55 protein-coding genes (2 of these 55 running past the window's edge) are annotated in these 57,671 nt (G+C 32.3%); 35 read left to right on the forward strand and 20 right to left on the reverse strand.

The window, feature by feature from the left end; all coding sequences use genetic code 11:
* The 8 genes from NMK29_RS19200 to NMK29_RS19235 all read left to right on the forward strand — a co-directional run.
* Positions 1–78, forward strand: partial view of a DUF4199 domain-containing protein gene (locus NMK29_RS19200; RefSeq protein ID WP_027393320.1) — the 3' portion only. 438 nt of this gene lie to the left of the window's left edge; only the last 78 of its 516 coding nucleotides appear in the window; its start codon lies off the left edge, out of view; it ends in the stop codon at positions 76–78.
* 16 nt (positions 79–94) lie between these two features.
* Positions 95–553, forward strand: a complete 459-nt coding sequence (locus NMK29_RS19205) for a DUF1801 domain-containing protein (protein ID WP_027393319.1) — start codon at positions 95–97, stop codon at positions 551–553.
* Between the two features lie 6 nt (positions 554–559).
* A complete protein-coding gene (locus NMK29_RS19210; protein WP_027393318.1) occupies positions 560–943 on the forward strand; it encodes a VOC family protein in 384 nt (127 codons plus the stop codon).
* 145 nt (positions 944–1,088) lie between these two features.
* On the forward strand, positions 1,089–1,445 hold the full coding sequence (locus tag NMK29_RS19215) for a TM2 domain-containing protein (RefSeq protein ID WP_027393317.1): 357 nt from the start codon (positions 1,089–1,091) through the stop codon (positions 1,443–1,445).
* A gap of 81 nt (positions 1,446–1,526) precedes the next feature.
* On the forward strand, positions 1,527–1,850 hold the full coding sequence (locus tag NMK29_RS19220; protein WP_027393316.1) for a helix-turn-helix transcriptional regulator: 324 nt from the start codon (positions 1,527–1,529) through the stop codon (positions 1,848–1,850).
* 23 nt (positions 1,851–1,873) lie between these two features.
* Positions 1,874–2,359, forward strand: a complete 486-nt coding sequence (locus tag NMK29_RS19225) for a DUF6428 family protein (RefSeq protein WP_027393315.1) — start codon at positions 1,874–1,876, stop codon at positions 2,357–2,359.
* Positions 2,360–2,857 carry a GNAT family N-acetyltransferase gene (locus NMK29_RS19230; RefSeq protein ID WP_108803240.1) on the forward strand — a complete coding sequence of 166 codons (498 nt, stop codon included), beginning with the start codon at positions 2,360–2,362 and terminating at the stop codon, positions 2,855–2,857.
* A 20-nt stretch (positions 2,858–2,877) separates the two neighbouring features.
* Positions 2,878–3,300 carry an arsenate reductase ArsC gene (locus NMK29_RS19235; protein ID WP_035085463.1) on the forward strand — a complete coding sequence of 141 codons (423 nt, stop codon included), beginning with the start codon at positions 2,878–2,880 and terminating at the stop codon, positions 3,298–3,300.
* A gap of 12 nt (positions 3,301–3,312) precedes the next feature.
* On the opposite strand, the gene NMK29_RS19240 is transcribed toward NMK29_RS19235, so the two are convergent.
* The gene (locus tag NMK29_RS19240; protein WP_159092201.1) at positions 3,313–4,110 is read right to left on the reverse strand and encodes a mechanosensitive ion channel family protein; all 798 of its coding nucleotides are present in this window, start codon (positions 4,108–4,110) and stop codon (positions 3,313–3,315) included.
* Between the two features lie 40 nt (positions 4,111–4,150).
* Between NMK29_RS19240 and NMK29_RS23820 the strand changes: the two genes are divergently transcribed.
* Positions 4,151–4,282: a hypothetical protein gene (locus NMK29_RS23820; RefSeq protein WP_255411769.1), complete on the forward strand. Its 132-nt coding sequence runs from the start codon at positions 4,151–4,153 to the stop codon at positions 4,280–4,282.
* 355 nt (positions 4,283–4,637) lie between these two features.
* Here the strand turns inward: NMK29_RS23820 and NMK29_RS19245 are convergent, their stop codons facing one another.
* The 3 genes from NMK29_RS19245 to NMK29_RS19255 are packed head-to-tail and all read right to left on the reverse strand — an operon-like array spanning position 4,638 to position 8,278.
* Positions 4,638–6,446, reverse strand: coding sequence for a lysophospholipid acyltransferase family protein (locus tag NMK29_RS19245; RefSeq protein ID WP_108803242.1), 1,809 nt, complete (start codon positions 6,444–6,446; stop codon positions 4,638–4,640).
* A gap of 53 nt (positions 6,447–6,499) precedes the next feature.
* Positions 6,500–7,753, reverse strand: a complete 1,254-nt coding sequence (locus NMK29_RS19250) for an aspartate kinase (RefSeq protein WP_108803243.1) — start codon at positions 7,751–7,753, stop codon at positions 6,500–6,502.
* Between the two features lie 45 nt (positions 7,754–7,798).
* Positions 7,799–8,278: a GNAT family N-acetyltransferase gene (locus tag NMK29_RS19255; protein WP_108803244.1), complete on the reverse strand. Its 480-nt coding sequence runs from the start codon at positions 8,276–8,278 to the stop codon at positions 7,799–7,801.
* 176 nt (positions 8,279–8,454) lie between these two features.
* Here NMK29_RS19255 and fbp point away from each other — a divergent pair, with 176 nt between their 5' ends.
* The 5 genes from fbp to NMK29_RS19280 all read left to right on the forward strand — a co-directional run bounded on the left by fbp (position 8,455) and on the right by NMK29_RS19280 (position 12,989).
* Positions 8,455–9,465, forward strand: a complete 1,011-nt coding sequence (gene fbp, locus NMK29_RS19260) for a class 1 fructose-bisphosphatase (RefSeq protein ID WP_108803245.1) — start codon at positions 8,455–8,457, stop codon at positions 9,463–9,465.
* 307 nt (positions 9,466–9,772) lie between these two features.
* Positions 9,773–10,123 (forward strand): fructose 1,6-bisphosphatase, encoded by a 351-nt coding sequence (locus tag NMK29_RS19265; protein WP_108803246.1) that lies wholly within the window; start codon positions 9,773–9,775, stop codon positions 10,121–10,123.
* A 20-nt stretch (positions 10,124–10,143) separates the two neighbouring features.
* On the forward strand, positions 10,144–10,968 hold the full coding sequence (locus tag NMK29_RS19270; RefSeq protein ID WP_108803247.1) for a cell envelope biogenesis protein OmpA: 825 nt from the start codon (positions 10,144–10,146) through the stop codon (positions 10,966–10,968).
* The gene (locus NMK29_RS19275; protein ID WP_108803248.1) at positions 10,955–11,446 is read left to right on the forward strand and encodes a Rab family GTPase; all 492 of its coding nucleotides are present in this window, start codon (positions 10,955–10,957) and stop codon (positions 11,444–11,446) included. Before NMK29_RS19270 ends, NMK29_RS19275 begins: the two co-directional genes overlap by 14 nt.
* A 4-nt stretch (positions 11,447–11,450) precedes the next feature.
* The gene (locus NMK29_RS19280) at positions 11,451–12,989 is read left to right on the forward strand and encodes an ATP-binding protein (RefSeq protein WP_108803249.1); all 1,539 of its coding nucleotides are present in this window, start codon (positions 11,451–11,453) and stop codon (positions 12,987–12,989) included.
* Positions 12,990–13,026: 37 nt separating this feature from the next.
* Here the strand turns inward: NMK29_RS19280 and NMK29_RS19285 are convergent, their stop codons facing one another.
* Positions 13,027–13,458: a TerB family tellurite resistance protein gene (locus NMK29_RS19285; RefSeq protein WP_108803250.1), complete on the reverse strand. Its 432-nt coding sequence runs from the start codon at positions 13,456–13,458 to the stop codon at positions 13,027–13,029.
* Positions 13,459–13,679: 221 nt separating this feature from the next.
* On the opposite strand from NMK29_RS19285, the gene NMK29_RS19290 reads away from it, so the two are divergent.
* From NMK29_RS19290 to NMK29_RS19330, 9 genes are all read left to right on the forward strand, one after another.
* On the forward strand, positions 13,680–14,708 hold the full coding sequence (locus NMK29_RS19290; protein ID WP_108803251.1) for a ligase-associated DNA damage response exonuclease: 1,029 nt from the start codon (positions 13,680–13,682) through the stop codon (positions 14,706–14,708).
* Entirely contained in the window at positions 14,705–16,333 is a 1,629-nt protein-coding gene (locus NMK29_RS19295; RefSeq protein ID WP_108803252.1) for an ATP-dependent DNA ligase, read from the forward strand. Before NMK29_RS19290 ends, NMK29_RS19295 begins: the two co-directional genes overlap by 4 nt.
* Positions 16,330–18,798 carry a ligase-associated DNA damage response DEXH box helicase gene (locus NMK29_RS19300; protein ID WP_108803253.1) on the forward strand — a complete coding sequence of 823 codons (2,469 nt, stop codon included), beginning with the start codon at positions 16,330–16,332 and terminating at the stop codon, positions 18,796–18,798. Before NMK29_RS19295 ends, NMK29_RS19300 begins: the two co-directional genes overlap by 4 nt.
* 7 nt (positions 18,799–18,805) lie before the next feature.
* The gene (gene pdeM / locus NMK29_RS19305) at positions 18,806–19,447 is read left to right on the forward strand and encodes a ligase-associated DNA damage response endonuclease PdeM (protein WP_255411770.1); all 642 of its coding nucleotides are present in this window, start codon (positions 18,806–18,808) and stop codon (positions 19,445–19,447) included.
* Between the two features lie 9 nt (positions 19,448–19,456).
* Positions 19,457–20,599 (forward strand): aminotransferase class V-fold PLP-dependent enzyme, encoded by a 1,143-nt coding sequence (locus NMK29_RS19310; RefSeq protein ID WP_108803254.1) that lies wholly within the window; start codon positions 19,457–19,459, stop codon positions 20,597–20,599.
* A 67-nt stretch (positions 20,600–20,666) separates the two neighbouring features.
* Complete coding sequence (mfd, locus tag NMK29_RS19315) at positions 20,667–24,032, forward strand: transcription-repair coupling factor (RefSeq protein WP_254097267.1); 3,366 nt, start codon at positions 20,667–20,669, stop codon at positions 24,030–24,032.
* Between the two features lie 179 nt (positions 24,033–24,211).
* Entirely contained in the window at positions 24,212–24,505 is a 294-nt protein-coding gene (locus tag NMK29_RS19320) for a hypothetical protein (protein WP_108803256.1), read from the forward strand.
* A 247-nt stretch (positions 24,506–24,752) separates the two neighbouring features.
* The gene (locus NMK29_RS19325) at positions 24,753–25,664 is read left to right on the forward strand and encodes a helix-turn-helix domain-containing protein (protein WP_108803257.1); all 912 of its coding nucleotides are present in this window, start codon (positions 24,753–24,755) and stop codon (positions 25,662–25,664) included.
* An 89-nt stretch (positions 25,665–25,753) separates the two neighbouring features.
* Complete coding sequence (locus tag NMK29_RS19330; RefSeq protein WP_108803258.1) at positions 25,754–26,947, forward strand: serine hydrolase; 1,194 nt, start codon at positions 25,754–25,756, stop codon at positions 26,945–26,947.
* Positions 26,948–27,206: 259 nt separating this feature from the next.
* Here the strand turns inward: NMK29_RS19330 and NMK29_RS19335 are convergent, their stop codons facing one another.
* The 7 genes from NMK29_RS19335 to NMK29_RS19365 all read right to left on the reverse strand — a co-directional run bounded on the left by NMK29_RS19335 (position 27,207) and on the right by NMK29_RS19365 (position 32,303).
* On the reverse strand, positions 27,207–27,422 hold the full coding sequence (locus NMK29_RS19335) for a hypothetical protein (protein ID WP_159092202.1): 216 nt from the start codon (positions 27,420–27,422) through the stop codon (positions 27,207–27,209).
* Between the two features lie 200 nt (positions 27,423–27,622).
* Positions 27,623–27,793: a hypothetical protein gene (locus tag NMK29_RS19340; protein WP_159092203.1), complete on the reverse strand. Its 171-nt coding sequence runs from the start codon at positions 27,791–27,793 to the stop codon at positions 27,623–27,625.
* An 87-nt stretch (positions 27,794–27,880) separates the two neighbouring features.
* Positions 27,881–28,801: a hypothetical protein gene (locus NMK29_RS19345; protein ID WP_108803260.1), complete on the reverse strand. Its 921-nt coding sequence runs from the start codon at positions 28,799–28,801 to the stop codon at positions 27,881–27,883.
* 79 nt (positions 28,802–28,880) lie between these two features.
* Positions 28,881–29,999, reverse strand: coding sequence for an AraC family transcriptional regulator (locus NMK29_RS19350; protein WP_108803261.1), 1,119 nt, complete (start codon positions 29,997–29,999; stop codon positions 28,881–28,883).
* Between the two features lie 123 nt (positions 30,000–30,122).
* Complete coding sequence (locus NMK29_RS19355; RefSeq protein ID WP_108803262.1) at positions 30,123–31,019, reverse strand: aldo/keto reductase; 897 nt, start codon at positions 31,017–31,019, stop codon at positions 30,123–30,125.
* A gap of 26 nt (positions 31,020–31,045) precedes the next feature.
* Positions 31,046–31,405, reverse strand: a complete 360-nt coding sequence (locus NMK29_RS19360) for a YraN family protein (RefSeq protein WP_108803263.1) — start codon at positions 31,403–31,405, stop codon at positions 31,046–31,048.
* A 1-nt stretch (position 31,406) separates the two neighbouring features.
* Positions 31,407–32,303 carry an LD-carboxypeptidase gene (locus tag NMK29_RS19365; RefSeq protein WP_108803264.1) on the reverse strand — a complete coding sequence of 299 codons (897 nt, stop codon included), beginning with the start codon at positions 32,301–32,303 and terminating at the stop codon, positions 31,407–31,409.
* 104 nt (positions 32,304–32,407) lie between these two features.
* On the opposite strand from NMK29_RS19365, the gene NMK29_RS19370 reads away from it, so the two are divergent.
* From NMK29_RS19370 to metG, 5 genes are all read left to right on the forward strand, one after another.
* Entirely contained in the window at positions 32,408–33,952 is a 1,545-nt protein-coding gene (locus NMK29_RS19370; RefSeq protein WP_108803265.1) for a DUF1800 family protein, read from the forward strand.
* Between the two features lie 7 nt (positions 33,953–33,959).
* The gene (locus NMK29_RS19375; RefSeq protein WP_234424258.1) at positions 33,960–35,585 is read left to right on the forward strand and encodes a DUF1501 domain-containing protein; all 1,626 of its coding nucleotides are present in this window, start codon (positions 33,960–33,962) and stop codon (positions 35,583–35,585) included.
* Positions 35,586–35,901: 316 nt separating this feature from the next.
* Entirely contained in the window at positions 35,902–37,362 is a 1,461-nt protein-coding gene (locus NMK29_RS19380) for a DUF1800 family protein (RefSeq protein ID WP_108803266.1), read from the forward strand.
* 7 nt (positions 37,363–37,369) lie between these two features.
* The gene (locus NMK29_RS19385; RefSeq protein WP_108803267.1) at positions 37,370–38,983 is read left to right on the forward strand and encodes a DUF1501 domain-containing protein; all 1,614 of its coding nucleotides are present in this window, start codon (positions 37,370–37,372) and stop codon (positions 38,981–38,983) included.
* A 205-nt stretch (positions 38,984–39,188) separates the two neighbouring features.
* On the forward strand, positions 39,189–41,255 hold the full coding sequence (gene metG / locus NMK29_RS19390) for a methionine--tRNA ligase (RefSeq protein ID WP_108803268.1): 2,067 nt from the start codon (positions 39,189–39,191) through the stop codon (positions 41,253–41,255).
* A gap of 13 nt (positions 41,256–41,268) precedes the next feature.
* On the opposite strand, the gene NMK29_RS19395 is transcribed toward metG, so the two are convergent.
* On the reverse strand, positions 41,269–42,534 hold the full coding sequence (locus tag NMK29_RS19395; protein WP_108803269.1) for an MFS transporter: 1,266 nt from the start codon (positions 42,532–42,534) through the stop codon (positions 41,269–41,271).
* Positions 42,535–42,605: 71 nt separating this feature from the next.
* On the opposite strand from NMK29_RS19395, the gene NMK29_RS19400 reads away from it, so the two are divergent.
* From NMK29_RS19400 to NMK29_RS19415, 4 genes are all read left to right on the forward strand, one after another.
* Positions 42,606–43,508: a histone deacetylase gene (locus NMK29_RS19400; protein ID WP_108803270.1), complete on the forward strand. Its 903-nt coding sequence runs from the start codon at positions 42,606–42,608 to the stop codon at positions 43,506–43,508.
* 260 nt (positions 43,509–43,768) lie between these two features.
* On the forward strand, positions 43,769–45,244 hold the full coding sequence (locus NMK29_RS19405; protein WP_108803271.1) for a cellulase family glycosylhydrolase: 1,476 nt from the start codon (positions 43,769–43,771) through the stop codon (positions 45,242–45,244).
* A 128-nt stretch (positions 45,245–45,372) separates the two neighbouring features.
* Positions 45,373–45,723 carry a hypothetical protein gene (locus NMK29_RS19410; protein ID WP_027393281.1) on the forward strand — a complete coding sequence of 117 codons (351 nt, stop codon included), beginning with the start codon at positions 45,373–45,375 and terminating at the stop codon, positions 45,721–45,723.
* Between the two features lies 1 nt (position 45,724).
* Positions 45,725–46,441 (forward strand): hypothetical protein, encoded by a 717-nt coding sequence (locus NMK29_RS19415; protein WP_108803272.1) that lies wholly within the window; start codon positions 45,725–45,727, stop codon positions 46,439–46,441.
* 6 nt (positions 46,442–46,447) lie between these two features.
* Here the strand turns inward: NMK29_RS19415 and NMK29_RS19420 are convergent, their stop codons facing one another.
* Complete coding sequence (locus tag NMK29_RS19420; protein WP_108803273.1) at positions 46,448–46,918, reverse strand: CBS domain-containing protein; 471 nt, start codon at positions 46,916–46,918, stop codon at positions 46,448–46,450.
* 312 nt (positions 46,919–47,230) lie between these two features.
* Between NMK29_RS19420 and NMK29_RS19425 the strand changes: the two genes are divergently transcribed.
* Together NMK29_RS19425 and NMK29_RS19430 are read left to right on the forward strand one after the other, a co-directional pair.
* A complete protein-coding gene (locus tag NMK29_RS19425) occupies positions 47,231–49,630 on the forward strand; it encodes a M28 family peptidase (protein ID WP_108803274.1) in 2,400 nt (799 codons plus the stop codon).
* Positions 49,614–50,435 carry a hypothetical protein gene (locus NMK29_RS19430; RefSeq protein WP_108803275.1) on the forward strand — a complete coding sequence of 274 codons (822 nt, stop codon included), beginning with the start codon at positions 49,614–49,616 and terminating at the stop codon, positions 50,433–50,435. Before NMK29_RS19425 ends, NMK29_RS19430 begins: the two co-directional genes overlap by 17 nt.
* Here the strand turns inward: NMK29_RS19430 and NMK29_RS19435 are convergent.
* The 6 genes from NMK29_RS19435 to NMK29_RS19460 all read right to left on the reverse strand — a co-directional run bounded on the left by NMK29_RS19435 (position 50,424) and on the right by NMK29_RS19460 (position 55,987).
* Positions 50,424–50,990: a hypothetical protein gene (locus NMK29_RS19435; RefSeq protein WP_108803276.1), complete on the reverse strand. Its 567-nt coding sequence runs from the start codon at positions 50,988–50,990 to the stop codon at positions 50,424–50,426. The genes NMK29_RS19430 and NMK29_RS19435 overlap by 12 nt on opposite strands.
* A gap of 40 nt (positions 50,991–51,030) precedes the next feature.
* The gene (locus tag NMK29_RS19440; protein WP_108803277.1) at positions 51,031–51,534 is read right to left on the reverse strand and encodes a hypothetical protein; all 504 of its coding nucleotides are present in this window, start codon (positions 51,532–51,534) and stop codon (positions 51,031–51,033) included.
* 75 nt (positions 51,535–51,609) lie between these two features.
* Entirely contained in the window at positions 51,610–52,332 is a 723-nt protein-coding gene (locus NMK29_RS19445) for a hypothetical protein (protein WP_108803278.1), read from the reverse strand.
* Between the two features lie 211 nt (positions 52,333–52,543).
* On the reverse strand, positions 52,544–53,290 hold the full coding sequence (locus NMK29_RS19450; protein WP_027393274.1) for a succinate dehydrogenase/fumarate reductase iron-sulfur subunit: 747 nt from the start codon (positions 53,288–53,290) through the stop codon (positions 52,544–52,546).
* 5 nt (positions 53,291–53,295) lie between these two features.
* Positions 53,296–55,311 (reverse strand): fumarate reductase/succinate dehydrogenase flavoprotein subunit, encoded by a 2,016-nt coding sequence (locus NMK29_RS19455; RefSeq protein ID WP_108803279.1) that lies wholly within the window; start codon positions 55,309–55,311, stop codon positions 53,296–53,298.
* 10 nt (positions 55,312–55,321) lie between these two features.
* Complete coding sequence (locus NMK29_RS19460; RefSeq protein ID WP_108803280.1) at positions 55,322–55,987, reverse strand: succinate dehydrogenase cytochrome b subunit; 666 nt, start codon at positions 55,985–55,987, stop codon at positions 55,322–55,324.
* 357 nt (positions 55,988–56,344) lie between these two features.
* Here NMK29_RS19460 and NMK29_RS19465 point away from each other — a divergent pair, with 357 nt between their 5' ends.
* Positions 56,345–57,671: the 5' portion of a response regulator transcription factor gene (locus tag NMK29_RS19465; RefSeq protein ID WP_108803281.1), read on the forward strand. The gene runs 371 nt beyond the window's last position; only the first 1,327 of its 1,698 coding nucleotides appear in the window; its start codon is at positions 56,345–56,347; its stop codon lies off the right edge, out of view.

A 57,671-nucleotide genomic window follows, 5' to 3' on the forward strand; every position in this document is an offset into this window, starting at 1 on the left:
TCTGTAACAGTCCTTATCATCGGATTTATTATTTCACTGATTTCAGGACTCATGCTACATAGAAAACCATCTCAATAATTAAAACATAAACAGTATGCAACACAAAGCAAACACACCAGATGAATATATTGAAGCTATACCCGAAGAACGTAAAGAGGTTATGCAAAATTTAAGAAGGGTGATTTTAGATAATCTCCCAGAAGGATTCTCTGAAGTAATGAATTATGGATTAATAGGATATGTGATCCCCCACGAAACATATCCCAATGGATATCATTGTGACCCAAAATTACCGTTACCATTTATGAATATTGCATCTCAGAAAAATTTTATTGCTGTATATCATATGGGGATTTATGCGGATAAAGAATTAATGGATTGGTTTGTAGGGGAGTATCCTAAATATGTAAAAACTAAGTTAGATATGGGTAAAAGTTGTATTCGTTTTAAGAAAATTGATCAAATTCCTTTACAACTAATTGGAGAATTAGCTGCTAAAATGACTCCCCAAGAGTGGATTAACATATATGAAACTAATATAAAAAAGAAATAAAGATAGATGAAAAGAGTAACAGGGCTAGGAGGTTTTTTTTTCAAAACAAAAGATCCAAAAACAACAAAAGAATGGTATGGCAAACATTTAGGGTTACCTGTAGATGATTATGGATGCACTTTTTGGTGGAAAGACAAAGATGGCAATGATTGTTCTACGCAATGGAGCCCTTTTAAAGAAGACACCAACTATTTTTCTCCTAGCAAAAAAGAATTCATGATGAATTTTAGAGTAGAAAACCTAGTAGAACTCTTAAAAGTTCTAAAAGAAGAAGGGGTAAAAATAGTTGGTGAAATAGAAGAATATGAATATGGTAAATTTGGATGGATTGTAGATCCCGAAGGCAATAAAATTGAGCTTTGGGAACCTATAGATAAAGCATTTTTATAAGCTTACAATCTAATTACAGCTTTAAAAAAGGTTTTAACAGATCATATTTGAAGATTTTCATTGTGTTACCTTTTTTATAATGATTCTATATAATCATATTTTTTTGTAACTTTCTACGCACTAATCAATTGTATATAACAAAATTATGAGTGAAGAAAACAACAATTTGGGAGATGATCTGAAAAAAGGAGCTGAAGAAGCGCTTGATGCAGCAAAAGAAACAGCTAGTGAGTTTGCCGAAGGGGCCAAAGAAACATTTAACGAAGTAACAGGTGATAACAAAAAAGTTCTTGCAGGTATCTTAGGAATACTTTTTGGATCATTAGGGATTCATAAATTTGTTTTAGGGTACAATAAAGAAGGTATTATCCAATTAATTATATCAGTAGTTACCTGTGGTGCAGGTGGTATTGTAGGATTAATTGAGGGGATTATTTACTTGACCAAATCTGATGAAGAATTCTACCAAACCTATCAAGTAGGTAAAAAACCTTGGTTCTAAAAAACAAAAAAGCCAGAAAATATTATTCTGGCTTTTTTGTTTCATTTTAATATCGTAATATTGCGATATTAAAATTACATTATGGGTATTACCAAAACTCAAATATTCGATCAACAACAAAACGAACTAGCTCAAACTTTTAAAATACTTGGGCATCCTGCGCGTATCGCCATACTTCAATATATAAGTAAACAAGATGCTTGTATATGTAATGATTTGGTAGAAGAAATAGGTTTAGCACAAGCTACTATATCACAACATCTCAAGGAATTAAAAAGTATCGGCCTCCTAAAAGGAGAAGTCGAAGGAAAAAGTATGTGTTATTGTATCAATATTGACAAATGGAATGAATTACAACAAAACCTCAATTCATTTTTTAATACCACGAAACAGAACTGTTGTTAAACAAAAAAATAAATTATTATATTATGAATACATCAGAATTTATTTCATTATTAGGAGAACATCAAGACAAACCTTTACTGTTTGAATATGCGCCTGGAATGCTGGTAGGTGCTAATTATCATATTACAGAAGTAAAACATGTAACCATAGACTCTGTTGATTGTGGAGCAGGAACAGATTCTTGGAAAGAAACAATCATTCAGTTATGGGAAAGTCCAAATGAATTAGGGAAACGAGATTATCTAAGTTCCTATAAGGCATTAGGCATTCTTAGAAAAGTAGGAACAATGACTGCTTATGAAATGGATGCTCCAGTAAAAATCGAATACGGAAATTCTATGTTTCACACTGCACATTTACATATTACTGGATTTAATATAAATGATGGACAACTAATAGTAAAACTTGCCGTAAACCCTACCGATTGTAAAGCGAAAGAAACCTGTGGAGTTCCAGAATCATCTGCTGTCGAAGCAAATTCTTGTGCACCAGGAAGTGGATGTTGCTAGATGAAACCAAAAATAGAAATATTAACTTTTAATGAAGAAGATTGGCAAGATATTGCTAAAATCTACAAAGAAGGAATAGATACTGGTATAGCAACTTTCGAAACCAAAATCCCAAAATGGGAACAATGGAATCAAGTTCATATTGGATCCTGCAGATTAAAAGCTGTTCTAAATAATGAAATTATTGGTTGGGCAGCTTTAGCTCCTGTCTCTACAAGAGATGTTTATAGAGGCGTTGCAGAAATTAGTATTTACATAACATCAAATCGTAGGAATTTGGGAGTCGGCAAGTTACTTTTGACTAAATTAATTGAAGAAAGCGAAAAAAAAGGATTTTGGACCCTACAAGCAGGAATATTTAGTAATAATAAAGCTAGCATTCATCTACACACATCCCTAGGATTTAGAGTCATTGGATATAGAGAAAAAATAGGCAAATTGTCTAACATATGGTATGACAATACCATTTTAGAACGTAGAAGTAAAACAATAATGTAACCACAAAAAACACCACAATAATGAACATTTTAGTATTATGCACAGGAAATTCCTGTAGAAGTCAAATGGCAGAAGGCTATTTAAAACATTTTGCAAAAGATAGTGCAACGGTTTATAGTGCCGGAGTAGAAACTCATGGTGTAAACCCTAGAGCTATCGCCATTATGAAAGAAGATGGAATTGATATCTCTAATCATACATCTAACAACCTAGAAGAATATTTAGATCTAAAATTCGATTATATTCTCACAGTTTGTGATAATGCAAAAGAAAGGTGCCCTTTTTTTCCAGGAAAAGCAGAACGCTTGCATTACAACTTTTTTGATCCTTCAAAAGTAGAAGGAACTGAAGAAGAAATTCATGCAGCTTTTACCAAAACAAGAAATCAAATTAAAGAATATTGCCACGATTTTGTAAATAAAAGCGTTTTACAAACTACATAGGTTTTAATCAAATTACTTGTCAATCTTAAACCCTGGTTTAGCATAGTTTTCAGGAATGTTCGAAGGCGGAACTGCCAGATTGTTTCCATCTCTTACGGCATGATAGTGTGGGGATAGAATTTCTATTCCCGATTGATGTAATTCATTTTTAATATTCTCATGTAGTATCGAATAAATAGCAGCTGACTTTTCTGGATTTTTGGTGTAAACATTTAATTCATAATTTACGTAAAAATCATCCAAACTTTTAATCAAAACAAAGGGTACGGGTTCGCTTAAAACCTGATCCGTATTCTTTGCTCCCATTTTTAAAGCTTCTATAACTTCATTACTAGATACATCATATCCAATCGTAACCGAAGTATGTAAAATGACACCTGCATCTTCTGAGGCATTTTTAGTGAAATTAATAATATGATTTCCTAAAATCGAAGAGTTAGGAATTGTTACATCTAAGTTTTTAATTGTACGAATTCTTGTAACCAACAAACTTCTTTCAGTGACATCCCCAATAGTATTTCCAATCTCTACCCTATCACCTACTTTAAAAGGCCTCATATAGGTTATTACAACACCTGCTACAATATTCGATATTGCCGAGGTAGATCCTAAAGAGAATAAAATACCAAAGAAAATTGACAATCCTTTAAAAGCAGGAGAATCAGAACCTGGTATGTACGGAAATACAATTATAAGCGCAAAAGCAATGATAAAAACACGTAACAAGTTAAAAGTTGGTCTTGCCCAATCCGCATGAAAACCATCTAAGCGCACTGCTTCCTTTTCTAATTCTGCTGTTACATATTTCAAAAACCTTATTAGATATTTAGTCACAAAAAAGATAACAATAATGAAAAACAGATTTGGTATAAAACCTACCAACCCTTCATATAAAAACACTAAAGGTTTCTTTATATATCCTAAAACAACATCTGCATACTCTTTTGTTTGTGGAACTAAACTAAATAAAAAAGGAAGATAGAAAATGAAGAAAATAAAGATTACGGTTATCTTTAAAAGTCTTATAATGAACGTAAGAATATGTCTTTCTCGTCTAGGAGTAATAAACCGAAAGAACTGAGAGAACTTAGTTCTTCCAAAAAAAATATTGTTTTCTAATTTACTTATTTTGCTTTGAAACCATTTAAAAAGCTTTTTATTTAGAAAGAGAAATAATATAACGCCTAATAACGCAATAGCAAAGTAAATATATTGTACAACCACTTCAAGATATTTTAATCTTCAAATTAGTGAAATATATCAGTATTCTAAAAGAATGGAGTAAGAAAAAACGGGAATTTTACGATTAACTGCACAAAAAAACTACCAATTACCGATTATTTGTCGGCATTTTTGAAATACTTCTGTTCTAATTCTGCCTGAAATTCTTCCATTACTGGCTTAACCGTACTATCTGGTAGATCTGCTATTCTTATATACATCAACCCATCTACCGCATTATTAAATAATGGATCAACATTAAAGGCTACTACCTTCGCATTTTGTTTGATGTATTTTTTGATTAAAACTGGTATACGAAGACTTCCAGGTTCAATTTCATCAATAATTTTATCAAACTTATTAAGGTCACTTCTACTCTCATCAAATACAAAGTCCTTATCCGCATCCTTAAGTTTAACCTTAAATTCTTTTTTAGGTCTAACATATTGTGCTACATAAGGGTCATAGTAATGAGATTTCATAAACTCAATCATCAAAGACTTAGAAAAATTACTAAACTTATTACTAATACTTACACCACCAATTAAATATTTATGATCTGGAAAACGAAGCGTACAGTGCACAATACCTTTCCAAAGTAAAAATAACGGCATCGGACGTTGCTGATATTCTTTTATAATAAATGCTCTACCCATTTCAATAGACTCACTCATCATTTTGTGCAATTCTGGTTCGAACCTAAATAGATCTTGCAGATAAAATCCATCAATTCCAAAATTAGAATAAATTTCATTCCCCATTCCCATTCTATAGGCTCCAGCTAACTTTTTAGCTTTCATATCCCATAAGAACATATGATGATAATAATCATCAAAAGGATCTAAATCAATTGATTGATTTGTTCCTTCTCCAATCTCTCTAAATGTAATTTCACGTAATCGACCAATTTCATGTACAACATTGGGTATACACTCTTTTTTAGCAAGAAAAACCTCGTAATTTTTACTTACCAATAAACGCATATCATTATCACGACAAAATCTAAGTTCTGATTCTATAGAATTTATACTTCCTTCTACCGCGATTTGTTTTGGAGACTTAGGAATCTTTAAATTTTGAGGAATAGATTCCATCAATGTTTTCTTCTCATATGGATTAGCCAACATATATGTTTTTTTACGTAAGAAATTCGTAAAATCTTCTATGTTGCCATACTCTTCTTGATCTTTTACAGAAACAGGATTCCCAATTCGCACTTTAATCACCTTATTTTCTTGCGAAAAAAGCTCGCTTGGTAGCTTAGCAGTTCTTAGCGTATCGTTAATAGAAGCTAACTGATAAAAAAGCCTACTATTTCTTGCATGAAAATATATTGGAATCACGGGAACCTGAGCTTTCTTTACCAATCTCATTGCTCCAGTTTCCCATGGTTTGTCTACATAATTCTTACCCTCTTTCATTGTTGACACTTCTCCAGCAGGAAATATACCTAAAGGCTTTCCATCTTTAAGATGCGAAATTGCTTCTCTAATTCCTCCTAAACTAGATTTAACTTCCTTTCTATTCTCGAAAGGATTAACGGGCATAATAAAAGGTTTTAAAGGAGTAAAATTATGCAAAAGAAAATTTGCTATTATCTTGTAATCTGAGCGATGTTCAAACATTAATTTCAGAAGAAGTATTCCATCTAATCCTCCCAGTGGATGGTTAGAAAGTGTTATAAAGGCACCTTGTTTAGGTAGTCTTTTTAGATCTTCGGGTGGTATCTCGAAAGTAACACCATACATATCTAATACACTCTTAACAAACTCCTTTCCTTCTAAGTGGCTAATACTATCGTATTGACGATTTATTTTTGATAACCGTGTGATTTTAAGAATCATCCAGCCAACAAAAGTGCCAATAAAACCAAGTTTATCCAATTTGAGCCCTTTGGCTACTTCTTTAGAGGTGACTACCGCCATTAAATAAGTTTTGTGCTAACTACAAATATAGGAAAAACATTGAATAGGACATCTTATTGTTTTGCAACCATTTGATACGTTTCTTTTGTACTTTGTTTAAGTAAAATATCCTTGTTTTCTTCTAAAAACAGAATTGATTCTTTATCAAAATGTCTAATCGTAAATAAAGAAACATTCCTTTCATATATAACACTGAATTTTGCTTTTAAGTGCATCAGTAATTCATCAAAATTATTGAATTTATCATCCAAACAAACAGAAAAACTAATAGCTGAGTTCTGTATAAGATCTACTTTTAAGTGATACTTATGAAAAAGTGCAAAAACCTCACTTATGTTTTCCTCTACCATAAATGAGAAATCCAAAGAAGAAAGAGATAGAAGTATTTGATCTTTTTTTATGATATAACAAGGTAAATACGGGACTAATCTCTGTCCTTTTTTAACTGAAGTCCCTTCACTTTTAGGATCAAGAAAGGACTTAACATATAACGGAATCTCCTTTCTTTGTAATGGCTGCAAGGTTTTAGGATGAATCACAGAAGCTCCATAAAATGCTAATTCTATAGCTTCTTCATAAGAGATTTGCGATAATAGTTTAGTGTTTTCAAAAACTCTTGGATCTCCATTTAATACTCCTGGTACATCTTTCCATATCGTTACACTTACAGCATTTGTACAATAAGCAAAAATTCCAGCTGTGTAGTCACTCCCTTCTCTACCAAGTGTAGTTGTAAAATTATTTGAATTAGAGGCTATGAAACCTTGCGTTATTGTTAATCCTTTTTTATTAACTTTCGTATCAATGTTTTTTTGAGTAAAATCCCAATTAACGATCGCATCACGGTAAACATCATTCGTCTTTATTACATCTCTAGCATCTAATAATTCATTGTCATATCCATTTTCTGACAAATATTCGCTAACAATAGCAGTAGATATTAGTTCACCATAACAAACCGTTTGATCATATACATAATCATATTGATTCGATTTATTTCTACTAAGCATCGTTTCCATATCTAGAATAAGAGAATGTATCTTATCAAAAATTGGATGCTGTTTATTTACAAAAAGATCTGTAAGTATTTCGTTGTGATATTGTTTTATAAAATCTATAGCGTTTTTAAATTGATTGCTATTGTTAAGGTAATGTTCTACAACGGATTCCAGGGCATTAGTAGTTTTTCCCATTGCGGATACTATTATTACAATATCAGAATATTCAACTCTCTGTAATACGCTAACTACATTTTTTACCGCTTTAGCATCTTTTACAGATGCTCCTCCAAATTTAAAAACCCTCATCAGTTACAATAATTTCGTTCATTAACGAATATATACATCTTGGTATTACATCTTCGAAACAAATGCATTTAATCCATGTTCGTCCATCTGCACAACCTGCCAACCTTCTAGGATTTTAGCGCCACTTTTTAGATAAAAATTAACTGCGGGTTTATTCCAATCCAGGACATTCCACTCTACTCTTTTTACACCTTTCTCCTTTCCGTACTGCATAACTCTTTTATATAAAGCCATTCCAATACCAGAACCCCTCATAGACTCTCTAACAATTAAGTCCTCTAGATGCACAGTTCTTCCTTTCCAAGTAGAAAACCTAAAATACACCAATGCTAAACCTACTAACTCATTATTAATTTCTGCCACAAAACAATGAAACAATGGTTTTTCTCCAAAGCCTTCATTAATCAGATCCTCTACCGTCACTTCTACAGCATCAGGTTCTTTTTCAAAAAGAGCTAATTCTTCAATTAATGTAAGTGCTTGAGGCATATCCTCTGCTACAGCATCTCTTATTATATAGTCCATAAGTCAAAAGTTTATCAAAACTATAAAATATGTATTAGAAACCAGACAATTTTGTAATCTTATAGTAATCTAATTTTGGTTTTACTAATTCTTAAAAAAGTTTCACAAATTACGGTTACGAAAACGTTTTAGTTATTTAAAAAATAATATTTTTGCAGAAATTCAACACAACCAAAATGGCCAGAAAAAACCAAACCTTAGGAGAATTTATTATCGAAAACCAAAAAGATTTTCCATACGCTAGTGGAGAACTTTCTCGATTGATCAATTCAATTCGACTAGCTGCAAAAATGGTAAACCATGAAGTAAACAAAGCCGGTTTGGTTGATATTACTGGTGCAATTGGCGAAACTAATATACAAGGCGAAGACCAACAAAAACTTGATGTACTAGCTAATGAAACCTTTATCAATACACTAACAAATCGAGAAATCGTTTGTGGTATTGCTTCTGAAGAAAATGATGACTTCATCACAATAAAAGGACAAAAGAGCGATCATAGAAACAATTATGTAGTACTTATGGATCCATTGGATGGTAGTTCTAACATAGATGTTAACGTTTCTGTAGGAACAATTTTTTCGATTTACAGAAGAGTTACTCCAACAGGAACGCCTGTTACTATGGAAGATTTCTTACAACCTGGTAATTTACAAGTTGCTGCTGGATATATTATTTACGGAACATCTACTATGCTGGTATATACTACTGGCCACGGTGTTAATGGATTTACATTAAACCCAGCTTTGGGTACATATTACTTATCACACCCAAACATGACTTTTCCTGAAGACGGAAACATTTACTCTGTAAACGAAGGAAACTATATTCATTTCCCACAAGGTATAAAAGATTACATTAAGTACTGTCAAGAAGAAAAACAGGATCGTCCATATACATCCAGATATATAGGTTCCTTAGTTAGTGATATTCATCGTAATATGATAAAAGGCGGAATTTATATGTATCCTAGTACTTCTAAATCTCCAAACGGAAAACTTCGTTTACTTTACGAATGTAATCCAATGGCTTTTATTGCAGAACAAGCAGGTGGATCAGCAAGTGATGGGTTTAGAAGGATTTTAGAAATAAAACCTACAGAATTACATGAACGTACTCCATTTATATGTGGTAGTAAAAATATGGTTTCGAAAGTAGAGTCATTTATGAAAAGTTCTGAATCCTAAACACATCAATTTTACTTAGGGTATAATTTATTTATAACTATTAGCCAAATAGTTAGATAATCGTATTTATAAAAAAAGGCTTATGAATAGATTGATTGCAATTAATTTTCACTAATCTTGCAATTAAACAATAAAAACAAAAGAGTTTCTCCCTCCAACCAATCATTAAAACTCTATAAATTAAACGTATTACATTTGTTGTAAAAGCAAGTAACTTTAACATTATTGTTCTGTGAACTCTTATTTTTAATGTTTTTTATGTTAAATTTACCTGAAGCTCATAGAACAACAATATAAATTACCAAAAATGGCCAAAGAAAATAAAGCTGCGCAAGAACAAGTGGTAAATGATCCTTCTTCAAAAATAGAGGCAATAAAAAATCTAATATTTGGGGAAAACATTGCTGCATATAACTCTGAATTTGACTCAGTTAAAAAGGATATTTCTTCTAAGAAAAAGGAGCTTGAAGATTTTATTGAAGATACTCGAAAAGAATTAAATCAGGCAATTGACAATCTTAGCACTGATATAAATATTAGAATTACTGAATTAGAAGATAATTTAGCTGATAAGGTAGAAATGTTAGATAACAAAAAGGTTGATAGAAAAACATTAGGTGATCTTTTGATCGCTATGGGAGAAAAAATAAATAAATAGTAATCTGTTTATCCAACCATATGGAAGAACAGGATAAATTAAAAATTCTTAAAGAACTTCTTCTTACTGAAGAGAAGGAGTATGCGGATTCTATTGCCAAAAAAGTTGATGAATTAAGTAAAATAGTTTATCAAAAACAGGAATTATCTCACAAAGTAGATCCCATTATAGATGACAAATTAGAACAATTTGTCGAAGAAATTCCGAAAACATTAGGCCCAACAATTACTGAAGCTTTAAAGGAAGAAATTAAAAATTCTCAAGACGCAGTTGTAGAAGCCTTATTTCCAATCATCGGGAAGATGATTAAGAAGTACATTGCTCATGAAATGAAGCTATTGAGTGAAAATATAAATAGAAAAACTAGACAAGCTTTCTCATTTAAAAATTGGTTTAAAAGAACAAAAGCAAGAGCACAAGGAATTAGTGATGGTGATCTTGCAATAACTGACTATGCCAAACCTAGATTGATACAAATGTTTGTCATCGAAAAAGATTCGGGATTATTAATTACAGATTATAGTCCTTTATCTGATAATGCAGTAGATAAAGATATGGTCGCAGGCATGTTAACTGCTATAAAAAGTTTTGTAGAAGATGCTTTTCAAGGAGGAAATCAAAACCTAGAAACCATAGAATACGAATTGTACACAATACATATACAGAATTTTTATTCGTATTATATTGCCGCTGTAATATCTGGTGCGTATAATGTGATGTTTAAGGAAGTTTTAGAAGATCAAATTATTAACTTTGCGCAAGAGCACATTTCTAAAAGAGATCTAGAAAATAGTGAGCTGTTTACTAAAAAATTAAAAAAACATTTTGAAGATGAAATTGTCTAAAAAAGTAGTGCTTTTAGGACACTTTGGTGTAGGAAAAACGTCATTATTCAGACGTTTTATTGATGATGAATTTTCTGAAGACTATAAAGTTACTTTAGGTGTTCAGATACAAAAGAAAGTTATCGAAATGCCAGATGGACGAGAACTTTCTATGATCATTTGGGATACCGAAGGGCATACGGACATAGAAGATACCAGAAAATCATATCTTTTGGGATCCAATGCCTTTATTTATGTATTTGATCTTACTCGGATTGACACCTATAAAGACCTCAATCAAGATTTAAAATATCTTTCTAAAAATCACCCTAAAGTGACAGTTAAGGTTATTGGTAATAAGCTAGATCTGGTAAATGAGAAAGAAATAACAAAAACGTTTGAAGAACTAAACATAACTGTTGATTGTTTAACCAGTGCAAAAACCAATAAAAATGTACAAAATTTCTTTGCACGTCTTGCTGAGGAAATAACTGCATAGTACTATGACATATCAAGAAGAAAAGCTACTCTTTAATCAAAAAACGCAGTGCACAATCGTTCAACACGATGGAACAATTAAAGAAACTGATGGTAATATTTTTAAATGGAAAATAGGAACATCTATCTATGATGCGCATCCGTTTTTTGAAATTATAAAAGGTTTTATTGAGATTTTTGAGCAAGAAGAGACTATCTATAATTTTCCTTGTATTCACTTGGAAGAAAAGAAACTTGATAAAATATGTGATATCACAATTAAAATAAATACTGAAGAAGTTGTTATTCTATTGTTTGATTACTCAAACAAGTATTATGAACTTAATAAAATAGCACAACAAAAAAACGAGTCTATTCTAAGGGCCAAAGAGTTAGAACTTAAAAATCAGTATTTACTTGATAAAGAAAAGTTTAAAAATAGTTTTATAGCCAACATTAATCATGAAATCAGGACACCTTTGACAGGTATTTTAGGTTTTATCGAGGTATTAGAAAAAACAAATTTAAATTTTGAACAAGAAGAGTTAGCTAGAATTATAAAGAGACAAAGCATACACCTCAACGCTCTTATAGAGGATATGGTAGATATTTCTAAAATAGAGTCTGGCAAAATAAAAATTATAGACGAAAGATTTCTATTTATTAACCTTGTAGAAGGATTCGAAGAAACATACGCTAAACTTGCAGAAGAAAAAGGAATCGAATTCGAAACGTATATAGATCCTAGTATTCAGGAATATCTTATTGGAGATCGAACACGCGTATTTCAAATTTTAAATAACATTCTTAACAATGCTTTCAAGTTTACTGAAGAAGGTAAAGTAAGTCTGTCAGTTACTAAGAACTATCAACGTACAAACAAAATAAATGTTGGTTTCAAGATTGAAGACACTGGTTTAGGAATTCAAGAAGAAAATCTTGAAAACATTTTCAACAGATTTACACGCTTTAATGGAGATAAACAAATTTCGGGTACAGGATTAGGATTAGCTATAGTAAAAGACTTGGTAGATCTCCTAAATGGAGAAATCAAAGTTACGAGTGAGCCAGATAAAGGAACAACCTTTGAGATTAAGTTGCCATTCAAATTTGATGTTACAAAATCTATCCCAACGAAGAAAAAGAAAAAATACAGCCTTCCTGAAACTAAAAAGAAATTTAGAATATTAGTGGTCGAAGATGAAGAAGCTACTCAATTCTTACTAATGAAAATATTAATTAGTCACGGAAGTTTCTTTGTAGATGTTGCTATAAACGGACAAGAGGCAATTAATTATCTAGAAAGAAGAAACTATGATCTTGTTTTAATGGATTTAAAACTATCAAAAGTAGATGGTTATAAAGCAACTCATATGATTAGAAATAATTATGGTGACAAGATGATCTCTGAAGTTCCGATTATAGGTTTTACCGCGAAAGCAACAGAAGCCGAAAGAGACAAATGTTTACGTTCTGGAATGAATGATTTTATTGCTAAACCTTTTGAACAAGAAGATTTAATTTATAAAATAGTAAAACAAATAGCTAAAAAAGCCGCTTCTTAGAAGCGGCTTTTTTTATAGTATTAATCGAATATGGATATTATCGATTCATGTTTTTAATTTCATCTGCAAAAGTATCTTCATCTACATTTTGATCTATTAAAGAAAGTGCTTTATCTACAACATACTTAGCGTTGTCCGATTTAAAACCTAAACCAACACATAATCTTTCCAATAACGCAACTTGATCATCTCCCTTAATATTATCTGCATATACCATTCTAGATAAATCAAATAATCTTTTTAGTCTTGCATCATAACTAATCGGAGGATTGATAGGATGAGAAGCATAATCTTTTAATATTTCTTTATAATCATTCTCCGAAATATCAAGATTTCTAGCTAATCTATCTAAGAACGCTCTCTCTTCATCCGTAATTACACCATCACTCATCGCCACTCTAACGATTGCTGCGAAATGATCTTGATTTCTCTTCTGAAATCCACTATCAAATAAATCAGATATTGACATCATGTACTTTTATTTATTTTCCGCAAATATAACCAAACTATACTCCTTTTAAAATTTAATAAGCTAGATTTTTTTATTGGCCTAATTGCAAATAAAAACACAAGAATCTAATACTAAAAAAGATCATCAACAACTCCTAATATTTCTATAAACCCTTTTTTGTCAAAATAGTATTCCGTAATTTCAATGAAACAAGTAATATAAAGTTGTAATTACCATCTATGTCATATCGACCTCTTTTAGAATTTACAGAAAAAGGAATCTATTGCGATATCGCTAAAGTATATCTAGATCCTTGGAAACCTGTAAATAATGCAATTATTACTCATGGACACGCTGACCATAGTCGATGGGGGCATAAAAGTTATATTACACATCACACTAACATTCCGATTATCAAACATCGACTAGGTGATATTAACGTTAACGGAAAAGAATATGGAGAAACTTTTATAATAAACAATGTAAAATTTAGTCTCCACCCGGCTGGTCATATCATCGGAAGTTCTCAAATTAGGGTAGAACATAAAGGAGAAATATGGGTTTTTACCGGAGATTATAAAATAGAAAATGATGGAATTTCGGTTCCGTATGAGCCTGTACGATGCCATACTTTTATTACAGAATGTACCTTTGGGTTACCCACGTTCAAATGGACTCCACAACAAGAAGTTTTCAATAATATAAATAATTGGTGGTTAGAAAACCAAACCGAAGGAAAAACATCAATTCTTTTCGGATATTCTTTAGGAAAAGCGCAACGTCTTCTAAAATATTTAAACCCTGAAATTGGTAAAATTTATACGCATGGTGCTATCGAGAATATGACGAATGTGATACGGCCTATGGTTTCCTTCCCAGAGACAACCTTAATTACTAGAGAAACCAAAAAGGACGATTTTATTGGAAATATTGTGATAGCTCCTCCTAGCACACATGGAAGCACCTGGATCAGAAAAATGGTGCCTTATGTAACCGCTTCTGCAAGTGGATGGATGGCCTTTAGAGGAGCGAGACGACGACGAGCAATTGATAAAGGATTTGTACTTTCTGATCATTGCGATTGGGATGGATTATTAAACGCTGTACAAGAAACTGGAGCTACTAAAATTATAACCACACACGGATATACCGAAATATTTTCTAAATATCTTAGAGAATTGGGATATGATGCGCGTACAGAAAAAACGCAGTATGAAGGTGAACTTGTCGAAATAGACACCAAAAAAGAAAGTGAGGTTACAGAATGAAACTATTTGCAAACCTTATTAAGACTTTAGATAGCACCAATAAAACCAATGTAAAAGTAAACGCATTGGCTTCTTATTTTACAGAAGCTCCAGAAAAAGATAAAGTATGGACTATCGCTATCCTCTCGCATCGCAGACCTCCAAGACCTGTGAATACTACATTACTTAGAACCTGGGCATCAGAATTAGCAAACATTCCGCTTTGGTTATTTGAAGAATCTTACCATATTGTTGGAGATTTGGCAGAAACTATAGCTTTGATAATTCCTGCATCAAAAGAAAGCTCTACAAAGACACTTACACAATTTCTAGAAGAGATGATAGCTCTGAAAAAGCAATCCGAAGAAGAAAAAAAGGCATATTTACTAAAAAACTGGAAAGTCCTTAACTATTATGAACGTTTTGTATTCACTAAACTAATTACCGGTGGTTTTCGAATTGGAGTCAGTCAAAAATTAATGACTAGAGCGTTATCCATAGCTACACAAATTGATGAAGATATATTAGCATATAAATTGATGGGTAACTGGGATCCTAATACTATTTCTTTTGAAGACTTAATCTTAAGAGAAAATGAATCCGATTTTCTTTCAAAACCCTATCCCTTCTACCTAGCATATGCTGTAGAAAATGAAGTTTCGGATCTGGGAAATGTGGCAGATTGGTATGCTGAACATAAATGGGATGGAATTAGAGCTCAAGTGATTATTAGAAACAACGAAATTTTTGTTTGGAGTCGCGGAGAAGAATTGGTGACAGATAAATATCCAGAATTTCAGAAGTTTCTAGGTATTATACCTAACGGGACCGTTTTAGATGGCGAAATTCTACCTTTTCCTAATGGAGAAATCGGATCTTTTAACGATCTACAAACCAGAATAGGGAGAAAAACCGTTTCTAACAACTTGCTTCATAAAACTCCTGTTATTCTAAAAGCATATGATATGTTAGAATGGGAAGGAAATGACATTAGAAACCATCCATTTTCTGAGCGTCGTGAATTATTAGAAAAACTATTTCAAAAAGTCTGTGATTCTAAATTTTATATAAAACACGAAACACCATTACATCTCTCCGAGAAAATGACTTTCAATTCATGGTCAGCAGTAGCTGATGAGCGAGAACGATCTCGAGATGTTAGGTCAGAAGGTTTAATGTTGAAAAAGAAAGATTCACCTTATTTAGTAGGTCGAAAAAAAGGTGATTGGTGGAAATGGAAAGTGGATCCCTTAACTATTGATGCAGTACTTACTTATGCGATGCGAGGACATGGACGAAGATCTAATTTATTTACGGATTACACCTTCGGGCTCTGGAATGATGATAAAACGGAGCTTGTAACTTTTGCCAAAGCATATTCTGGACTAACCGATATAGAATTTAAGGAAGTTGACAAATTCATAAAAGCAAATACATTAGAACGTTTTGGACCAGTAAGAAGTGTTACTCCAGAGTTAGTATTCGAAATTGCTTTCGAAGGAATTGCCCTATCCAAAAGACATAAAAGCGGAATTGCTACTCGATTTCCTCGTATTTTAAGATGGAGACAGGACAAAAAAATTGATGAAGCTAATTGTTTAGAAGATTTAAAAGCATTAATTCCAAATGTAACCAGTGATTCATGACACAAAAAGAACTTTTTGCGATCGCAGAATCTTGGTTCCAACAACAACAGTGGAAATCTTTTCCTTTTCAAAAGCAAAGTTGGAAAGCATTCTTACAAGGTAAAAACGGATTACTAAATGCACCAACCGGAAGTGGAAAAACCTATGCACTATGGATTCCTATTGTTCTAAATTACATAAAACATAACCCAGGTTATCAAACGAAACACAAAAAAGGCTTAAAAGCAATATGGATCACACCGCTAAGAGCACTTTCGCAAGAGATTAAACAAGCTACAGAAAGATTTGCGGATGATCTAGATACACAATTTACGGTAGGAATAAGAACAGGAGATACTTCTCAAAAAGAAAGAGCAGCACAAAAACGTTCTATGCCAGATTTGCTCATTACAACTCCAGAAAGTTTACAACTGTTGCTTGCTTCAAAAGGATATGATAAAACTTTTAAAGATTGCACTGCTATCATAATTGATGAATGGCACGAACTATTAGGAACTAAGAGAGGAGTTCAAATCGAATTAGCACTATCCAGACTAAAAACAGTTTCTTCTTCACTTAGGATTTGGGGAATATCTGCCACTATCGGAAATCTAGAACAAGCACAAGAAGTATTATTAGGACATCAATCAGACGCTTTACAGAACTCGGTGTTAATCAAAGCTACTATTAAAAAGAAGATTAAAGTTCAAAGCATTATTCCCAAAGAAATGGAAACCTTTCCCTGGCGTGGGCACTTAGGTATTCATTTATTAGACGAAGTTGTCCCAATTATCAAAAGAAGTAAAACCACATTACTTTTTACTAACACGCGAAGTCAATGCGAAATTTGGTTTCAAAAAATACTACAAAAATATCCAGAGTTTGCAGGAGAAATGGCAATGCATCATGGAAGCATTAACAAGGAAACACGGCTGTGGGTAGAACAAGCTATTAGAAATGAATCTCTAAAAGCGGTAGTTTGTACTTCTAGCCTAGATCTAGGGGTCGATTTTGCTCCAGTAGAAACTATTATTCAGATTGGAGGGCCAAAAGGAGTAGCTCGCTTTTTACAACGTGCTGGTCGTAGTGGTCATCAACCTGGTAAAACCAGTGTTATTTATTTTTTACCGACACACGCCATCGAATTGATTGAAGCATCTGCTTTACAACAAGCAGTAAAACATAACACCGTAGAAGATCGCATTCCCTATTTAAATAGCTTTGATGTATTGGTTCAATACCTTACTACCTTAGCTGTTTCTAATGGATTTTATCCTCAAGAAATTTATCGCGAAATTAAGAATACCTTTTGCTATCAAACAATCTCCGAAGATGATTGGAGATGGATACTAAATTTCATCACCATAGGTAGCCAAAGTCTGCAGCAATATGATGAATATAAAAAAGTAGAAATTCTAGAAGATGGATTATTTAAAGTTAACAACAGAGGAGTCGCTATGCGACATCGTCTACAAATAGGAACTATTGTAAGTGACGCCGTATTAACTGTAAAATATCTAAAAGGAGGATATATCGGCAGTATCGAAGAATGGTTTATTTCAAAATTAAAACCAGGTGATGTTTTTACCTTCGCGGGAAGAAACCTAGAACTTGTAAGGATAAAAGAAATGAAAGTTTTGGTACGAAAATCTTCAAAAAAGACTTCTAAAGTTCCAAGTTGGATGGGTGGTAGATTGACACTAACTTCCCAAATGTCAGAATTACTCCGCAACGAATTATACAAAGCCTCATCTAAAACTGGTAAAAAAAAGTCTCTGGAGTTAAAAGCACTTTCGCACATATTTAAGAAACAAGAAGAAGAAAGTATTATTCCTGGATCTGATGAATTTCTAATCGAGACTTTTAAAACACGAGAAGGATATCATGCTATTTTTTACCCTTTTGAGGGTCGATTCGTTCATGAAGCTTTGGGAAGTTTGTTGGCTTATAGAATCAGCCTTTTATTTCCAATCTCTTTTTCCATAGCGTTTAATGATTACGGTTTTGAACTACTATCGGACCAAGAGATTGATATGCAACAGGTAATTGATAACGATCTTTTTTCTAAAGATCATATGCATAGTGATCTTCAAAAAAGCTTAAATGCAACCGAAATGGCCAGACGTAAATTTAGAGATATCGCTGTAATATCAGGAATGGTATTTACCGGATATCCTGATAAAGTACTAAAAAGCAAACATCTACAATCCAGTTCACAATTGTTATTCAATGTATTTAGAGATTACGAAACTGAAAACCTATTATATCAACAAGCCTTTATAGAGACTTTTGAACATCAATTAGAAGAAGGAAGGTTACAAAAAGCCTTAGAAAGAATAGAAAATCAATCTATTATTTGGAAATCCTGTAAAAAAGCGACTCCTTTTTCATTTCCTATTATTACGGATCGATTGCGAGAAAAATTATCCAGCGAAAAACTCGAAGATCGTATTAAAAAGATGGTAGCTTTGTTATCCAAAAAATAATGCTTCATTGAAATCACAAACTATACAAATACAAAATCAAAACTTTATCCTTCATCCTACGGGTGCGATGTTTTGGAAAGAAAAAGACATGCTTTTGATTGCAGATTTGCATTTAGGAAAAATATCTCATTTTAGAAAACATGGTAGTGCAGTGCCACAAGATGCTATCATCAAAAATTTTGAACAATTAGACACAGTTATCCAAACCTTTACCCCATCTAAAGTTTGTTTTTTAGGAGATCTTTTTCATAGTTTTATTAATAATGAATGGATATTATTTTCAGAATGGGTATCTAACACTAAGGCTCAATTTCTGTTGATTATAGGAAATCATGATATCATCTCTCCTCATAAATATGAAGAAATAGGTATAAAGCTCGGTACAGAATTAATTTTAGATAATTTTCTACTTAGTCATCATCCCGAAGAACGAGAAGAACTCTTCAATTTCTGTGGTCATATTCATCCTGGAGTACTTTTAGAAGGTTTAGGAAAACAACGCTTACGGTTAGCTTGTTTTTATCAAACCGAAAATCAACTTATCCTCCCCGCTTTTGGAGAATTTACTGGCAACCATACCTTAGATATTATAGAAAAAGTTAAAATATATGCTATCACAAAAAAGGAAGTTATTTTAGTATCTCAATAACAAAATAGTATGCAAAACCAAAAACATCTTTTTGATCTATCTCCTGAGATAACCTATTTAAACGGAGCATATATGGCTCCACAATTAAAATCAGTTACCGAAATAGGTCTACAATCTGTGCAAAGAAAAGCACATCCTAATGAAATCTTACCAGAAGATTTCTTTACTGAAAAAGAAATTCTAAAACAGCGTTTTGCAACATTGATTGATGCTCCAGATTACAGTAATACGGCTATTATTCCTTCTGTTTCCTATGGTATTGCGAATGCTGCGAACAATGTGACCATTAAAAAAGGAGATGAAATCATTCTGGTTGACGAACAATTTCCTAGTAATGTGTATATCTGGCAAGAAGTTGCCAGAAAAAATGGAGCAACTATCAAAATTGTTAGACCTCTTGTTGAATTAGAAAACAGAGGTAAGCGTTGGAATGAAAATATTCTGGAAGCTATCAGTAAAAACACAGCGGTAATTGCCATGCCACATGTGCACTGGGCAGATGGTACTTTATTTGATCTGAAAGCCATTCGCGAGAAAACCAAAACAGTAAACGCGATGTTAGTCATCGATGGAACTCAAAGTGTAGGTGCTTTCCCTTTTTCTATACAAGAAATTGAGCCGGATGCTTTGGTTTGTGGTGGTTATAAATGGTTATTAGGCCCCTATTCTATTGGCCTGGCTTATTACAGTGATGCTTTTAATAATGGAACACCAATAGAACATAATTGGATGAGCCGGTATAATAGTGAAGACTTTTCTGGACTTACCAAATACGAAGATCGATATCAGGAAAAAGCAGCTCGATATTCTGTAGGCGAATCAAGTAATTTTGTATTAACACCGATGATGATAAGAGCCTTAGATCAATTGATAGAATGGCAACCAAAAAACATTCAGGAATATGGGAAAAATATTTCTCAAAAAGCTATACAAAAACTCCGAGAATTAGGTTGTTTTATTGAAGATGATTCCTTTAGGTCTCATCATTTGTTTGGCATCTATCTTCCTAATCATATCAATCTAGAAAAACTAAAGATTCAATTAAAAAAAGAGCAAATCTTCGTTTCATTTAGAGGAAATGCTATACGAGTTTCTTGTAATGTATATAATTCTGAAAAAGATTTTGAAAAACTACTACTTCAATTCTCTTAATAAATCAGACGTTCTTTTTTTGGATACGTTTAGATAGCTGTTATATTTGCTATAAAATCTTCGCTACGTGAGTCAAATCTTAATCACGCAAACTTTTGCACAGTCTCAGCAATTGCAGAAACTGGGAAATGCTATTGCCCAATCTGAAAGTAAAATTCATTTACAAGGTCTTATAGGATCTTCATTATCCTTTATAATTGAAAATTCTTTTCTACAAGCAGAAAAACCTTTTTTATGTATTTTTAATGATAAAGAAGAAGCAGCTTATTACCTGAACGATTTAGAACAATTGTTAGGGGATAAAAATGTTTTGTTTTATCCTGGTAGTTATAGAAGACCATACCAAATTGAAGAAACCGATAATGCCAATGTTTTATTAAGAGCAGAAGTATTAAACAGAATTAACTCTCGTAAAAAGCCCGCACTTATTGTTACTTATCCTGATGCATTATTCGAAAAAGTAGTAACCAGAAAAGAACTCGAAAAAAACACATTAAAAATTTCTAATGGTGATACTTTATCTTTAGATTTTGTAAACGAAGTATTGTTCGAATATCAGTTCCAAAGAGTAGATTTTGTTACTGAACCTGGAGAATTTTCGGTACGAGGTGGTATAGTAGACGTATTTTCGTTCAGTAATGATGAGCCATATCGTTTGGAATTTTTTGGTGATGAAGTAGATAGCATTAGAACCTTTGACGTAGAAACTCAATTATCGACAGAACAAATTAAAAAGATCACTATCATTCCAAATGTCGAGAATAAAGCAATGCAAGAAACCCGGGAGAGTTTCTTAAAATACATTGCACCTAAAACCGTCATTTTTGCAAAAGATATTGATCTGTTATCTACAAGAATTGATAAAAATTTTGAAAAAGCTAAAGATGCCTTCAAAACACTTTCTGAAGATATCAAACATGGTACACCAGAAGAACTTTTTGCTTCTTCGGAATTAATCAAAAAACAACTACTAAATTTTACATTAGTAGAAATAGGAAACAGGCCTCTAACTAAAGCCGATTATGCTATAAAGTTTGACACAAAACCTCAGCCTTCTTTTAACAAGCAGTTTGATTTATTGATTAAAAACCTTAACGAAAACCACGAAAAAGAGTACAAGAATTATATTTTCTGCGTAAGCGAACAACAAGCTAAACGTTTCCATGATATTTTTGATGATGCTGATTTAGATGTAAAACAATATGAAACAATTGTATTCTCTGCGTTTCAAGGGTTTATAGATCATGATCGAAAAATAGCTTGTTACACGGACCATCAGATTTTTGAACGCTATCATAAGTTTAATCTAAAAAGTGGATACGCCAAAAAACAAGCGATCACACTAAAAGAGCTTACTAATCTAGAAGTTGGTGATTATGTAACGCATATAGATCACGGAATAGGAAAATTCGGTGGGCTCCAAAAAATAGACGTAGAAGGTAAAAAGCAGGAAGCTATCAAGTTGATTTATGGAGAACGAGATGTATTATACCTAAGTATCCATTCTCTTCATAAAATCTCCAAGTTTAATGGTAAAGATGGTAAACCGCCTCAAATATATAAGCTCGGTTCTAAGGCTTGGAAAACGTTAAAACAAAAAACAAAAGCAAGAGTAAAACATATTGCTTTTAACTTAATTCAGTTATACGCAAAAAGAAAACTTCAAAAAGGATTTCAGTACAATCCCGATAGTTATTTGCAACACGAATTAGAAGCCTCTTTTATATATGAAGATACTCCTGATCAAAGTACTGCAACAGAAGCTGTAAAAGCGGACATGGAAAGCGAAAGACCGATGGATCGATTAATTTGTGGTGATGTTGGTTTTGGTAAAACTGAAGTTGCCATAAGAGCTGCATTTAAAGCCGTAGATAATGGAAAACAAGTCGCTATATTGGTTCCAACCACTATTCTTGCTTTTCAACATGCTAAAACATTTAGAGAACGACTAAAAGATTTTCCAGTAGTGGTAGATTATGTAAATCGTTTCCGTACTGCCAAACAAAAAAGAGAAACCCTAGAAGATCTAGCTTCTGGAAAAGTTGATATTATCATAGGAACGCATCAATTGGTAAATAAGAATGTTAAATTTAAAGATCTTGGATTATTAGTAATCGATGAAGAACAAAAATTTGGTGTATCTGTAAAAGACAAGTTAAAAACGATCAAAGAAAATGTTGATACACTTACATTAACTGCTACACCTATCCCAAGAACATTACAGTTTAGTTTAATGGCAGCAAGGGATTTATCTACAATAACTACACCTCCACCAAATCGATATCCAATTGAAACCAATGTTATTAGATTTACTGAAGAAACGATTAGAGATGCGGTGAGTTATGAAATCCAACGTGGGGGACAGGTATATTTTATTCACAACAGAATAGAAAATATTAAAGAAGTAGCTGGTATGATACAACGTCTAGTTCCTGATGCTAAAGTAGGTATTGGGCACGGGCAAATGGATGGTAAAAAGTTAGAAAGCTTGATGCTCTCTTTTATGAATGGAGAGTTCGATGTACTTGTGTCTACTACTATTGTAGAAAGTGGATTGGATGTACCAAATGCAAATACCATTTTTATCAATAATGCTAATAACTTTGGACTATCAGACTTACATCAAATGAGAGGTCGTGTCGGTAGAAGTAATAAAAAGGCGTTCTGTTATTTTATTACACCGCCATATTCTGCAATGACAGAAGATGCAAGAAAACGTATTACTGCTTTAGAAATGCATTCTGATTTAGGTAGTGGATTTAATATCGCTATGAAAGATCTAGAAATTCGTGGAGCTGGTGATTTATTAGGAGGAGAACAAAGTGGATTTATTAACGAGATTGGTTTCGACACGTATCAAAAAATACTAAATGAAGCCATAGAAGAATTAAAAGAGAATGAATTTGCGGAATTATATGAAGATGATAAAAAAGAAAAGGTATATCTAAAAGATACACAGATTGATACCGATTTTGAATTATTATTCCCTGACCATTATATCAATAATATTACTGAGCGACTTAACCTGTATACAGAACTTAACGGCATTAAAGATGAAAGTGGATTACAGGAATATGAAAAGCGATTAATTGATCGATTTGGAGAATTACCCGATCAAGCAATTGATCTTTTAAACTCTGTACGCATCAAATGGATTGCTACATCAATCGGTATTGAGAAAATAATCATGAAACAAAATAAACTTATTGGATATTTTATTAGTGATCAACAATCTAATTTTTACCAAAGTCCTGCATTTTCCAAAGTACTTCAATTTGTACAAAAGAACCCAAATGTCTGCAAGATGAAAGAAAAAAACACAAGGAATGGATTAAGACTATTGCTTACTTTCGAAAATATTAACTCTGTTAATACTGGTCTTCAAGTGTTGCAACCATTAAAATTTACAACTAATGAATCCCAAGCTTCTTAAGTATTCTTTAAATTATAAACGTTAAAATTAACTGCAAACGTTATAAAACAAAAAACCATTCGTCGATGCAAAATTGCATTTCAACGTCATTTTAACCGTATTTAACTATAAAAAACAATTAATACTGTTTTAAATTTCTAATTTCATTTCAGATTATAAGTACTAAACCAACTTAAATTATGAGACGAAAAGAAGAATTTAGTTTTTTAAAAGGATCTTTATCAAGAAAAATAAGTAGTGATATTCGGAATAACAATAGACTTTATGCTATCAATTATTCTAATGTAGAAAGAAGGTTTGCTGAAGAATTAGAAAACTATAAAAATCACCCCGAACTTATCGATATAGAAGAATTTTCCATGAATTATTCGTTTGGTTACCATTATAGTAATGATATTGATGATCTTCATAGTAAAGAAGCTATGTTTATAGAAGTTAAGAGTTATCTGCAAAATCTAAGAATGTGCGCTTAGATCTAAAAACTATAATTACTACAATAAAATCTCTACTATCCTAATTAGTATCTTATATAAAGAATACATCTTATTCCAAAAAACATAGCTTCTTGCATTAGAATAATTCCTATATTTCCTATCCAAAGGAATTTACTAAAAATCCTCCGAAACCACCATTATACTTGAAATGTCAGGTTAATGACGGGTCAAAGTCAAGTCAAAAAATTTGAGATTTTATCTCTTACAACTAATATTGCTGTATCAAATGAAAACAAGTTCTAGTAATTCTACTGCAGGGAATACTACTTCACAAGAAACGAAAAACTTAAAAATCATGGAACAACCAGCATTAGGTATTAAAATATCCGAACTAAGAAAATCCAAAGGACTTACACAGGAAGAACTCGTAGAACAATGCAATATTAGTGTACGAACTATACAACGCATTGAGGCGGGAGAAGTAACTCCAAGAAGCTACACAATAAAAACAATCTTATCGGCACTGGATTATGACTTAGAAAAAATACAAACCGAAAATTCTAAAGTAGCTAAAGAATTTAAAAAACTTTTTCTTCTTGATATTGATGACAGTAAAGAAGCTAGTTTTTTAACTAGACAACTGACCATATCTTGGATTAGTGGTATTGTATATTTTATTCTTGGATTTGGAGAATTTGCATTGGACTATTCAAGATATTTTGGTAGTGAAATGTTAGTCTCGACCGCACTTTATAGCGTATTAAAATTGGTAATTCTTATAGCGATTATACTTTTTATGAGAGGTTTTATACTTTCTGGCAAAATTTTTAAAAACTACTTATTGAGAATAACTGCTTTTATATTTACCTGTATGACAATCATTTTCTACACCTATGATTTAATATCCTTACACATAGGTGAATTGGATTTTACCTACATAATTGGTGCTCAAGCTGTCACTTTTGGAGTTATTGGTATTCTTTTAGGAATCTCGGTAATTAGACTTCAAAATGCACTAGGAATGTTAGCAAAAACCACGGGTATCTTCGAAATTATTGCCTACGGATGTATGGCTACTGTTATATTAGGGTTTCTTGGATATTTTTTACTTACGCCTACTATTATTCTTGAAATAATCCTTCTGTATAGAATTTCTGAAATGCTTAAAGCTAAACAACAAGAAACTGACTTAGCATAATCTCTTTTTTATTTTAAAAATAATTCATCAAAATCATTGAATTGACCTTCTATGACAGGGAATTCTATGTCTAATCTCAATTAAAAAACATGAAAAAATATATTAAAACTTGTTCTATTTTCATTCTAAGTTTAGTCTTAGTCTATTATCTTTTTGAACCAATATTCTTATATAATATTGGTTGGAAGAACAAGCCCAATACATCTAATATTCAACCGGTTCAAACACATAATGATTTCATATTAAATAAAGCCGATAGTATTCTTAAGAAGATCTATAAAAAATTAGAAGCGCCAGCTGTATCAATTGCAGTTGGTCAAAATAATAAAGTCATATGGTCCAATGTTATCGGATATCAAGATATTGAGAATAAGACCTTAGCAGATCTTACTACTAAATTTAGAATTGGAAGTACCTCAAAAGCAGTCACTTCTTTAGGAATAGGTGTTTTGCTTCAAAACAATAAACTTAATTTAGACCATCAAGTAAAACAATTCGTATCATATATAGAAGACCCTCTTAAAGAACTAACTTTAAAACAATTAGCATCACACACTTCAGGAATAAGAAATTATGGAGCTTGTCTTTGTTTTCCTATTTGGGAATATTACAACAACGATTCTTATTCTAGTGTGGAAGAAAGTGTTTCATTATTTAATAATGATGAATTATTATTTACTCCTGGTGATAATTTTAGTTACAGCAGTTATAATTATACCCTTCTTAGTGCGATGATAGAAGAAGCTTCAGGAAAACCCTTTCCTGAATTCATGAAAGAATCTGTATTCGAACCATTACGTGCTAAATTCATTGTTGAGGAAACTTCAGAAACTATAAAAGACGTCGCAGAATTTTATGATGTAACTGATCAAAAGTATAAAAAGGTATATCCTGTTAACAACAGTAATAAATGGGCTGGTGGAGGTTTTTTGGCATCTCCAACCGATCTCATCAAACTAGGAAATGCTTTTCTAAATAATGAATTATTCGATAAAAACATTACTGAGATACTTACAACACCTGTACTACTTAACAATTCTGAAATTAACGAACAGAATTATGCTATTGGTTGGAGGAATGATACCAAAGATATATTTAAAAATGGATCACAAATAAACATATGGCATCATGGAGGTATCGCCAATGGATCCATTTCATTATTAATGTTATTTCCAGAATACAATCTATCTATATCAATACTAGCCAATAAAAATGGTTCATCATCGGATTTATTCGAAAATGTATATGCAATTGCAAAAATATTTATACCCCAGAAAAAATAACGAAATGAAAAATATAAAATTACAACTTTCTAAAACGACACCTTTCAGAATACTATTTTATAATTCCTTTGACTTGTAAAATATTGTATAACATAATTTTTGATTTAAGAATTATTAATGCCAGAACATTTATCGACAATCAGAATTTTGTCTAATCTTTACAAAAGAAATATTTACGCGTCATTCGTAAAGTGTATGTTTTGTTTGGATTAACCTTCAAATTATAGATTAGACTTTTATCATAGCTAGTAGAAAATATCTATTGATCCAAATTGACCCATACACCTCCAATACAGGAGACTGCATAAACACCATTTCCACAAGATGTAGGAACCAATACTATTGCCCCCATATTCCCTTTACAAGATTCACCAACCACAGGGCATACATTGTTTTGTAAACCTCCTCTAATTTCTTTTTTAGCTATAGAATTAAGCATTTTTACTCCCCGTAATTTTAAAATTGATTTTAACATACCATATTTAATTTTAACAATATATAACCTGAACATTTTATCGACAATCAGGACTTTGTCGTCTCTTCACGAAAAAAGGTTTATTCGTACTTAAGTTCCAAAAACTATTTTCTGTTACCCGTATATCAAAAAAAAGATCGAAATCTTACGATTTTGATCTTTTTAATATTCGAATTAGCCTTATAAACATTTACTGCGGACTAAAAAGGTCCACCAACAGGTCTGCAGAAACATCCCGCACAGATATAAGGATAATCACACTCGCTATCAGAATGACATTCAGAATTTAATCCTCCTCCTCCATTGATTATTTGTTGTTGTTCTTTGTTTAATTGTTTTACTCCTTGCTGAGTCAAAATCGATTTTAACATGATGAATTTATTTTAAGATTAATTTGTATTGTGGGTATAAGTTACAAAATAAAAAGAGAAAAATTCCCTGTTTATGTTAATTTAAAATTAATGTTCGATGCCGCTTTCAATAATTCTTAAATTCTTAGTGCCAGCATCTGAGATATATAATACCTTTTGGTTCTTACTAGCCAAAATTCCGTTTGGAAAATTAAATGTGGCTTCAGAAACATCTCCATCCTCATTACCTAATGCACTTCCTGCAAATACTTCAAAATCATTTTCTTTATTTGGATTGATCTTATAAATCCTATGTTCTCCTATTTGAGTAGCAAAAAGAAAACCTCTGGCATACGTCAAAAACCCTAAAAAATTAGCATTTGGTGCTTCTGCAGGTAATTCAGCAATAAAAGTGAGTTCACCGTCTTTAAACTTATGAATTTTTCTGTCATTAAAGTTTCCGATATATACATCTCCTCTCCTATCGAATGCAATTCCGGCTGGTCCGTTAATTGGTGACCCTTCATACAACTTAGTAATTGTATTATTTTCTGATAACAAATTGATCGTATTAGTATTATATTCTACAAACAACATATCATTGGTACCTGGTATTCTTTTTATACCAGCTGGAGAGATTGCCTGAATACTATCCAATTGTGTGCCTTCTTCTGAATACTTATAAATCGTATTGGCAAAATGATCACAAACATAAATTTCATCATTTTTATTAATACCAATACCATTTGGAGAAACAAGACCATCCACAAAAACGGTTACTTCTCTAGAAGGAGTCATCTTATAAACCGTATTTCCAACAAAATCAGACCCATATAAATTTCCTTTTCGATCTATAGCTAATCCATCGTGAAATGAACCATCTGTCACCGTTTCTACAGTGGTTATTACATTAGGAACTTCACCCGGTCTACAGGCAGTAAATAATAGGAATGAAATAAGGATAGATAAGGTGATCGATGAGCATATTGCTTTCTTTACTACGGATAAAAAATTAACTGTTCGTTTCATTTGATATAATTTTAAAAGTTATACTCAAAACTGAGCCAAAAAACTTTAAAAATCGACCGAATGTATACGCTGAAACATTTTATGAGGTCTGTAATGCTTTTATATAGTTACTAGGTGTCTCGTTTTTAATCATTTTAAAAGCCTTGTTAAAAGTCGATTTCGAATTAAACCCAGAATCTAACGACAATGCTAAAATAGTATGATTAAAATGTTCTCCTTTTTGAATTTTAGAAATAAATTCTTGAACCCTATAGGTATTTATATAATCATAAAAACTACAGTGATGTATATTATTAAGTAACCAAGAAATATTATTAGTAGAGGTATTAAGTTCTTTAGAAAGATCTTTTAATGTCAGTGCATTATTTAAATATATCTTCTTATGAACCATAAGATCTTCTAGATTCTTTTTTAATATTTCCAATTCTTCACCATTCAATCGTCCTTTTTGTAATGTTTTTTTCTTCACGAGTGGAACCCTAAATATTTCGGGTTGTTTTAGGCTAAAAAATCCCACAATGTAAATAAAAATAGGAATTGACATCCAAATAAGATGATAGCTTATAAAATACAACTCCTTAAATCTCATAAAATAGTTAGCATAGCTTATGATCCATAAAATCATAAAAACAGAAATTCCAGATAAAAAAAATCTTAGATAGGTCTGTACTTTTTGGGAATAAGAAAGATTGGCTTTTTCGGCTGTTTTATAGATACTAAGTAAACGATATGATATAGCAATATATATTACATTACTTAGTAAACCTGAAGTTTCTACAATAAAATAAACAAAATCGAAACCACCTTCACTGATTATAATTTGTAACTCTTCTCTAGTATAAAATAAAGTCCAACTAAAAAACAAAATATGAAGAAAAGCAGGAATAAAATGATACCAAGAAATTTTATAACTCGGAGACTCATTAAACGTCAACCTTCTTATATATGTATATAGTAAAGGTCCAAAAACAAAAATCAATGTATCAACAAACCCAGCAATTCGAAAAAATAAAGCTCCAGAAAATCTAGGATAAAACACTCTACCTACAAGCATCAAACAGGCTATTAATAATATAAAAGATAGAATCTTATTGGCTAATTTGTTTTTATTATGAAGCAATAAAAGAGTAATCGCAAGAAAAACTCCTTGACTAATTCCTAAGAACAATAGTAAATCAACAATTCCAAATGAATTCATATATAAGCTATAAAAGTTCCTTTCTCAAATCTAATCAAATTAAAAAATTTGAACGACCGTTTGGGTACGCTCACACTTTAAAAAAGCATTTCTACTCTAGAGAAATTAACTTTTCGACCTAAATTATATATGATTTTTATAAAAAAGTGGAGAAATCACACTTTTAAGACTATTAAGCTCTTTATCAGATAATACTTCTCTTTCAGAAATAGTTATACACTCTTCCATCTGTTTTTTTGTCCTAAATCCAACTACAGAAGAAGTGATAGCTTTATGGTTTAGCACAAACTGGATGGCCATTTGACACATAAATCGATCTTCTTTAGACGATTCCCGTAATTTTTCAACAACCATATCAACATCAGAAGAACTATATTCTAAGTACTCCGTTGCTCTTTTACCAGCTAGTAGCCCCTTTGCTATGGATCCTCTCGTTAAAACTCCAATTGTATTTTTACTTAATAATTCCAAGCAATATTCTTCTGGTCGTCTATCTAAAAGACTATATTGCATCATCACACTAGAAATATTAGATTGATTTACATATTCTCTTATTACATTTGGTCTAATCGATGAAATACCATAATACCTTATTTTGCCTTCTTTTTTTAAAGTTTCAAAAGCATCTATAGTTTCTTCAATAGGATCATCAATAGTTCCTCCATGTAATTGATATAGATCTATATAATCAGTCTTTAGGCGAGTTAAACTCTTTTCTACAGAATTTATAATATATTTTTTACTTGGATTCCAATCCCAGCCTTCTCCAGTATCCCTAGGTTGATTCCCTACTTTTGTCCCTATAATGATCTTATCTCTAAAACTTTTAACGGCCTTTCCTAACATTTCTTCGTTATTACCATTTTGATATATATCAGCAGTATCAAAATAATTAATCCCTTTATCAAACGCTACATGGATTAGTTCTTTTGTTTTTTCAAAATCTTCTTCAAGAGACATACATCCAAAAGATACTTCACTAATCTCCATATCCGAATTACCAAGTCTGCGATATTTCATTTATTACTTCGTATTAAGACTAATTATTAAAAATGATAAAAAGCATCTTCGAGATGCTCAATCTTCGTACCCAACTTATTTTTAATTATTGCTATAATATCAAAACGCACCTCTTGATCAAAATCGTTTTCTTCTACATAATGATTAATTGCTTTGACCAATAATTGTATTTGCTTTGGTTTTACAAAATCCTGCGGATTACCAAACTCTGGTGTGCTTCTAGTTTTTACTTCGATCACCACTATTGTATCATTATTTTTGGCTATAATATCGATTTCAGCCTTTAGATATCTATAATTTTGTTCCAGAATTTTATATCCTTTTTTTTCTAAAAACTCAACAGCTAATGTTTCTCCTTCCTTACCAAGTAAATTATGCTCTGCCACCCTATATATACTTTAAGATTACAGATTCCTTTTTTACTTCCAAAGAAATTTCTGCCCCCATAATTAATGCTCTATTATCTTCAATATGCCCCATCGGAAAATCAAATACTACAGGAAAACTGTACTCTTGTACAACCTCTAAAATAATTTCTTTAGCATTTTTCCCAAAAGAAATATTATTATCATGCATCTTAGTCATTCCTCCAACAATTAAACCAGATAATCCATCAAAATATCCATTGCGTTTTAAATTCTGGAGCATTCTATCAATATGATATAAGTATTCGTCTAAATCCTCAATACAGAGTATCTTTCCTTTACAATCAATAGATGATTTAGAACCACAAATAGAATATAAGATTGATAAATTACCACCTATAACCTTTCCTCTACAATTTCCTATTTTATTCTTTTCGAAAGAGGGAATCTTATACTCCATCTTTTTCCCAAATAAAGAATCATATAACGATTGTCTTGATTCTTCACTACCTTTATGAATATCTACTGGCATTGCGGCATGAATTGTAGGAATTCCTAAATTATGAATATGTGCATGTAATACTGTAATATCAGAGTAGCCAATAATCCATTTTGGATGTTTCTTAAAATTAGAAAAATCTAACAGATCTATTATTCTTATTGTACCATAACCTCCTCGAGCACACCATATAGCTTTTATTTCATTATTATCTAACATTCTCTGAAAATCCTGCCTTCTATCATCATCCGTACCTGCGAATTGGTTATACTCTAAATCTATCGTTGATCCCGCAACAGGAATTAAACCCCATTTTTTTGCAATATTAATAGCCTCACTAATTTCTTTAAAACTAATTTTTCGTGCAGTAGAAACAATGGCTATTTTATCTCCTTTTTTAACAAAATTAGGCTTCAACATTTCTTAAATTTTTCATTTTAGGATACTAATTAACAAATGTTTTCGTTCTAAACTATTATATTACACTGAAAATCGTCCCTTAACACTAATTAAACCTATTGCCTATGATCTCTGATACTTCTTGTAACTTAGCATCGTTAGACCCTTATGTACCCTCGGCTGAGAATCCTTGGAACGTAAGCAGAATAAATCATTTATACCGAAGAGTAGCCTTTGGAGCTACTAAAACACAGGTTATTGATGCGTTAAATCAGAACAACCCCTCAGCATTAGTAGATTCCTTGATTGATGAAGCAATTGCATTGGTTCCGACTGCTGCCCCAGAATGGGCTTTTTGGAATCGAGATCAATTTGAAGCCGCCGAAATGGCTAACGAGGACAATGATATTAATTTTTATCAGGATGAGGGTAAAAGACAAATGATATATGATTTTGTGCAAAACGGATTGAGAGATCGTTTAACACTGTTTTGGAGTAATCACTTTGTTACTGAGGATCAATCATACCGAAGTCCTGCTTATCAATATCAATATTATAATCTTCTTCAATTTCATGCATTAGGTGATTTTAGACAATTTGTATATGATATTGGTATATCTTCTGCTATGTTGGTATATTTAAATGGAGATGAGAACACAAGAGACAGACCTAATGAAAATTATGCCAGAGAATTATATGAGTTATTTACATTAGGTGTAGATAATGGATATAATGAAAATGATATCATAGAAACCGCAAAGGCTATTACCGGTTGGGTAGAGACTAATGATATTCCTTGGGGACCTATTACTTTTAATCCTGGTCAATTTAGTAATGACACGAAAGATATTTTTGGTCAAACCGCTAACTTTGGATATTATGGACTTGGAAGCCCTGATGACGTAATTGCGCATTTGTTTGCTCAACGAGAAACATTAATTGCTAATTTTATTTGCGGTAAACTATATGCTTATTTCGTAAGTCCCACTTGTAATGAAGCAATCGTAGCCGAAATGGCACAAACATTTATAACAAATAACTTTCAGATTGCACCGGTATTACGTCAGCTTTTTAAAAGCGAACACTTCTTTAACCAAGAAGCTATAGGAGCCATTATTAAAAGTCCAATCGATCTATTTGTTACTCATTTTAAACAATTGAACTTTGAATCTCCTCCTACACTAGCTACTTTAAATTCCTTATTAGGAAGAACGACAACAATTGGTCAAGAAGTACTAAATCCAATTGATGTAGAAGGTTGGCAAGGAGATGAAGATTGGATTAGTCCTGATTATTTAATTGGTCGATGGGAAGGTATTCAAAGTATCATAAATACTTTTTACGCTCAGAATCAAACACAGTTCAGCGACTTCTTAAATGGTCTTCCCATTGGAACTTTAGCTGATGGTTTTGTAAATAACACATTACAAGGAGAACAGGTTAACATCGTGGTAAAAGCAATTTTAGATTATTTTCTGCCTAGAGGATTAGAAGATCAAACCTTGTTCGATGAAGCATTAGCTATTTTTAAGGAATTTTATCCAGAAAATTATTATGAGCCAGATGCTGTAGCACCTATTCTTTGGACCCTAGATTTATCTGGAGTTCCTGATCAGTTTTATGCGCTACTAAGTCACATTGATGAATTGCCTGAATTCCAACTTAAATAATTAACCTATGTGCGATACACACCACCCCAAAAATACAAAAGCAAACGTTAAAGAAGGCGTTTGTAATACTGATGATCACAAAAAATGGAATCGTAGATCTTTTTTACAGGCATTAGGACTTGTAGGAGGAGGATCTATGATGTTAGCAAATACAAATCTTACTGTTTCTAGACCTTCTCCTCTATCCGTAGCTTTAAGTCAGGCAGAAACAGATAATATTTTAATTATATGTAGACTTGGTGGAGGGAATGATGGTTATAACACCATTATTCCAGTAAATCAATATGATATTTATGCAAATGCCAGACCTTTAATAAAAATACCTCCTAGTGAATTTATTAATCTAGAAGAAAACGAATACGCAATGCCTAAACCTATGAATAAATTAGAAAATTTATGGGGTGACGGGCAAATGAAAGTAGCCCATGGAGTAGGATATGAAGATCAAACGTTATCACATTTTAGAGGTACGGATATATGGGCGAATACCAATTTAACTGAAGAAGAACGTTCAGGTTTTATGGGTAGATATTTTCAAAGATTATATCCTAGTTATATCACTGATCCACCACCAAGTCCACCTTCTATTCAGATTGGTAGTATTGGTAACCTAATTTTTAGAGGTCCAGAGAACGATTTTTCTTTTGCTATTTCAGATCCCAGAAGATTAGAAGCCTACATCGAAAATCAAGGTTATAGTTTGGACCCAGCTCCTGATTGTACATATGGTGATCGGTTAAATTTTATTAGAGAAAGTACAAACGTAACATATACATATGCCGAAGCAATCTCTGAAGCATTTAATAGATCAACAGATTTCGGAGGATATTTAGAAGATGATAGTTTCGCTAGGCAAATGCGTATTGTCGCTCGTCTGATAAAAGGAAACCTAGGAACGAAAGTGTATATGGTTACACTTGGAGGATTTGACACTCATAACAATCAAATACAAAGACATCAACAGTTACTAAATTCTTTCTCTGAAGGTATTAGTAATTTTTACGCAGATTTACAAGCTTCTGGTTGGGACGATAAAGTTCTTACTATGACGATATCTGAGTTTGGAAGAAGACTCGTAGAAAATGGTTCTTTAGGAACTGATCACGGTACTGTTGCTCCAATGATGTTTTTTGGTACAGGACTTAATGGTAATGGTTTTATTGGAGAACATCCAGACTTACCAGATAACCCTAGTGTTGGATTCAATGCAGAAAGTACTAATGATTTTAGACAAATCTATTCTACTGTTATGAAAGAGTGGCTCTGTATAGACCCAAGTACTGTAAGTGACGCCTTACTTGGCGAGGAGTTTGAATCTTTAGATTTAGGCTTTACTTGTGGTGGAGTTAGTCCTAATATCCCTGGAGATGGAGAAACACTATCTCATATAGTGACTTATGATGGAGGGCAAACTTTCATAAACATTAATAATCCAGAAACTACACATGTAGATATCACGTTATTTAACATTATTGGACAAAAAGTAGCCACATTAAGAAACGAAATGCTACTAGAAGGTGAACACGTGATTGACGTAAAAGAATCTGCTGGAACAAGATTAAGTACAGGTCAATATGTATATAGAATTGAAACCGGAGCAGGTGAGTTTAGCAAATCATTGTTAATTTCTTAATATAGCAAAAGCTATAAAGTAAATATATAACAAGTCCCTTAGTATTAATACTAAGGGACTTGTTATGTTATATCGTTAACTCTAAACGGTATAAACAAATACTAGTTAATCATAAACGAATACTAAAAGAGCTACAGCAATACAGTTTTAAATATTTAGTTTAAAATCATTTTTATTGGAAAAAATGATTATTAATAAACAATAACAAAAGTTATCATAATAAAAACTAAATATTTCTTAACAAGAAACTAATTATCAGATAATTACGTTCCAATAAAATAAACTAACGTAAATTCTTAACTAACTCAATCTATTTATGCTAACAACAAATACTTCGTGTAATGTTGCTTCATTAAACATCTATTCCCCAACAAACTCAAATCCCTGGAATAGACAAAAAGTTAATCATTTGTACAGAAGACTTGGTTTTGGTGCTACTCCAGAAATGGTGAGTAACGCACTTAATCAAAATCCTGCTGACCATATTGATAGTCTTATTGATGAAGCTTTGAACCTAAATCCAACTCCAGCACCTGTTTGGGGTTATTGGATAAAAGATGATTTTGACGCAAGACCAGATAATGCCTTTTCATATAGAAGGGATTGGAAAAATCAAATGGTGGCAGATATGTTTCAAAATAATCTTAGAGATCGTCTAACTTTATTTTGGAGTAATCATTTTGTAACAGAAGATAACACATATCAAAGCCCAGCGTATATGTTTCAATATTACAATTTGATACAACTTCATTCTTTGGGTAATTTTAAAGATTTCACAAGCGACGTGGGGCTTTCTTCTGCTATGCTTATATATTTAAACGGATATGAGAATACGAAAAACAGACCTAACGAAAATTATGGAAGGGAGTTATATGAACTCTTTGCCTTAGGAGTAGACAATGGATATACCCAAAATGATATTGTTGAAACCGCAAGAGCTTTAACTGGTTGGAACGAAAGAGAAGAACGCTGGGGTCCAATTACTTTTGATACTAACAAATTTGATAGTGATGATAAAACAATTTTTGGTCAAACTGGAAATTGGGATTATTATGATGTAATTAGAATTTTATTTGAACAAAGACCTCAACAAATAGCAGCATTTATTTGCGGCAAACTCTATCGCTACTTTATTAGCCCAGCTACCAACGAAACTATTATCAATCAACTTGCTCAGACCTTTTTAGATAATAATTTTGAAATAGCTCCTGTACTAAGACAACTGTTTAAAAGTGAACATTTTTTTGACCAAAAAAGTTTAGGTGTTCAAATTAAAAGTCCTGTTGATGTACAAATTAACTTTTTTAAAGACTTAGGTTTTGAATTACCAGCAGATTTTGAATTTAACAACAAAATACGCGGAGGATGTCAAGAGTTGGGGCAAGAATTATTAAAGCCAGTTGATGTTGCTGGTTGGCAAGGAGATAAAGATTGGATAGACTCTAACACAATTACCACAAGGTGGGACAGAATTGGTTGGTATCTATGGAGAGCTTGGAGGCATAATGAAGAGCAATTCAGAGTGATCGGCAAGGCTGTGAGTGACGAAAACTCTAATGATGTTGAGTTAGTATCTCGACAAATTATGGATAATTTTTTATCTAAAGAGCTTATTAGTGCTACAGAATATAGCCAAGGTTTAGAAATTTTTAAAGATCAAGTTCCTGAAAATTACTTTGAAGATGGCACTTGGAATCTTGATTGGGAAACTGCTCCCAAACAGGTCTATAGCCTTTTACAATTTCTAATAACAATCCCTGAATTCCAACTTAAATAATAACATCATGTGCGATACTCATTATAAAAATTTCACACCAAAATCTGGTAGCTGTAATAATCAAGAACATAAGAAATGGAACCGTCGTTCATTTTTACAAGCTTTAGGAATCGTTGGTGGAGGTACTATGGCATTTGCTAACACCGCTTTGTCTGTATCAAAACCTTCTCCACTATCCGCTGCTCTAAATGAATCAGAAAATGATAGAGTCCTAGTAATTGTAAGACTTAAAGGTGGAAATGACGGATTAAACACAGTAATCCCAATCAATCAATACGATACATATGCCAATGCACGCCCTAATATAAAGATTCCAGAAAATCAATTATTCAACCTTAATGATGATTATGGAATGCCCAATTATGCTAATAAATTTGAGAAATTATGGGGAGATGGTCAGATGAAAATTGTGCATGGAGTAGGATATGAACAAAGTGCATTATCACACTTTACAGGTTCCGATATTTGGGCAACCTCTGATGTAACTGATCAAGAAAGTTCTGGTTGGATGGGAAGATATTTTGAAAACCTATATCCAGATTATTTATTAAGCCCTCCTGATCGTCCTGCAGCTATACAGATAGGAAGTAGTGGGAATCTTATATTTAATGGAGACCAAAACAATTTTGCTTTTTCTGTAGCTGATCCAAGAAAACTTTATGAAATAGCTCAAAATGGATCTCTTTATGACCTAAGTAATCTTCCTGATTGTACACACGGAGAAAAAGTAGGTTACCTAAAAGGAGTAGCAAATACTACATTTACATATGCAGGAGTAATTAACGATGCCTATGAAAGTACTTCTGATTTTGGCAACTATCCTGACAATAGATTATCACAACAACTAAGTGTCGTTTCTCGTCTTATCAAAGGAAATTTAGGTACCAAAGTGTATTTTGTAACCTTGGGTGGTTTTGACACACATAATGACCAATTAAATAGACAAGAAGAATTGATGACTCAATTGTCAGAGACTATGTCCTATTTCTACGATGATCTTAAAGACGCTGGATGGGATGATAAAGTAGTTTCCATGACAATTTCGGAATTTGGAAGAAGAGTAAAAGAAAATGGATCTCGTGGAACAGATCACGGAACTGCGGCTCCAATGATGCTTTTCGGAACAGGACTGGATGGAAATGGTTTTATCGGAGATCATCCAGATTTGTCAAATCTAAATAATAATGGAAATCTATATAATACCAATGATTTTAGACAAGTTTATGCTTCCATTATGAAGGAATGGTTATGTATAGACAGTAATATTGTTGATCAAACTCTTTTAGATCAACAATACGATCCATTAGATCTTGGTTTTGGTTGTAATAGTTTAGGTACGGATGAAGAAATCCCAACCTTCGAAAATTTCGGTCATACAGTTACATATACAGACAACCAATCATTTCTTCATATTACCAATGCGCAGGCTGGTCATGTAAATGTGGATTTGTATAGTATGAGTGGACAAAAAATAGCAAATCTAAAAAATGAAATGCTATTAGAAGGAGAACACGTCATAAACGTAAAAGAAGCTGCTCAAACTACACTATCCGAAGGGTTTTATGCTTACAGAATAACTAAAGGCAAAAAACGATATAGCAAACCCGTTATGATCTTATAACAATTATAATACATCAAAATTATTTTAAACAGTATCAAGATTCTTTCTTGATACTGTTTTTTCTATTAAAAAGAATGTTATTTATAATTAAACCTAGTCAAAGACTCTCATATAAAAGCATAAAATAAGATTCGTATTAATTAGGTAAAGCTTTCTTATTTTATATAAGTGTTTATTACCTTTGTGCCTCATTTTTATAAGCATTATGAGCGCACCTAAGAGATATACAATTACATCAGCTTTACCATATACAAATGGCCCAATTCATATAGGTCATCTTGCAGGAGTTTATGTTCCCGCAGACATATATTCTAGATACCTTAGAATTACAGGAAATGACGTGGCCTTTATTTGTGGGAGTGATGAACATGGTGCTGCCATACCAATGCGCGCTAAAAAAGAAGGAGTTTCTCCTCAAGTAATTATTGATAAGTACCACGCAATCATTAAAAAGTCTTTTGAAGATTTCGGAATTACCTTTGATAATTATTCTAGAACCTCTGCCCCTATCCATCATGAAACGGCTTCTGATTTTTTCAAAAAATTATATGAAGATGGAAAGTTTATTGAAGAAACCTCTGAACAATTATATGATGCAGAAGCAGATCAGTTTCTTGCAGATCGTTTTGTAACTGGTACTTGTCCAAAATGTGGATACGAAGAAGCTTATGGAGATCAGTGCGAAAACTGTGGTAGTTCTCTGAATGCAACCGATTTGATAAATCCAAAATCTACAATTTCTGGAGCAAAACCGACATTAAAACAAACAAAACACTGGTTTTTGCCATTAGATCAATATGAAGATTTCTTGAAAGAATGGGTACTAATTGGCCATAAAAAGGACTGGAAAACTAATGTATATGGTCAAATTAAATCCTGGGTTGATGATGGACTAAGACCAAGAGCAGTAACTCGTGATTTAGATTGGGGAATCCCTGTTCCGGTAGAAGGAGCAGAAGGAAAAGTACTGTATGTTTGGTTTGATGCACCGATTGGATATATTTCTTCAACTAAAGAATGGGCAGCAAGAGAAGGAAAAGACTGGGAACCATACTGGAAAGACAAAGACACAAAACTTGTACATTTCATTGGTAAAGATAACATTGTATTTCACTGTATTATTTTTCCTAGTATGTTAAAGGCTGAGGGAAGCTACATTTTACCAGAAAATGTTCCTGCAAATGAATTTTTAAACCTTGAGGGAAACAAACTCTCTACTTCTAAGAATTGGGCCGTTTGGTTACATGAATATTTAGAAGATTTTCCAGGTAAACAAGACGTATTACGCTATGCACTAACTGCAAACGCTCCAGAAACAAAAGATAATGACTTTACTTGGAAAGATTTCCAAGATAGAAATAACAACGAACTAGTTGGTAATTTTGGAAACTTTATAAATCGTATTGTTGTCTTAACGAATAAATATTACGACGGTATCATTCCTGAACCAAATGAATTTTCTGAAGTAGATCAACAAACCTTAAAAGAACTAAGAGCCTATCCTGATGTTATCAGTAGCTCTATTGAGCGCTATAGATTTAGAGAAGGTTCACAAGAATTATTAAACGTTTCGAGATTAGGTAATAAGTATCTAGCAGATGAAGAACCTTGGAAACTTATTAAAACAGATCCTGAGCGTGTTAAAACTATTATGTATGTTGGTTTACAAGTTGCTGCTGCTTTAGCTACTTTATCAGAACCATTTTTGCCTTTTACATCTCAAAAATTAAAGAATATCCTTGCTATCAATTCTGATGACTTAAAAACGAACTGGAATGATATTTCTACAAAAGAGGTACTTCTTCCTGCCAATCATAAGATTGAAAAAGGCGAACTATTATTTTCTAAAATTGAAGATACTGATATCCAAAAACAACTAGATAAATTAGAAGCTACTAAAAAAGCAAACCAAGCTGAAAACAAAACCATAGAACCGCAAAAAGACACAGCTACTTTCGAAGATTTCACTAAAATGGATATGCGAGTTGGAACTATTGTAGAAGCTGAAAAAATGCCAAAAGCAAAAAAGCTTTTAGTATTAAAAGTAGATACTGGAATTAATACTAGAACGATCGTTTCAGGCATAGCAGAACACTTTAAACCAGAAGACCTAATTGGTAAAAAAGTGACTGTTTTAGTAAATCTTGCTCCTAGAAAATTAAGAGGTGTAGAAAGTGAAGGGATGATCCTAATGACTGAAACTCCTACCGGAAAATTAGTCTTTTTAAATCCGGATCAAGATGATGTCAATCCTGGTGCTACGATTAGCTAATGTTTGAATACTATTAACTACTTGAATTTTCTTCAATATCTTTTCTGAGGTCTAATTTCCTAAAAGCTGGAGAAACGATAGAAGTAAAAATAACAGTTAGTAATGTCATACTACCGCCAAATACAACGGCTGTTACTGTGCCCATGTATTTGGCAGTAATACCACTCTCAAAAGCTCCTAATTCATTTGAAGATCCTACAAACATGGAATTAACAGAAGAAACTCTCCCTCTCATATGATCAGGAGTTTTAAGTTGTAATATTGTTTGTCGTATCACCATTGAAATTCCATCTGTAATTCCACTAAAAAATAATGCCATTACAGAAATCCAAAAAACAGAAGAAACACCAAAAATTATAATACTAACTCCAAATCCAAAAACAGCTAATAACAGTTTTATACCTGCTTTTTTATTAATCGGAAAATATGCAGTGGTAAACATAATTATAAAGGCCCCTACAGCAGGAGCAGCCCTTAGAACACCAAAGCCTTGTGGTCCTACTTTAAGAATATCCTGAGCAAAAACAGGTAATAAGGCAATAGCACCTCCGAAAAGAACAGCGATCATATCTAAAGTAAGTGCCCCTAAAACCGCTTTGGTCTTAAAAACAAACGTTAACCCTTCTTTCAAACTCTTAAATATAGGTTCACCAATATTAGGATTCATTATTGGTTTCTTAGGAATCCTAAACAAACAAATGAAAGCTATTAACGCCCAACCAATAATCACCAACATCGACCAATGCACATCAATAAAACCTATTGTAAATCCCGCAAGCGCTGGTCCAGCAACGGCTCCTATTTGCCAAGTGGAACTACTCCAAGTTGCAGCATTAGGGTACACCTTTTTAGGAACTAACAACGCTAACAAGGAAAACAAAGTCGGACCTAAAAAAGCTCTAACAATACCCCCTAAAAAAACAAGAAAATAAATTCCATACAAAATAGTAGATTCAGCCATAGAACCTGAAATGCTAGGCCAAGTTAATAGTAACAAACCTAAACTAATTCCCAAAAATCCTAAAATACACGTAAGTAGTAAGCTTTTCTTCTCTTTTTGATCAACAATATGACCTGCAAATAAAGCCAAAGATACTGCCGGAACAACCTCCATTAAACCAATAATACCTAAAGAAAGTGGGTCTTTGGTAAGACTATACACCTGCCATTCAATCACTATAAATTGCATAGTCCACGCCATAACCAGTGACAACCGTATTAATAAAAAAATTGTAAACTCTTTATATCGTAATGCGGAGTAAGGATCATTTTTCATCAAAAAGGTAATTGGTTGTTTGGCAAAGATACTATCTTCGTATTCATTAAGTAAATGATTATTGCCTTATCTAAATGCTAAAAATAGCATACCATCCTATATACAAACACCCATTACCAGAAGGACATCGTTTTCCGATGATCAAGTATGAGCTATTGCCTAAGCAATTGCTACATGAAGGTACTTGTCATCGAGAACACTTCTTTACACCAAAAATACCTGATTCTACACATATCTTAGCTGTTCATAGCACAGAATATTATCAAGAACTTACTAAGCTTACATTAGATCGAAAAGCGATACGTAAGATTGGTTTCCCACTATCGCAGGAGCTCGTTGATCGAGAAGTAATTATTGCTGATGGCACTATTAAAGCTTCAGAATATGCAATAGAGCATGGGATTGCAATGAACATAGCAGGAGGAACGCATCACGCTTACAGCGACCATGGTGAAGCTTTTTGTTTATTAAATGATCAAGCTATTGCTGCTAGATATCTATTACAAAAACAACTGGCAAGTAAAATACTGATCGTAGATCTAGATGTGCATCAAGGAAATGGCACAGCAGAAATATTTAAGAATGATCCAAATATATTTACATTCTCCATGCATGGGGCAAGTAATTATCCTTTTAAAAAAGAACAGTCTGACCTGGATATTTCACTTAGTAATGGAACAGAAGATAAAGAATATCTAAAAATTCTGAAAGAAACGCTCCCTAACCTTATTCATGCGCAAAAGCCCGATTTTATATATTACCTCTGTGGAGTAGATATTTTAGGTTCCGATAAATTGGGCAAATTGGGATGCACCATAAAAGGCTGCAAAGAAAGAGATCGATTTGTTATACAAACTTGTAAGGATCATACTATCCCTGTAATGTGTTCTATGGGTGGTGGATATTCTCCAGATATTAAAACTATTATTGAGGCGCATGCTAATACCTTCAGATTAGCGCAAGAAATCTATTTCTAATACAAACAAAACTTGCGAGCTTTTAATAATATAAGTTTTATACTACACCTCCTTATCATAGTATACCTACAAACGAAAAATCCATTTAACAAATTCTCATTTAACATAAAGTTTTAGTGCATAAAACTTTAAAAATCAATACCATTAAAAGCTTTTTAATAAAAATGATATTTATCAAAAATAGAATCAATAATGAAATACTAAAAGTTTTTACGCAATCGTTATAGCTGTTATACAAATCATAACTAAGCTTAACTAAAATGAAAAAAATTTACATCCTATTTCTGATGGCAATTCTAATGTCATCAGAATACGTTATTTCTCAAGAAAATTGTCCCGGTAATTGGTTAACTGTAAACGGCAACAAATTATTAGATGCCGATGGTAACGAAGTAATACTAGCAGGTGTTAACTGGTTCGGATTCGAAACACAACTTAGTAGTTTCCACGGTATTTGGTCAAGGGATCATAAAAGTGTACTACAGCAGTCTAAAGATCTTGGGTTTAATTGCTTTAGAATACCTTGGCACAATATGATGCTAAGAGATGGTGCTTCAATAAATATTGGCTCTTATGGTTCTGATCCTTATACCGGTGTAACGCCTATGAATGAAGAAGAGTCAACTTTTACAACTCCATTAGAGCTATTAGATAGAACGATTCAATGGTGCCAAGAAAATGATATGAAAGTAATCCTAGATTGCCATTCTAGAAACCCTGATGCGTATCTCGTTGAAAAATTGTGGTATACCGATAATGTACCAGAACAACAATGGATTGATGACTGGGTATTTATAGCAGATCGTTATAAGAATTTTGATGCTGTTATCGGAATGGATATCAATAATGAACCAAATGGTAAAATTGATAATCCAGAAGGTGCTAGATGGGGAACAAATGACGCATTCGACTGGCGTTTAGCGGCCGAAAAGTGTGGTAACGCTATCTTAGAAGTAAATCCGAATGTATTAATTATGGTAGAAGGGATTGAAGCATATACAAAACCTGATGGTACTGAAACATCATATTGGTGGGGAGGAAATCTGCAAGGAGCTAGAGATTATCCTATTACCTTAAGCAATCCTAATAAATTGATGTATTCACCTCACGAATATGGCCCTACAGTATTTGAACAGGAATGGTTTTCTGCACCAGATTTTCCTGACAATATGCCTGGAATCTGGGAAGAACAATTTAACTTCTTAAATACAAACGGAACTTCTCCTCTACTCGTTGGAGAATTAGGAATTAAAGGGCAAGGAGGATTAGATGAAATCTGGTTTGCCAAGTTTATAGATTTTATCAAAGAAAAGAAATTACACTTTACATTTTGGGCATTAAATCCTAATTCTGGTGATACTGGTGGTATTTTGGCTGATGATTGGAGCACAGTAGTGCAATGGAAAATGGATTATTTACAGCCCATTTTATCAAATCCAATCCCTAATTGTTCTGCAGGTAACGTATTAGCGGTAGATGATCTTTCTGATATTTCTTTTAGCGTATACCCAAATCCAGTATCTCAAACATTAAATTTCAACTTTAAACAAGGTAGTATTAATTCTATCAGTATTTATGATCTTAATGGCAGAAAAGTGGATCATATTGCACAAGAAATTTTATCTTCTGATAGCTATTTATATGATGTTTCTAAACTAACTGCTGGAGTATATCTTTCTAAAATCACTATTACTAACTCTAAAGAAACGTTCACTAAAAAAATAATCATTCAATAATAGATCTTTTATCATATCTATAAAAAATGGAGTATACTAATTAGTGTACTCCATTTTTTTAACCCCTATATTATCCATTTACAAACGATTAAATCGGATTATTGTATATTGCTATCAAATAATACTTTATGCAAAAAGACTGTCCAGAATGTGGTGAAAAAATTATTGGTCGCGCTGACAAAAAATTCTGTAGTGATTATTGCAGAAATGCCTTCAATAATAAACTTAATAAGGATAGTAAAAACTTAGTAAGAAATATCAATAACCGCCTTAGAAAAAACTACCGCATTCTAGAGGAACTCAATCCAAAAGAAAAAACAAAAACTACCAAATCAAAGTTAATTGCTAAAGGGTTTGATTTTCAATTTTTCACCAGTATTTATACTACAAAAGTTGGAACAGTATATTACTTCGTTTATGATCAGGGATATCTTCCTTTAGAAAACGAATACTATGCTTTAGTAAAAAGAAATAACTAATATGTCTTTTTTAAAACTTCAATTAATGGCTATAGGAGATAGTGGATTCTTTTTCATTTTTCTATTCGGTATTATCGTTTTTTTTATTCTATCTCAAGTTTATAGTAAAAAAAATAGGATGCTAAGGAAGTTAAAAGAACATTCTTTTAAAAAAATCCCTCTTTGTAAAGAAAACGAATACATTAAAGTTAAAGGTAAAGCTTTACCTATTGATCAGCCTTTAATTTCGCCTATTGGGAAAAGAGAATGTTTGTATTACAAAATTCAGGTAGAAGAAAAAAGAAGTAATGGAAAAAACAGCTCTTGGAGAACAATCATTACCGAAGAAAAATTTCAAAATTTCATTCTAGAAAGTGACGGAAATAAAGCAATTATTGACACAAATATCCCGAAAAAAAGTAAAATCACATATCTCGATCAAGACGTTGAATACACTTCTGGAACTTGGAAGGATGCACCTGCTTTTTTAGAAAAGTTCCTTCAATCTCATGGAAGAGAAAGCACAGGGTTTTTAGGCTTTAATAAAAGTATCCGCTATAAAGAAGGAGCGATAGAAATAGGTGAAGAGATCACAATATTGGGTATGGCGAATTGGAAAGAATCCGATCACAATTTTGATCGATATTCTCCCAAAAGCATGTACATATCGGGTGATATTGAACGTAAACTTATCATAACTGATCTTTCTAAAGCAAAAGAATCAAAAAAGACGACTTAAACCTACTTATACGTCTCTCCAGTTTTGGCCTTTCATCTGTAAAGCTGCTTTCATAACATCTTTTTGACTTATTTGGCCTACTAACTTGCCATTTTCTAATATTGGAAAACGTCTTCTTTTACTCTCTAAGAATTTATTAGCAGCATCAAAAATACTAATATTACCGTCTATGGTATCCACATTTTTTGCCATAAACCTTTCTACGTTAGCATCGTCAATTGGCATATTGTAATAACGACTTTCGTTTAGTTGTTTAATACAATCCCCTTCAGAAATAATTCCTAACAACTCATTCTGTTCGTTAACCACCGGGCCTCCGGAAATTTTATTTTTTATTAAGGTTTCCATCACTTCCATTACGGATTGTTTTGGAGAAAAAGTGATCAAATTCCTAGTCATGTAATCCGAAACTTTAATTGGAGTATTATCCTGCTTTTTTACCTTGGTTCTCGCGCCCTGAAAACTTATAATTCCCATAATAATAGTGATTTAGTGAATCTTAAATATAGTCATTTTCAATTACTTATTCAATAGTATTTTAACATTTATGATGATAAAATCTGATTTTATTACCTTTATCAAAATTACTCGAACGGTTAAAATTTAGATATTTCTTAAAAAAATATGGTTCGTGTAGACTATCTTAAAAGATATTAAACAAATGAGGGAAATAAGAATCAATTTGACAAAAGTGAGTTTATTTCTATTGCTTATTAAAACCTTATCTTCTTCTATTCAAATCCTAGACGATATACTTTTATCTAGACTAACAAAACAAACTAAAAACTGATGAAAAAAATTCTTTCAGTAATCACGTTCATATGCATTCTTTTTTCTGTATGGTATACCTTTTATAGTAGTATGCCTCAGCAAATATCAGGTTTGGACACACCAGAACAAGAGTTCTCTACATTAAGAGCATTAGAGCACGTTAAAAAAATCTCCGAAAAACCGCATTATTTAGGAAGTTCAGCGCATGAAGAATCAAAAAATTATATTCTAGAAGAACTTAAAAAATTAGGTTTATCTCCAGAAATTCAAGAAGGATTTTCCTTGGGCGATAAAGGAACAATGAGTAAGCCTCAAAATATCGTAGCAAAGATAAAAGGTACTAAACCTGGAAAAGCTTTACTCTTATTATCTCATTACGATAGCAGTCAACATTCTTCTTATGGTGCGAGTGACGCTGCAAGTGGTGTTGCGACTATTTTAGAAAGTATTAGAGCCTATTTAAGTCAAAATAAAACTCCAACTAACGATGTTATTATTTGTATTTCAGATGCAGAGGAATTAGGGCTAAACGGAGCAGATTTATTTGTGGCGGAACACCAATGGGCTAAAGATATAGGACTTGTACTTAATTTCGAAGCAAGAGGAAGTGGTGGAAATTCTTTTATGTTAATGGAAACCAATGGTAAAAACGGCAGAATGATCGAAGAATTCATTAAAGCTGATCCCAAATTTCCAGTGACAAACTCCTTAGCTTACAGTATTTATAAACTACTTCCTAACGATACGGACTTAACTGTTTTTAGAAAACATGGAAATATTGAAGGATATAATTTTGCTTTCATCGATGATCATTTTGATTATCACACTGCAAATGATACTTGGCAAAACCTTGACCTTAATACATTACAACATCAAGGTAGCTATTTAATGCCATTACTAACCTATTTTTCTGATGCTGATATTTCTAATCTAAAATCAGAACAAGACTTTTTATATTTTAATATTCCTATATTCAAAATCATTAAATATCCATTTACATGGATCTATCCTCTACTTGGAATAGCCATTTTTCTTTTCATTGGACTTATTATCTATGGAAAGGCAAGGTTTCGTATTAATTTTAGCGAAGTTGGAAGCGGATTTTTAGCATTTATTATTTCGACAGGATTAGCAGGAGTACTTGGTTTTGGGCTTTGGAAATTAGTGCTAATAATATACCCAGAATATCACGACATATTACACGGATTTCCATATAATGGATATTACTATATAGCTGGAGCTATATTCCTTGCTATAGCAGTATTTTTTAAAGTATACAGTATCTTTAATAATGTAGAAGAACTCCCAAGTATATTAGTAGCTCCATTATTTTTTTGGATACTAATCTGTGGAGCTGCTGCCGTGTATTTAGAAGGTGCTAGCTATTTTATAATTCCAGTATTACTATGTCTTTTATGTCAATTTGTTTTGATTAATCAAAAAAGACCATTTCCTTTATTGATGTTAATTCTATGTCTACCCTCTATTTTTATGATGGTACCTTTTATTGCAACTTTCCCTGTGGCCTTAGGGTTAAAAATAACTTTTGCTTCCTCTGTACTTACAGTTTTATTATGTACGTTATTACTACCAGTGATTGGTTTTTATACTAAGAAAAGTATGTTGGGTACGGTCGCTTTCATAATTGCTTTAGCGTGTCTTGGTGCATCTCATTTTAAATCAGATTTTACCAAAGAAAGGCAAAAACCAAACAGTTTAGTGTACATCATACACGAGGACAACAATAAAGCGTATTGGGCTTCTTATGATCACACATTAGACCCATGGACCAAAAACTATATTGACCGTCTTAAAAACATTGCTAAAGATTGGAATCAAAACACTATCGAAAGTAAGTACAGTAATTCTTTTAACTATGTTAACGAAGCTCCTTTAAAAAACATTAGTTCTTCGAAAATAGAAACTTCTTTTGATAGCATACAAGGAGATACAAGAATTTTAGATTTATGCATACGACCACAGAGAAATATTAATAGAATGGATTTATTTATCCGAAAATCTTTTAAATTTAATAAGCTATCTGCAAACTGTATTTCTGCTAAAGATATAACTGGCAAAGATGGTTTTGTAAAAAACTCTTTTACTGAACGTACTGGTAATCGCTTACTGACGTATCATCTAAGGAATAATGAATCACTAGAGTTAAAAATGGAATTTCATAAAGATTCAGTTCCAGAGATTGTTCTTTATGAATCTTCTTATGACCTGCTAGAAAACGGTTTATTTTCTATTCCTAAGCGTTCTGAAACGATGATTCCAAAACCATTTGTATTAAATGATGCCATAACTATTAAGAAAACATTGACATTAGAATATGTCGAAAAAATCAAAGATTCCGCATCTTTGCAAACTAATCAATCTTCAAATCTGTCAGAAGATAATGAACAAACAAATTAGTGTATTAGGAACTGGGTGGTTGGGATTACCTTTAGCCAAAGCTCTTTTAAAAGAAAACTACATAATTAAGGGATCTTCTACAACAGAAAGTAAATTAGGAACCCATAGAAATGATGGGATTAACCCATATCTATTGGAAATGACTGAAGATGGCCCTAAGGGCAACATCCAGTCTTTTCTAGATGGAAGTAACATTTTAATTATTAATGTCCCACCAGGATTACGTAGAAACCCTGAAGGTAACTTCGTAACTAAAATTAAAAAATTAGTTCCGCTAATTGAAAAGTCAACGATTAAAAAGGTGGTTTTTATAAGCTCTACTTCTGTTTTTTCTGACGAAGATGGTTTTCCTTTAATTACACCAGAAACTACCCCTAATGCGATTACAAATGCGGGAAAACAGTTAATAGAAGTAGAAAAACTATTACAAGAAAATAAAAAATTTCATGTTGTTATACTTCGTTTTGCAGGTTTATTTGATTCTAGAAGGCATCCAGCAACAATGTTATCTAAGAGGAAAGATATTAAAAACCCTCTAGCCCCGGTAAATCTTATCCATCGGGAAGATTGTATTGGCATTATCGAAAAAATTATCAAAATCGACAGGTGGGATAAAACATATAATGCATCTTACCCTGATCATCCTAAAAAATCGGCCTATTATAGTGCAATCTGTAAACAAATGGAATTACCAGTTCCCGATTATGATTTTGATACTCCGTCAAAAGGAAAAATTATTGATTCAAAAAAATTACAACACAACTTGCAATACAGCTTTAAAAGAAACCTGTATTTATTTAGTTAACTCTAACAAGTCCAAACGTTTGATTAAAGAATCAATTAGCTTTTCTTGCCTGTATGGATTAGGAAGCGTAAATCGATTACCAAATTTCATACGATGAAACCGCTCTAAATAAAACGAAAAGCTACCTGGTTTTATATCTCCATTCTTATAAGCATTATATAAATAGGTAAAGTTCCTTTGCCTTGACTCAATATTTCCTGAATGATGAATAACGATCCAAGGAGTTCCAGCTGCTATTTCTCCGAGTGTATCTATAGAAGGATGGCCATATTCTTGTAGATACAGTTCTATTTTTTGAAGATTAGTTCGATCATTTTTAATCATCTTCCGTATCGCCTCCTTTTTCTCATCACTATCATATCCAAATTCTAGCTCTACCTCGGAAAGATTCTTACGAACTTTTTGATCTTGTTCATGTATCTCTGATAAAAAAGCCACCTTCTTATTATTAGTATCCAAAGACTTAACCTCAAGAATAATCTCTCCGCTTATTTTATCTTCCTTATTACAAGCTAATATTAATATAAAGATCAAATAATATATAACCTTTTTCATAATACTTCTTTAATATTGAAACCTTAATCTATTTCAAAGACTACGGTAAATTATATTGTTTATCGAATTTGGTGGTGTAGTATCTACCTAAAAAAACTGAAAAATTACTTGGCCCTAAATCTCCTTGTTTATATGCTCTATAGAGATGCTCAAAATTTCGTTCTTTGGATGCTAAGTTTCCAGAATGGTGAATGACTATATAAGGAGTTTTTGCTGCCAAATCGCCATGTATTGCGGCAGATGGGTGTCCATATCTACTTAAATATAATTCAATTTTTTGTAGATTAATTTTATTAGTTTGTAGCATCAATTGAAAAGCTTCTTTTCTTTCTTTACTTTCATAACCATATACCATTTCAATATCAGTAATATGTTTACGCATCTTCCAATTCTCTTGTTGTATTTCTTCTAAGAAAAACCTTCTTTCATCATTGGTAACCAAACCTTCTACTTCGCTAATAATATGCTGATTTACTACATCCTTTTTCGAACAGCTAACTGATATTACAAATAGGACAGCTAAGTAAAATATAATTTTATCCATAGCTTTTCGGGGATTATCTAAAAACTCCAAATATTAAGCTATTTGGAGTTTTAGCGTTTAACAAAACAATTTTACTTATAGCGTATCATAATATGCTACCAATCTAACTAAATCCACTTCCTTCTTAAAGTTTAAACCTTCTTTATTTATATAACTTTTTAACTCACTTTGTTTTCCAGGAAAAGATTTTACAATCTTTCTTTTATTCATTTTAAGATATACCAGCTTACCATCAATCTCGATATAATATTTTTCATGATCCATAAACTTAGCTGGTGAATTTTTATGATAAGAAGTTTTCGCTACTGTTGGATGTACAAATGTTTTAGTCAGCTCTTTGTACACATTAATTTTCGAATTGCATCGAAGTTTAATTAAATACCCTTTTTTAGGTTTATTACTTGCATCATTATATTCTTTATAATGATACTCTTGGTTTCCTATTCTAGCAAAAACCTTTTCCGCTTTTATCATAGCGTTAATGTTCTTACTTTCGGGGTGTTTTACAAGTTCAACTTCATTAGTATAAACATTATACCTAACGAACATCCCAATTACTTTTTTCTCAAAACTTAGATCTACTAATTCTCCTTGTCTAAATACTTTATCTTCATAAGGTGACCCTACAGCTCCTTCTAGACTTACATTTTCAATCTCTCCTGGAGCGTCCCTTTCCTTATACTCTAAAGGTCTGAACAATTGATCAATTGGAGTTAGTGAACTCCTGTCAATACGACTTTGAGCACTAACATTAAATGTGATTAATGCTATAGCAATAAATAAAATAATTTTTTTCATTTTTTATGATTTTGATATTCCTAATAAAAATAACTAATAAAAAGCTTCTGTAATAGTCTTTTAACTTAATCAAACAACCCACAAACTTATTATCATATATTAATTAATGTCTTTAATTCGAAAAATGTTACCACAAAAAACATTCATTTTCAAAAAAAACTCCAAATCAAATGATTTGGAGTCTTACCCTTGTTTATATATGTTTAATAAACTATCCTTTCAAGCTTGCTTTAAGGTATTCTCGATTCATACGTGCTATATTCTCTAAAGAGATTCCTTTTGGACACTCTATCTCGCAAGCACCTGTATTCGTACAATTACCAAATCCTTCTTCATCCATTTGATTTACCATAGCCATTACACGTTCAGTTGCTTCTACTTGGCCTTGTGGTAACAATGCATATTGAGATACCTTTGCTGATGTAAATAACATCGCAGAAGCATTTTTACAAGCAGCTACACAAGCTCCACAACCAATACAAGTTGCTGCGGCAAAAGCATCATCTGCATTTTCCTTATTTACTGGAATTGCATTCGCATCTATCGTATTTCCAGAAGTATTTACCGAAATATAACCTCCGGCATGTTGTATTCTATCAAAAGCACTTCTATCTACCATCAAATCTTTTACTACAGGAAATGCCTGTGCTCTAAAAGGTTCTATAAAAATAGTATCCCCATCATTGAACTTTCGCATATGTAACTGACAAGTAGTAACTAATCTATCTGGCCCATGAGGTTCTCCGTTAATCTGTAAAGAACAAGCTCCACAAATACCTTCTCTACAATCGTGATCAAAAACTACAGGCTCTTCGCCCTTAGTAATCAATTCTTCATTTAACACATCTAGCATTTCTAAAAAAGACATGTCTCCTTCAATTCCAGATATCGGATACTCTACTATCTTTCCTTTAGATTGAGCGTCTTTTTGACGCCATATTTTTAATGTAAGATTCATAGCTTTTATTTATAAGAACGTGTTTTTAATTCAATGTTTTCAAATACTAAATCTTCTTTATGAAGTACAGCATCTTTAGGTTCTCCCTTGTATTCCCAAGCAGAAACATACTTAAAGTTTTTATCATCTCTCAATGCTTCTCCTTTTTGTTCTCCTGATTGTTCTACAGACTCTTCTCTAAAATGTCCCCCACAAGATTCATTACGATCTAAAGCATCTTTAGCAAATAATTCTCCTAATTCTAAGAAATCCGCAACTCTTCCTGCTTTTTCTAACTCTGGATTCATACTATTAGCATCTCCAGGAACTTTTACATTTTTCCAAAAATCTTCTCTTAAAGCAGCAATTTCATCAATCGCTTCCTTTAATCCTTTCTCATTACGAGACATCCCGCATTTGTTCCACATGATTTTACCTAATTTTTTATGGTAATAATCAACGGAATGCTCTCCAGATCCAGCCATTAATTTTTCGATTCGATCTTTTACATCCTTCTCTGCTTGATCAAATTCTGGAGTATCTGTAGGTATTTTCCCTGTTCTAATATCATGAGATAGATAATCTCCTATTGTATACGGTAATACGAAATATCCATCAGCCAATCCTTGCATTAAAGCAGAAGCTCCTAACCTATTTGCTCCGTGATCAGAAAAATTAGCTTCTCCAGCTGCATAACATCCAGGAACAGTAGTTTGTAAATTATAATCTACCCAAAGACCTCCCATTGTATAATGTACTGCAGGATAAATCATCATTGGTGTTTTGTAAGGATTCTCATCTACGATCTTTTCATACATCTGAAATAAGTTACCATACTTGTCCTCTATTACTTTTTCTCCAAATTCTAATATCTGTTCTGCGGTTGGATTATGAATACCAGAGGTTAATGCTTTTTCTTTTCCGTATCGTTGGATTGCAGCTGCAAAATCAAGATATACTGCTTCACCAGTTTTGTTAACTCCAAAACCTTCATCACAACGTTCCTTTGCAGCTCTAGAAGCTACATCACGTGGAACTAAATTTCCAAATGCAGGATACCTTCTTTCTAAATAATAATCTCTTTCTTCCTCAGATAATTGTGTAGGTTTTAATTTACCTGCACGAATAGCCTCAGCATCCTCTTTTCTCTTCGGAACCCAAATTCTTCCATCATTACGCAAGGATTCAGACATCAGTGTCAACTTCGATTGATGATCACCTGATACAGGAATACACGTAGGATGAATCTGAGTATAACAAGGATTTGCAAAAAAGGCTCCTCTCCTATGTGCTCTCCACGCTGCCATTACATTACTACCCATTGCATTGGTACTCAAGAAAAATACATTTCCATATCCTCCAGTTGCCAATACTACTGCATGAGCAGAATGACGTTCGATCTCTCCGGTTACCAAGTTTCGGGCTACAATACCTCTAGCTTTACCATCTATTTTCACAAGATCTAACATCTCATGACGATTGAAAGCTTGTATTTTACCTCTATTAATCTGGCGGTTCATTGCAGAATATGCTCCGAGTAATAACTGTTGTCCAGTTTGTCCTTTAGCGTAAAAAGTACGAGATACTAATACTCCACCAAATGATCTATTATCTAACAATCCACCATATTCACGTGCAAAAGGCACACCTTGTGCAACACATTGATCAATTATATTTCCTGAAACCTCTGCTAATCTATATACATTTGCTTCTCTTGATCTATAATCTCCTCCTTTTACAGTATCATAAAAAAGGCGATAATTAGAATCTCCATCTCCTTGATAATTCTTTGCAGCATTGATTCCTCCTTGTGCTGCAATAGAGTGCGCACGTCTTGGAGAATCTTGATAACAAAATGTTTTAACGTTGTAACCAAGTTCTGCCAACGTAGCAGCAGCACTTCCACCTGCTAATCCAGTACCAACAACAATAACATCAATATTACGTTTGTTTGCCGGATTTACCAGGTTAATTGTATTTTTATGTTTTGTCCACTTATCAGCCAGTGGACCTTCTGGTATTTTAGAGTCTAAAATTGACATAATAGTGGTTTTAATGATTATGATTAAAATGAAGAACCAAGGATATGATTATAAATCCAAGAGGAATTACAATAGCGAACACCTTAGCAAACTTAGTTGCTCCCACAGAAAATTTATTATTAAAACCAACTGATTGAAAGGAAGACGCGAAACCATGCCAAAGATGTAATGCTAAGAATACAAATGAAAGCACATATATTCCTGTGCGTACTGGACTTACAAATTTCTCTAAGAGCTCGTGATAGTAACGAGTTGGATCTTCTGGTGCAAATTCTACATATTTATGAACCATTTCTGGAATCCAGAAATCGTAAAAATGTAATCCTAAAAATGCTAAAATTACCAAACCTGAAAGAATCATGTTTCGTGACATCCAAGAAGCATTAGCCCCACCGCTATATTTTGCATATTTAACCGCTCTTGCATTTCTATTTTTTACTTCCAAAATAAATCCCATTACAAAATGGAAAACTACTCCAAAAATTAATACGGGTTGCAGCGCAAATTGAACCAAAGGATTTGTACCCATAAAATGGGACAACTCATTAAAAGTATCCGGACTAAAAATAGAAGTAAAATTGATCGTAAAGTGCTGTAATAAGAAAAACACTAAGAAAAGTCCCGAAAGTGCCATGGCAACCTTTCTAGCTATTGAAGATTTTATCAATCCACTCATTATTAAGAATGTTTAAAAATTTGATTAGCAAAAATAAGCTTCAAACTTGTTTTTAACAAGATTTTGATACAGTAATGCAGTATTTATAATGAATTAAAATAGAATTCAAATTTTGTTGAGTCTTCATTACGAAATCGTTTGAAATATAGTACTAACTTTGAACAAAAGACAATGTTCTTTTTTAAAATTATCATAATTTTACTTCATATGACACTTATTGTTTATGCTCTAAAGGTTCACATTTCAAAACCAATATTGTAAAAAGAAACCTTAAATCAGTTCATTATCGACTTCTTTAAGTATAAAAAAGCAAAAATATTACTTTTGAATAATACTCAAACTTTAACACATTACTTTTTGATTAAAAGAAACCTATTAACAATTGTATTTCTAACATCACTATGGTGTTCCGGAAAATCATTAACAAAAACAAATGTAAATCAGTCAATTGCCTCCGATAGTTTACAAGTTAAATCACCGGAACAATTAGTAACATACTTAAAGAATTCCAATTCTCAAAAAAGTAAAATATTCGAAATTGCTCTTTCTACTCTTGCTTTAGATCCCCTAATTTTAGCAGAACATTATTATGATATATCTGAACATTATTATGACAAAGGACAATTCGACCGAAACATCTATTATTTAAACAATGCGGTCAAATCTATTAAGCACACGGAGAATGACTCTATGTTAAGTAAATATTTTATAGGATTAGGTAATGGTTATTTAAAAGATTGGAAAAATCAAAAATCCCTTGACTACTACAATAAAGGGTTAAACATTGCTTACAAATACAATAATACTAGAAATCAGTTTATTGCTAATTCCGGAAAAGCTATCATTCTTAAAAGAATGGAGAAGTTGGATAAAGCTCTAAAAGTCTGCAAGAACTCATTAAATATTTTAGAAAAATCCGAAGATAAGAACACTAAAAATCATGTCAGGATGCTTACCATAATAAGCGAAATTTATTTAGACCAAAAAAAATATGATTCTGTCTTACATTACACTGATCTAGGCCTTATAATTTCTAAAGAGTTAGATTATTCAATTGGATCAATTGATTTGTACACAAAAAAAGGAATCGTTGCTTTAAACAAAAATGAACAAGCTGAAGCCTGGCAATATTTTCGCAAAGCAGAAAAAATCTTAATCAAAAACGAAGTTACCCAAAAAAAATCCATACTAAACTTATATTACTTTATTGCCAAATCTCTTTATAAAGAAAAAGAATATGATAGTGCAATCTCTTATTTAAATAGTTGCATATCGATATTAGAAGAAAAAGATTCTCGAAACATCAGAGCACTCGATATATATATATTATTAGCAAATTGTTATACCGAAACCGGCAAAACCAATGAAGCAATGCATTGGTTTCAAAAGATCAATAAATTGAAAGATCAATTTCAGGATGCTAAAGATAAAACGATCACACAGTTATATAATCAAGAAATTGATGATTTAAAAAATCAAATAGAAATACATAAAAATAAGGAAATCAGACAGGAACGCTATAAGGAATTAGCTTTTTTTATTTTACTAATTGTCTCCGTTGTTTTGTTTTTTATTGTTCTTAAATATTTCAGAAATCAAAAAAATAATAAAAAGCGGTTTAATGAACTAATCGAAAAAATAAACGTTCTAGAATCAAAAGAGAAAAACCTTGCACAAGCAGTAG

This window comes from Aquimarina sp. Aq107 (assembly GCF_943733665.1).
In the GTDB taxonomy this organism is placed as follows: domain Bacteria; phylum Bacteroidota; class Bacteroidia; order Flavobacteriales; family Flavobacteriaceae; genus Aquimarina.

Bases quoted from the DNA above. Each gene is read 5' to 3' on its own strand.
- NMK29_RS19215 (WP_027393317.1), top strand. From the start codon at position 1,089: ATGAGTGAAGAAAACAACAATTTGGGAGATGATCTGAAAAAAGGAGCT.
- NMK29_RS19285 (WP_108803250.1), bottom strand. From the start codon at position 13,458: ATGTCAATATCTGATTTATTTGATAGTGGATTTCAGAAGAGAAATCAA.
- NMK29_RS19385 (WP_108803267.1), top strand. From the start codon at position 37,370: ATGTGCGATACTCATTATAAAAATTTCACACCAAAATCTGGTAGCTGT.
- NMK29_RS23820 (WP_255411769.1), top strand. From the start codon at position 4,151: ATGAAAAACAGATTTGGTATAAAACCTACCAACCCTTCATATAAAAAC.
- NMK29_RS19300 (WP_108803253.1), top strand. From the start codon at position 16,330: ATGACACAAAAAGAACTTTTTGCGATCGCAGAATCTTGGTTCCAACAA.
- NMK29_RS19205 (WP_027393319.1), top strand. From the start codon at position 95: ATGCAACACAAAGCAAACACACCAGATGAATATATTGAAGCTATACCC.
- NMK29_RS19335 (WP_159092202.1), bottom strand. From the start codon at position 27,422: ATGTTAAAATCAATTTTAAAATTACGGGGAGTAAAAATGCTTAATTCT.
- NMK29_RS19455 (WP_108803279.1), bottom strand. From the start codon at position 55,311: ATGTCAATTTTAGACTCTAAAATACCAGAAGGTCCACTGGCTGATAAG.
- NMK29_RS19400 (WP_108803270.1), top strand. From the start codon at position 42,606: ATGCTAAAAATAGCATACCATCCTATATACAAACACCCATTACCAGAA.
- NMK29_RS19420 (WP_108803273.1), bottom strand. From the start codon at position 46,918: ATGGGAATTATAAGTTTTCAGGGCGCGAGAACCAAGGTAAAAAAGCAG.
- NMK29_RS19290 (WP_108803251.1), top strand. From the start codon at position 13,680: ATGTCATATCGACCTCTTTTAGAATTTACAGAAAAAGGAATCTATTGC.
- NMK29_RS19320 (WP_108803256.1), top strand. From the start codon at position 24,212: ATGAGACGAAAAGAAGAATTTAGTTTTTTAAAAGGATCTTTATCAAGA.
- NMK29_RS19365 (WP_108803264.1), bottom strand. From the start codon at position 32,303: ATGTTGAAGCCTAATTTTGTTAAAAAAGGAGATAAAATAGCCATTGTT.
- NMK29_RS19435 (WP_108803276.1), bottom strand. From the start codon at position 50,990: ATGAAAAAGGTTATATATTATTTGATCTTTATATTAATATTAGCTTGT.
- NMK29_RS19255 (WP_108803244.1), bottom strand. From the start codon at position 8,278: ATGGACTATATAATAAGAGATGCTGTAGCAGAGGATATGCCTCAAGCA.
- NMK29_RS19410 (WP_027393281.1), top strand. From the start codon at position 45,373: ATGCAAAAAGACTGTCCAGAATGTGGTGAAAAAATTATTGGTCGCGCT.
- NMK29_RS19225 (WP_027393315.1), top strand. From the start codon at position 1,874: ATGAATACATCAGAATTTATTTCATTATTAGGAGAACATCAAGACAAA.
- NMK29_RS19245 (WP_108803242.1), bottom strand. From the start codon at position 6,446: ATGGCGGTAGTCACCTCTAAAGAAGTAGCCAAAGGGCTCAAATTGGAT.
- NMK29_RS19350 (WP_108803261.1), bottom strand. From the start codon at position 29,999: ATGAATTCATTTGGAATTGTTGATTTACTATTGTTCTTAGGAATTAGT.
- NMK29_RS19340 (WP_159092203.1), bottom strand. From the start codon at position 27,793: ATGTTAAAATCGATTTTGACTCAGCAAGGAGTAAAACAATTAAACAAA.
- NMK29_RS19440 (WP_108803277.1), bottom strand. From the start codon at position 51,534: ATGGATAAAATTATATTTTACTTAGCTGTCCTATTTGTAATATCAGTT.
- NMK29_RS19355 (WP_108803262.1), bottom strand. From the start codon at position 31,019: ATGAAATATCGCAGACTTGGTAATTCGGATATGGAGATTAGTGAAGTA.
- NMK29_RS19230 (WP_108803240.1), top strand. From the start codon at position 2,360: ATGAAACCAAAAATAGAAATATTAACTTTTAATGAAGAAGATTGGCAA.
- NMK29_RS19405 (WP_108803271.1), top strand. From the start codon at position 43,769: ATGAAAAAAATTTACATCCTATTTCTGATGGCAATTCTAATGTCATCA.
- NMK29_RS19310 (WP_108803254.1), top strand. From the start codon at position 19,457: ATGCAAAACCAAAAACATCTTTTTGATCTATCTCCTGAGATAACCTAT.
- NMK29_RS19250 (WP_108803243.1), bottom strand. From the start codon at position 7,753: ATGAGGGTTTTTAAATTTGGAGGAGCATCTGTAAAAGATGCTAAAGCG.
- NMK29_RS19330 (WP_108803258.1), top strand. From the start codon at position 25,754: ATGAAAAAATATATTAAAACTTGTTCTATTTTCATTCTAAGTTTAGTC.
- NMK29_RS19345 (WP_108803260.1), bottom strand. From the start codon at position 28,801: ATGAAACGAACAGTTAATTTTTTATCCGTAGTAAAGAAAGCAATATGC.
- NMK29_RS19270 (WP_108803247.1), top strand. From the start codon at position 10,144: ATGGAAGAACAGGATAAATTAAAAATTCTTAAAGAACTTCTTCTTACT.
- NMK29_RS19280 (WP_108803249.1), top strand. From the start codon at position 11,451: ATGACATATCAAGAAGAAAAGCTACTCTTTAATCAAAAAACGCAGTGC.
- NMK29_RS19370 (WP_108803265.1), top strand. From the start codon at position 32,408: ATGATCTCTGATACTTCTTGTAACTTAGCATCGTTAGACCCTTATGTA.
- NMK29_RS19210 (WP_027393318.1), top strand. From the start codon at position 560: ATGAAAAGAGTAACAGGGCTAGGAGGTTTTTTTTTCAAAACAAAAGAT.
- NMK29_RS19380 (WP_108803266.1), top strand. From the start codon at position 35,902: ATGCTAACAACAAATACTTCGTGTAATGTTGCTTCATTAAACATCTAT.
- NMK29_RS19450 (WP_027393274.1), bottom strand. From the start codon at position 53,290: ATGAATCTTACATTAAAAATATGGCGTCAAAAAGACGCTCAATCTAAA.
- NMK29_RS19275 (WP_108803248.1), top strand. From the start codon at position 10,955: ATGAAATTGTCTAAAAAAGTAGTGCTTTTAGGACACTTTGGTGTAGGA.
- fbp (WP_108803245.1), top strand. From the start codon at position 8,455: ATGGCCAGAAAAAACCAAACCTTAGGAGAATTTATTATCGAAAACCAA.
- NMK29_RS19220 (WP_027393316.1), top strand. From the start codon at position 1,527: ATGGGTATTACCAAAACTCAAATATTCGATCAACAACAAAACGAACTA.
- NMK29_RS19375 (WP_234424258.1), top strand. From the start codon at position 33,960: ATGTGCGATACACACCACCCCAAAAATACAAAAGCAAACGTTAAAGAA.
- NMK29_RS19415 (WP_108803272.1), top strand. From the start codon at position 45,725: ATGTCTTTTTTAAAACTTCAATTAATGGCTATAGGAGATAGTGGATTC.
- NMK29_RS19265 (WP_108803246.1), top strand. From the start codon at position 9,773: ATGGCCAAAGAAAATAAAGCTGCGCAAGAACAAGTGGTAAATGATCCT.
- NMK29_RS19425 (WP_108803274.1), top strand. From the start codon at position 47,231: ATGAAAAAAATTCTTTCAGTAATCACGTTCATATGCATTCTTTTTTCT.
- NMK29_RS19325 (WP_108803257.1), top strand. From the start codon at position 24,753: ATGAAAACAAGTTCTAGTAATTCTACTGCAGGGAATACTACTTCACAA.
- metG (WP_108803268.1), top strand. From the start codon at position 39,189: ATGAGCGCACCTAAGAGATATACAATTACATCAGCTTTACCATATACA.
- NMK29_RS19430 (WP_108803275.1), top strand. From the start codon at position 49,614: ATGAACAAACAAATTAGTGTATTAGGAACTGGGTGGTTGGGATTACCT.
- NMK29_RS19460 (WP_108803280.1), bottom strand. From the start codon at position 55,987: ATGAGTGGATTGATAAAATCTTCAATAGCTAGAAAGGTTGCCATGGCA.
- NMK29_RS19445 (WP_108803278.1), bottom strand. From the start codon at position 52,332: ATGAAAAAAATTATTTTATTTATTGCTATAGCATTAATCACATTTAAT.
- NMK29_RS19235 (WP_035085463.1), top strand. From the start codon at position 2,878: ATGAACATTTTAGTATTATGCACAGGAAATTCCTGTAGAAGTCAAATG.
- NMK29_RS19295 (WP_108803252.1), top strand. From the start codon at position 14,705: ATGAAACTATTTGCAAACCTTATTAAGACTTTAGATAGCACCAATAAA.